This window comes from Streptomyces flavochromogenes (genome assembly GCF_000717595.1).
In the GTDB taxonomy this organism is placed as follows: Bacteria; Actinomycetota; Actinomycetes; order Streptomycetales; family Streptomycetaceae; genus Streptomyces; species Streptomyces flavochromogenes.
This window is the reverse complement of sequence record NZ_JNZO01000017.1, coordinates 1-57,671: the sequence shown is the minus strand read 5'-3', so window position 1 is coordinate 57,671 and position 57,671 is coordinate 1. Positions and strand designations below refer to the sequence as shown.

Sequence of the window (57,671 nt, the reverse complement as noted above, 5' to 3'; positions counted from 1 at the left end):
TCCTGGGGCGGCGGCGGGAAGGCCTGGCGCGACGGCTGGATGGACGGGTGGGTCTCGGCCAAGACCGCCGCGACCATGGCGTACTACGACCGGCGGGACATCCCCCTGCACTACGAGCTCGCCGACACCTTCACCATCTGCGACGCCTACCACTCGTCCATCCACACGTCGACGAGCCCCAACCGCAACCACCTCTGGTCCGGCTGGACCGGCTTCGAGGCCGACGGCAGCCGCGCCGTCACCAACGCCGCGTACGCCGAGGGCACCCACCCCGGCTACGGCTGGCCCACCTACGCCGAGCGGCTCGAAGCCGCCGGGCGCAGCTGGAAGACGTACACCGAGTGGGAGAACTTCACCGACAACAACATCGAGTTCTTCACCAGCTTCAAGAAGATCGCCCGCAAGGCGCTCGCCGGAACCGGCGGGCACACCTTCATGGAGTCCTTCTACGCCGCCGTCCGCGACACCGACGACGCCGCCGAGCGCACCCGCCTCCTCGGCCTCCTGGAGGAGGGCGTGGCGACCCTCACCGAGGCCGAGCGCTCCCTCTTCGAGCGCGGACTGCGCCGTGTCGAGAGCGGCACCCTCGCCGACGCCTTCCGCGCCGACGTCGCCGCCGGCACCCTCCCCGAGGTCTCCTACCTCGTGCCGTCCGCGATCGACTCCGAGCACCCCGGCTCCTCCTCGCCGATCGCCTCCGCGACCCTCGTCTACAAGGTGCTCGACGCCCTCGGCGCGCACCCGGACGTCTGGCGCCACACCGTCGTCCTGATCAACTACGACGAGAACGACGGCTTCTTCGACCACGTGCCGCCGCCGGTCCCGCCGGCCGAGAACACGGACGAGCGCTGGAAGGGCCTGCCCACCGGCCTCGGCATCCGCGTCCCGCTGCTCGTCGTCTCCCCCTGGTCGGTCGGCGGCTACGTCTGCTCCGAGACCTTCGACCACACCTCGGTGATCCGTTTCCTGGAGAAGCTCACGGGCATCCGGGAGCCCAACATCACCCCCTGGCGCCGGGCCGTCACCGGCGACCTCACCTCCGCCTTCGACTTCCAGCGGGGCCGCCGGCAGCCCGATGTCGACCAGCCGGGCCCGATCCCGCCCTTCAGCGGCCGCTGGCGGCCACAGCCCCCGGCCGTGCAGCGGATGCCCGTCCAGGAGCCCGGCGCCCGCCGCGCCCGCCCGCTCCCGTACCAGCCGGACGCCGCCGTGACCTCGGAGGCCTCCGCGTCCGGCTCCGTGCGCGTGGCGCTCAGCAACAAGGGGAAGGCGAGCGCGCACTTCGCGCTCTACCCGTACGCGGGTGAGTTCGCCGTCCCGCAGCACAAGGACGTCAGGGGGACGGGGGAGTGGACCGTCCCCGTTCCGGGTGATCATTACCGCTTCACGATCACCGGCCCCAACGGCTTCCGCCGCGAGTTCGAGGGACCCGCGACCGGCGGCGCCGCGCTCGCCTCCCGGATCGATCATCACGACCGTGACCTGCACCTCACCGTACGGAACACGGGCTCGGCGTCCGTCTCCTTCACCGTGCGGCCGCTCGGGTACGTCGACGATCACGACATCGAGGACTGGACCCGCACCGTCACCGTGAAGCCCGGGAAGACCCGTACCGTCGTGCACTCGGCCGCCGACGCGCACGGCTGGTACGACATCGAGGTGACCGCGCCCGGTGGATTCCGCCGCCGGCTCATGGGTCACATCGAGAACGGCCGCGCGAGCGTCTCCGGCTGAGCACCCACGGTGAGCCGTTGTGCCCGGAGGGTCGGGACCGAGGTCCAGGACCTCCGCCCCGACCCTGCGGGCATGCCTGTGAGCATCGACACGAAACGGGCAAACGATCACGTTTGGCTGCCACAGTGGGCGCACGTAGGTCAAGCGTTCTTTTTCGGGCTGTTCCCGCTGAAGATCCTCGAACCACCCAGGGAGCACGTCCTTTGGCAGCCATCGCACGGTGGTGCATCAAGCACCGCCTCGTCGCCGTCCTGCTGTGGCTCGTCGCCCTCGGCGGGGTCGGCACCGCGGCAGTCGCCGCCGGCAGCTCGTACTCCAACGACTACGAGGTCCCCGGAACCGAGTCCGGCCGTGCGACCGCCCTCCTGGAGCGCGGCTTCCACGGCCTCGGCGGTGACAGCGACACCATCGTCTGGCACACCGACAAGGGCAGCGTCCGCGCCGACGGCGTCGAGCGTCGCATGACCGCCATGCTCGACCAGGTCGCCGAACTCCCCGGCATCGCCACCGTGACCTCCCCGTACGGCGACACCCGGGGCCAGGTCAGCGAGGACGGGCACACCGCCTACGCCACCGTCACCTTCCACGAGCAGGCCGACGACATCCCCGAGGCGCAGGCCCGGGCTCTCGTCGACACCGCCAAGGCCGCCGCGAACGAAGCCGACGGACTCGCCGTCGAACTCGGCGGCAGCGCCGTCGCCCTCACCGAAGCCCCCGGCGGACACATCGCCGAAGTCGTCGGCGTCGCCGTCGCGGCCGTCGTCCTCTTCCTCGCCTTCGGCTCTCTCGCCGCCTCCGCGCTCCCCATCGCGACCGCGCTCGTCAGCGTCGGCATCGCCTACTCCGGGATCGTGCTCCTCGGCCATCTGATGACCGTCGCCGACTTCGCCCCCATGCTCGGCATGCTCGTCGGCCTCGGCGTCGGCATCGACTACGCCCTCTTCATCGTCACCCGGCACCGCAGAGGCCTGAAACGCGGGCTCTCCGTCGCCGAGGCCGCCGAGACCGCCGTCGCCACCACCGGCCGCGCCGTCGTCTTCGCCGGAGCCACCGTCTGCATCGCCCTCCTCGGCATGCTGATCCTGCGGCTCAGCTTCCTCAACGGCGTCGCCATCGCCGCCTCCCTCACCGTCGTCCTCACGGTGGCGGCCTCCGTCACCCTCCTGCCGGCGCTTCTCTCCCTCATCGGCATGCGGGCGCTGTCCCGGCGCGAACGCCGGACGCTCGCCGAGCACGGGCCGCAGCCCGAGCTGCCCACCGGCTTCGCCGCCCGCTGGTCCGCCTTCGTCGAGCGGCACCCCAAGCTCCTCGGGATCGTCGCCGCCGTCGTCATGGGCGTCCTCGCGCTGCCCACCCTCTCGCTCCACCTGGGCACCTCCGACCAGGGCAACGGCCCGGCCACCGCGACCACGCGGCAGGCGTACGACCTGATCGCCGACGGCTTCGGCCCCGGCGTGAACGGGCCCCTCACCCTGGTCGCCGGGCTCGACGGCGCCGACGACCGGGTCGCCCTCGACCAGCTGCCGGCCGCCCTGTCCGCCACCAAGGGCGTGGCGTCCGTCTCCCCGGTCACGTACAACAGCTCCGGCGACACCGCCGTCCTCATCGTCGTCCCCGACTCCTCGCCCCAGTCCAAGGCCACCAGCGAGCTCGTCGACCGGCTCCGCACGGACGTCCTCCCGCCGGCCGAGAGCGGCACCTCGCTCGATGTGCACGTGGGCGGCGTCACCGCCTCGTACGACGACTTCGCCGAGATCATCATCGGCAAGCTGCCGCTCTTCGTCGGTGTCGTCATCGCGCTGGGCTGTCTGCTGCTCCTGCTCGCCTTCCGCTCCATCGGCATCCCGCTCAAGGCCGCCGTGATGAACGTCGCCGCCGTCGCCGGTGCCTTCGGTGTCGTCGTGGCGATCTTCCAGTGGGGCTGGGGGAGCGAGCTCCTCGGCCTCGGCAGCGCCGGGCCGATCGAACCCTTCCTGCCGGTGATCATGGTCTCGGTCCTCTTCGGACTCTCCATGGACTACCAGGTCTTCCTGGTCAGCCGGATGTACGAGGAGTGGCTGGAGACCGGCGACAACCGGCGGGCGGTCCGGGTCGGCCTCGCCGAGACCAGCCGCGTCATCAACTCCGCCGCGGTGATCATGATCGCGGTCTTCCTCGCCTTCGTCCTCTCCGGCGACCGGGTCATCGCGATGTTCGGCATCGCGCTCGCGGCGGCCGTCGCCCTCGACGCCTTCGTGCTGCGGACGCTTCTCGTCCCCGCCCTCATGCACCTGCTCGGCGGGGCGAACTGGTGGCTGCCCAAGTGGCTCGACCGCCTCCTGCCCCGGATCAGCATCGAAACGCCCGAGTGCCGCGAGGTCGCCGACGCGCGTGGGAAAATACCCGCTCAGCGCGGAACGGCTGTGACGGCGACCGCGGTTTCGGCCGTGGAGGAGAGGAACGACGATGTTCGCGATATCGCTGGGTGACGACGGTGCCGAGCTGAGGCCCCTGGAGCCCTCGAAGGCCGAGGAGTTCCTCGCCCACATGGACCGCGGACGCGAGTTCGTCGGCGAGCACATCGTCCTCGCCGACGTCGTGGCGGACATCGACTCCGCCCGCTCCTTCCTCGGCTCGTACGCCGAGAAGGCCGCGAACGACACCGGGCGCATCTACGGCATCTGGACCGGGGGCACGCTCGTCGGCGGCGTCCTCTTCCGGACCTTCGACGTCGCCTACGGCACCGCCGAGGCCGGTTGCTGGCTGGAGCCCTCCGCGGCCGGGAAGGGCCTGATCACCCGCGCCTGCCGGGTCATCATCGACTGGGCGATCGAGGAGCGCGGCATCCACCGCGTCGAGTGGCACGCCTCCGCGAAGAACGGGCCGAGCATCGCCGTCGCCCGCCGCCTGGGCATGACCCGCGAGGGCGTGCTGCGGGAGAACTACCCGCACCGCGGCGTCCGCGCCGACACCGAGGTCTGGGCCGTCCTCGCCCCGGAGTGGCGCGCGGCGAAGGCCTCGTAACCCGCTTTCCTCATACGGTTCTCATACGGGGCGCCTAGCGTGCCGCGCATGGACACGAAGACGACGACAGAGAAGACCGGCGAGAGCGCGGACGCCGCCGAGGCGGCCGCGCCCGTCGAGGAGACGACCGCGGTCGCGCTCGACAAGCAGGACGCCGAACCGGCCACCGCGCCGCTCGACGCGGACGGGGCCGCGGGCGAGGCCGAGGACGACGAGGACGACGAGCTGTTCGCCGAGGCGGCGGCTCCCGCCTCCGCCGGCGTCGGCGGCGCCGCCGCGGCCGTGGTCTCCGCCGCCCTCGGCGCCGTCGCGCTCACCGGCACCTGGACCGGCAAGGTCGTCTCCGAGCGCGAGACCCTCCTCGGGCAGATCAAGACCTCCGGCTCCGGCACCCCGGCCCAGCAGATCTCCGAGATCTACGGCGACGCCTGGCACAGCACCGCCCTGGTCAACGGCGTCTTCGCGCTGATCGCCCTGCTCGTCGCCGTCCTCGTGCTCGTCCTCCCGGGGCGCCCCGCCTGGGTCCGCTCGGTCGCCGTCGCCGGCGCCGTCCTCGGCGGCCTGGGGCTGCTCCTGTCGGTCGGTACCTACTTCGACCTGTTCCTCAGCCTGCCGACCGCCGGATCCTGACCCATGCCTAAGGCAGCCGGGGGCGACGCCTAAGTCCCCCCAGGACCCGCCTAAGGACCCCCGTACCCCGAACATGCGGCACACGCCCGATGTGGCCGCACCCCCTGGGAAACCACAGTAGAGGCATCGCAAGGAGCGATACCGACACAGAGAAGAACCAGGGAGCACCCGATGTTCGAGTACGAACTCCACCGCATGAACCACGCCCAGCTCGTCCGTGAGGCCGCCGCCCAGCGACTGTCCCACGAGGCCGCCGAGACGGTCGGCTCCGCCCGGGGCCTGCGCCGCCTCGGCCGCCGGAGCGGGAACAAGGAAACGGAGGGGCGGGTGAGCGACGGCGGACGGGGTCGCTTCGTCCGGGCCGCGTGACCCCCGTATGAGCGATGGCGTGGACGGCTGTGCGATGCTCGGCGCCGTGGAGACCAGGTCAGTCAGTCCCGTGTTCGTCGGCCGCGCCGGCGAACTCACCGCCCTCACCGAGGCGCTCTCCCGCGCGACCGCGGGGGAGCCCCAGGCCCTGCTCATCGGCGGCGAGGCGGGGGTCGGCAAGACCCGGCTCATCGAGGAGTTCCTCGGCACGGCCTGCGAACAGGGCGCCGTCGTCGCCCTCGGCGGCTGCGTCGAGCTCGGCGCCGACGGCCTGCCCTTCGCCCCCTTCGCCACCGCACTGCGCTCGCTCCGCCGCCGCCTCCCCGAAGAGCTCGCCGCGGCGGCCGACGGCCAGCAGGCGGAGCTCGCACGGCTGCTCCCCGAACTGGGCGACCCCGGCAGCCACGAGTCCTCGGACGAGGACTCCACCGCCCGCCTCTTCGAACTGACCGTACGGCTCCTGGAACGGCTCGCCGCCGACCGCACGATCGTGCTCGTCCTGGAAGACCTGCACTGGGCCGACGCCTCCACCCGGCACCTCCTCACCTACCTCCTCCGCACGCTGCGCCGCGGCCGCATCGTGGTCGTCGCCAGCTACCGCGCCGACGACATCCACCGCCGCCACCCGCTGCGCCCCCTCCTCGCCGAACTCGACCGGCTCCGCACCATCCGCCGCATCGAACTCGCCCGCTTCACCCGCACCGAGGTCCACCGCCAGCTCACCGGGATCCTCGCCGCCGAGCCCGACCCCGGCCTCGTCGAGGAGGTCTTCGAACGCTCCGACGGCAACGCCTTCTTCGTCGAGGAACTCATCGTCTCCCACGAGGCCGGCTGCGCCGCGGGGCAGCTCAGCGACTCCCTGCGCGATCTCCTGCTCGTCCGGGTCGAGACGCTCCCCGAGGACGCCCAGCGGATCGCCAGGATCGTCGCCGAGGGCGGCTCCACCGTCGAGTACGGACTGCTCGCCGCCGTCGCCCGGCTCACCGAGGACGAACTCATCGAGGCCCTGCGGGCCGCCGTCGGCGCCAACCTCCTGCTCGCCGTCCCCGACGGCGACGGCTACCGCTTCCGTCACTCCCTGGTCCGCGAGGCCGTCAGCGACGACCTGCTCCCCGGCGAACGCTCCCGCCTCAACCGGCGCTACGCCGAAGCCCTGGAGGCCGACCCCGGGCTCGTCCGGGCCGACGAGCGCGCCAACCGGCTGGCCACCTACTGGTACCACGCGCACGACCCGTCCAAGGCCCTGCCCGCCGTCCTCGGCGCCTCCGTCGCGACCCGCAAGCGCCACGCCTACGCCGAGCAACTCCGCCTCCTCGAACGGGCCATGGAGCTCTGGGACGAGGCCCCCGCCGAGATCCGCGGCTCGCTCCGGCCCATGGACTACGCCGAGGCCTACCCGGCCTGCGGCTGCGATCCCGAGACCGCCGCGCTCAGCTACCTCGACCTGCTCGCCGAGGCCGCGGTCGCCGCCCGGCTCAGCGGTGACCGCGAACGCGCACTGAAGATCTGCAAGACGGCGCTGCGCCTCCTCGACGACACCGAGGCGGGCGACCCCCTGCGCGCCGCCTGGTTCTGGACCGAGCGCGCCCGCCTCCAGTCCAACCTCGGCCGCGGCGACGGCTGGGAGGAGATCGCACGCGCCCAGGAACTCGTCAAGGGCCTCCCGCCGTCCGCCGTCCACGCCGTGGTCCTCGTCGGCGCCGCCGGATGGGGCATGCTCCGCAACCCCGGACCCGACGCCCTCGCCGCCGCCGAACGCGCCGTCGAGTACGCCCGGCTCGTCAAGGCCGAGTCGATCGAACTCAACGCCCGGCTCACCCTCGGCACTCTCATGACCGCGGCCGGCGACGTCGAGGCCGGCCTCAAGGAGATGCACGCGGTACGGGAACGCACCGCGGCCCTCGGCCAGTTCACCGAGACCGCCCGCGCCCACATCAACATCTCCTCCGCCCTGGAGTCCCTCGGCCGCTCGGCGGAGGCCGTGGAACTCGCCGACACCGGCATCCGTGTCGCCCGCTCCTACGGACTCGTCGACAGCGTCGGCTGGGTCGAGGCCAACCGGGCCGAGTCCCTCTTCTCCCTCGGCAGCTGGGACGAGATCGGGGAGATCGCCGGGCGGCTGCTCCGCTCGGCCACCAGCAGCAAGCCCCGCGGCTCGGCCTCCCTCCGCCTCGCCCAGGTCGCCGTCGCCCGCGGTGAACTCGTCGCGGCGTGCCGCCATCTCGCCGACGCCCGCGCCGCCTACGGCAGCCGCGACACGATCCCCCAGTACGTCCTGCCCATGGCGCAGATCGAGATCGCGGTGGCCGCCGCCGAGGGACGCGTCGAGGAGGTCCGGAGCCAGCTGGCCGCCGCCGAGAAGGCGGGCTTCCCGCCCGGCACCCACCGCTACGGATGGCCCCTCGTCCTCGCGGCGATCACCGCCGAGGCCGACAGCCGGGGACTGCCCGCCGCCGACGAGGGCCGCGCCGAGGCGCTCGCCGTCGTCCGCCGCAGCGTCCGCCGCCTCGCCACCCCGGCCCCCCTCTGGGAGGCCTACTCCCGGCAGGTCTCCGAGGAGATCGCCCGCGCCGAGGGCCGAGAGACCGCCGCCCGCTGGGCCGAGGTCGTCGCCGCCTACGAACCGCTCGAACGCCCCCACCAGCTGGCCCGCGCCCGCCACCGCCTCGCCGACGCCCTGCTCGTCGAGGGCGGCCGCCGCGAGGAGGCCGCGGCCCTGCTCCGGCAGGCCCACGCCACCGCGGTCCGACTCGGCGCCCGCCCGCTCCGCGAGGACGTGGAACTCCTCGCCGCCCGCGCCCGGCTCTCCCTGACCGAGGAGAGGCAGGCCCCGGCACCCGCAGAGCCGGGGGACGACACTTTCGGCCTCACCCCCCGTGAGCAGGACGTCCTGCGGCTCGTCGCGACCGGCCGTACCAACCGTCAGATCGCCGGGGAACTCTTCATCTCACCCAAGACGGCCAGCGTCCACGTCTCCAACATCCTCGCCAAGCTCGGCGTCGCCGGCCGGGGCGAGGCCGCCGCCCTGGCCCACCGCCTCCACCTCGTCGACACGCCCCTCTGACCCACCGGGCCCCCCGTCGACCGCCCCGCCCCCCTCAGCCGCGTCCCCGGCCGCCGCGCCCCCCGCCGCCGGGCGGCGGGCGGCCCGTATCGTCACACGGCCCGAGGTGAGGTCTATCGGCCCCCGAGACGGGTCGGCGTCACCCGGGTCCTCCCTGGTCAGCGCCTGCCTGCGGAGCTCCTCCTCGGTGTGCCTGCGGCCGGGCGCGAACAGCTCCGCCAACGGGTCGAACACGGTCACCAGCTCCTTCAGCTCACCTCCAGCCGGAGAACCCTGTCGTCCCCGGGCCCGGGCGTACCCCGGCCGTCGGTTTCGCTGGTCACCAGCCAGAGCCGCCCGCCGCCCCCCGCGAGGACCGTGCGCAGACGTCCGTACTCCTCCGAGAGGAACGCCTCGGGGTCCCCGGAGCGTTCCGCCCCGGAGAGCGGGATCCGCCACAGCCGCTCGCCTCTGAGCCCGGCCATCCAGATCGCGCCCCGCGCGTACGCGATCCCGCTGGGGGAGGCCTCCGAGGTCGGCCACTGGGCCACCGGGTCCACGAACCCGGCCTTCCCGGCCTGCCCCTCGGCCTCCGGCCAGCCGTAGTTCTTCCCCGGCTCCACCAGATTCAGCTCGTCCCAGGTGTTCTGCCCGAACTCGGCCGCCCACAGGCGACCCTCGTCGTCCCAGGCGATGCCCTGCACATTGCGGTGCCCGTACGAATAGACCACCGACCCGGGGAACGGATTGCCGGGCGCGGGCCTGCCCTCCGGTGTCATCCGGAGGATCTTCCCGCCGAGCGACTCCCGGTCCTGGGCCAGACCGGTCCGGCCCGTCTCGCCCGTCCCCGCGTACAGCATCCGGTCCGGGCCGAACGCGATCCGTCCGCCGTTGTGCACGATCCCCTTCGGGATGCCGGTCAGCACCGGCTGCGGCGCGCCGAGCCGGTCGCCCTCCGCGCCGCCGTACCGCATGCGGACGATGCGGTTGTCCGTCTCCGCGGTCAGATACGCGTACACCCAGCCGTCCCGCACGGCGAGGCCCATCAGCCCGCCCTCACCGCCCGGCACCACCCCCGGCACCTCGCCGAGCGAGGTCTTCGCCCCGGTCCGTCCGTCGACCCTGGTGATCGTCCGCTCGTCCCGCGAGGAGACCAGCAGATCCCCGTCGGGCAGCTCGGCGAGCCCCCAGGGCGACTCCAGCCCCTCGGTGAGCGTGCCCGTCACCGCCACCCGCCCGCCGGCGGGAGCGGTGGCGGACCCGGACGGGCTCGCCGATGCGGTGGCCGATGCCGATGCCGATGCCGACGTCGGCGGAGCCGTACCCGGCCGATCCTCCGTACCCCCTGAGGAGCAGCCCGCCACCAGGACCAGCACGGCGGCGCCCCACAGGGCCTTCACAACTGCAGGACGGCTCATGGCACGGTCCCCTTCGACGAGTCGAGCGGCATCCCTTCACCCTTGATACACCGCCCGGCGCGATCAGGTTCCCGACCGCCGCGACCACCGTGTCCCGCGGTCCCGCGACCCGGGCGACCCTCAGTCCCAGGACCCCCGGGCCGCCGGAAGGGCCGCGACCTCCGCCAGGTCCGCCGCCGTCAGCCGCAGCCGGGCCGCCCGGGCGTTCTCCACGGCCCAGCACTCCCGCTTCGCCCCCGGCACGGGCACGACGTGCCGCCCCCGGCCGAGCACCCAGGCGAGCGCCACCTGCGCCGGGGTGACCTCCGCCCCGTGCCGCGCGGCCACCCGCCGCAGACCCGCCACCAGCGGCTGGTTCGCCGCCATCATCTCCGCCGTGAACCGGGGGTGCCGGGCCCGCGGATCGTCCGGCTCGAAGCCGCCGCCCGGGGTCAGCGTCCCGGTCAGGAAGCCGTTCCCCAGCGGCATGGCCGCCAGGAATCCGACACCCCGCGCCGCGCACCACGGCAGCAGCCGCACCAGCGCCTCCTGGGACCACACCGACAGCTCGGCCTCCACCGCCGCCACCGGGAACACCTGCTGGATCCGCTCCAGTTGGCGGATCGTTCCCTCATAGCCGTCACGGCTGACACCGGTCGCGCCCCGGCGGGCCGAGCGGCTGCCCACGGCGCACAGCCCGAGCGCCCGCACCTTGCCGGCCGAGACCAGCTCGGCCATCGCTCCCCAGGTCTCCTCGACCGGCACCTCGGGGTCCGCCCGGTGCAGCTGGTACAGGTCGATCACATCGGTCTGGAGCCGCCGCAGGGAGGCGTCGCAGGCCCGGCGGACGTACCCCGGCCTGCCGTTGGCGACCACGTGCCGGCGCTCGCCGCCGTCGCCGACGAGCAGTCCGCACTTCGTCGAGACGAAGGCGTCCGCCCGTCGCTCCTTCAACACCCGCCCCACCAGAAGCTCGTTGGTGAACGGGCCGTACATGTCGGCGGTGTCGAGCAGGCTCACCCCGGCGTCCAGCGCCGCGTGCACGGTCCGCAGCGAGCGGTCCCCTCGCTGTTCCGAACGGCTGTACGCCCAGCTCATCGGCATGCACCCCAGGCCGATCGCACCCACGTCGAGCGCCGTCGCCCCGATAGTCCTGCGCTCCACCTGCCGGTACCCCTCCCTGTGCCGTCCCCCAAAGTAACCAATGACGCACGGGATTCTTCGCATAGCCTCCCGTTCATGAGATTCGAGAACACCGCCGCTGACGTGTGGCTTCCGATTCCCTCGGACGAGATCGAAGATCTCCCCGAACCGGGCGCGTCGGGCCTGAACTACCGCTTCTGGGACGGAGGACCGGAGTTCCCGGCGGACCCGGCGCACTGCGCCTTCTACGTCGTCCCGTACATGAAGGGCTCCGAGATCGCCGTACGGCCGCTGGCCGCCATGACCTCGCTGCGGGTGGTGCAGACCCTGTCTGCGGGCATCGACCACGTCACCCCCGGCATCGACTCGCTGCCCCCGGGCGTCGCCGTCTGCAACGCGAAGGGCGTCCACGAGGCCAGCACCGCCGAGCTCACGCTCGCGCTGATCCTGGCCTCGCTGCGTGGCATCCCCGGCTTCGTGCGCGGCCAGGACGCCGAGGAGTGGCGGGCCGGCTTCTACCCGGCCCTCGCCGACAAGTCCGTCCTGATCGTCGGGTACGGATCGATCGGCGCCGCCATCGAGGACCGGCTCGCGCCCTTCGAGTGCGCGCGGGTGTCGCGCGTCGCACGCTCCGCGCGCACCACAGCGCGCGGCGAGGTCCATCCCCTGACGGAGCTGCCCACGCTGCTTCCGGATGCCGATGTGGTCGTCCTCTCCACCCCGCTCACGCCCGCGACCAGGCATCTCGCGGACGCCGGGTTCCTCGGCCGGATGAAGGACGGGGCACTCCTCGTGAACGTCGCCCGAGGGCCGGTCGTCGACACCGCGGCCCTGCTCAAGGAGGTCGAGACCGGCCGGATCACGGCGGCACTCGATGTCACCGACCCGGAACCGCTGCCGGCCGGGCATCCGTTGTGGCACGCTCCCGGTGTCCTGATCAGCCCCCACGTCGGAGGTTCCACTTCGGCCTTCATGCCGAGGGCGAAGCGGCTGATCGCGGGGCAGCTGCGGCGGTTCGTGGCGGGGGAGGAGCAGGCCAACGTCCTGCTCACCACCGGCTGAGCGGCCGAGCTGGGCCGGTCGGGTGGTACGCGCCCCCGACACGCGCCGCCTGCAAGCCCCCGACCGTCACGGAGAGTACTGCGACCCTGTCCCTGAGTGACCGTACTGGTGTATCGTCCCGGAGCGGGGGGACTGCGTCGAGTACGGGCTGACGCTGGGGAGCGAAGTGACGGGTCATCAGATTCCGAGGGGGGCGACGGGTGAAGCACGGCCGGAGGATCGACGATCCGACGCGGCGCCGCCGCCGACGGCGAGCCTTCAGCCCCTCGCCACCGGCCTCGCGCGTTCCGTGCCGGACCAGGCCGCGCCGCACCGCGCGCCCCGCGCCGACGAGCCACCGGAGGTCGGGTCGGACACCGATCCGGCCCCCGGGGCGGGCGCCGGACCGCGCTCCGGACCGGACCGCCGAGCCGAGGGCCACGGTGCCGAACCACCGGGCACGGCCACTCGCCCCGGCGACGCCACGGCCCCGGCCCCCCGCGCCCCCGCGGCGGACGGCAGCCACGCGCCTCATGGCGACTTCACGCCATACGGCGCCTGTGAGGCCTCCGGCGCCGCCGCGCCGGAGCGGGCCGCCCCTGCCGTACGGAGGCCGGGTGTCGCGCCGGAGCAGGTCGCCCCTGCCGTGCGGAACCAGGGCGCCGTACCGGAGCGGGCCGTCCCGGTCGTACGGGACCACGCCGGCCCCCACGACTGCGACGGGCACGCTCCCGGCGGCGCCGACGAGCCGTCGGCGCGCCCGCACGACGCGGCCGGGTGCGGTGGCGCGGAGCCGGAGGGACCGGTGAGCGCGCCCGGGGCGGTCCTCGCGCGGCGCCCCGTCGGCGGCGGAGGCGACTCCGGACATCCGGACCCCGGGCGCCCCGGCATCGGCTCGCTTTCCGCGCAGATCGCCCTGGTGGTGATCTGCGCGGGTTACACGACCGGCGCCTCGCTCGGCTGGGGATCACCCGAACTCGCGCTCTTCATGGGCGACTTCGGACTCAGCGCCGCCGCCCTCACCGCCGCGGTCTCCTGCTTCCTCTACGGGCGCGCCCACCGCGGCAGCGCACGCCCCGCCTGGCTGCTCTTCGCGTTCTCCTCGTTCATGGCCTCCGCGGGCAACGCCGTGTGGGGGTGGTACGAGGTCGTGCTCCGCACCGAGGTGCCCGACTCCTCCATCGCCGACCTCTTCTTCTTACTCTTCGCTCCGCCGGCCATCGTCGGCCTGCTCGTCCTGGCCAAGAAGCCCGTCACCCGGGCCGGCTGGGTCTGCCTCGCGCTCGACGCCTGGCTCATCGGGGGCTCGCTGCTCACGCTCTCGTGGAGCCTCGCGCTCGCCCGTACCGCCCACTTCCAGAACGAGCCGGTCGCCCAGGCGGCACTGTCACTCGCGTACCCGTTGCTCGACATCGTCCTGGTGAGCATGGTCCTGGTGCTGCACTTCCGGCGCTCGCAGGCGAACCGTTCGGCGACCAACACCGCGATCGCCGCCCTCGCTCTGACCGTGCTGTGCGACGCCCTGTTCACCTCGCCGCTGCTGCGCGAGAACTACGCCTCGGGCCAGCTGCTCGACGCGGGCTGGTTCGCGGGCTCCCTGCTGCTCGCCTACGCGCCCTGGGGCGCGCGCCGCATCCCGGACAGCGTCACCACCGCGCGTGGGCAGTGGCTGCACAGTCGTCCGGTCGCCGGCTCGCTCGCCGCCCTCACGCCCTACCTCGCCGCCGCGGTCTGCACCCTCGGCATCCTGTACAACGTCGTGGAAGGGCGCAGGGTCGACCGCGTCGTCGTCCTCACCGGCTGCACGGTGGTCCTCGCCCTCGTCGTACGGCAGGGCATCATGCTGCTCGACAACATCGCCCTGACCCATGAACTGGCCCATAAGGAGAACCACTTCAGGTCCCTCGTGCAGGGCTCGAGCGACGTCATCATGATCGCCGCGCCGACCGGGATCCTCCGCTACGTCAGCCCGGCCGCCTCCGGGGTGTACGGACGGGACGCCGAGGAGCTGATCGGCTCCGAGCTGGCCTCGCTCATCCATCCCGAGGACCTCGGCGCGGTCGTCCACGAGGTGCGGCGCTTTCTGGCCGTCTCGCCCGCCGAGGAGCCCACCACCCGGATCGAGTGCCGCTTCCGATCGGGCCGCGGCGACTGGCTGAACGTCGAGTCCACGGTCAACCGGCACCAGGGCGGACTGATCTTCAACAGCCGGGACGTCACCGAACGCGTCCGGCTCCAGGCCCAGCTGCAGCACAACGCCGAGCATGATCCGCTCACCGACCTGCCCAACCGGGCGCTCTTCACCCGGCGGGTCCGGCAGGCCCTCAGCGGCCGCCGGGCCACCGACCCCGGCACCCCCGTGCTCTTCATCGACCTCGACGGCTTCAAGGCCGTCAACGACCGCCTCGGCCACCAGGCGGGCGACGACCTCCTCGTCCAGGCCGCCCGCCGCCTCCACGACTCCGTACGCGCCGGGGACACCGCCGCCCGGCTCGGCGGAGACGAGTTCGCCGCCCTCATCCTCGGCGACGGCGGACGCGACCAGGCGGCCCGCCAGAAGCAGGTCCAGGAGATCGCCGACCGGCTCCGTCTCACCCTCTCCCGTCCCTACCGCGTCGACGGGGACAACGAGGTGCGGGTCGCCGCCTCCATCGGCGTCGCCTTCGCCGAGCCCGGCATCGAGGCCGGCGACCTCCTGCGCAACGCCGACCTCGCCATGTACCGCGCCAAGGCGGCCGGCAAGGACCGCGTCGAGCTCTACGCGCCCCAGATGCAGGCCGAGGTGGTCCGCAGGACGGAACTGGCCGCCCGGCTGCGCACCGCCCTCCACGAAGGCGAGTTCGCCCTGCTCCACCAGCCGGTCGTCGACCTCGCCACCGGCCGGATCTCCGCCGTCAGCGCCCAGGCGCGCTGGCGGTCGGCCCAGGGCATCCTCTTCACCCCCGCCGAGTACCTCCGGGTGACCGACGACAGCGAGCGCACCGCCGAGCTCGGCCGCTGGCTGCTCGAAGAGGCCGTCGAGCAGGCCGCCGAGCGTGCGGGAATCGGCCACCGTGCCCCCGTGTCCATCCGGCTCTCCGCCCGCCGCCTCCTGGACCGCTCGCTGCCGCTCGGTTCGATCGAGTCCCTGCTGACCCGGCACGGGCTGCCGTCCGGTTCGCTGATCGTGGAACTCGCCGACAGCGACCCCCGCATCCCGCTCGACGAGCTGGAGCAGCGCCTGGTCACCCTGCGCCGCCTGGGGGTGCGGATCGCGCTCGACGGATTCGGCAGCGGACATGTGGCGATCAACGCTCTCCGCAGGCTTCCCGTCGACATACTGAAGCTGGACCGGGGCCTCGTCGAGGGCGTCGTCGAGTCGGCCCGGCTCCGCAAGATCACCCGTGGGGTGCTCCGTATCGCCGACGAGCTGGGGATGCAGACCGTCGCCGAGGGCGTCGACGTACCGGAGCAGGTCATCGCCCTGCGGGCGATGGGCTGCGGCCACGCCCAGGGCATGGCCTTCTCGGGCCCGCTCGACGAGTACCGGCTGCGCAGGGCGCTCGTACGGGACGAGTACCCGCTGCCCGGAGCGGTGTCCGTCCGTGTCGGAAACCGTCCCCCGTTTCGCTCAAATAATGAGACGCCCGTCCCACCCACTTGACAGTGGCGAGGGCTGAGAGGGAGGGTCATTGCCATGCGCACCCGAATTCTCGTACTTGGAAAGCGCGTCGGCTGAAGCAGGGCCACGGTAGGCCCCGCTTGAAACGCACCCGACGCGCTCCCCTCGCTTGCCTCACGGCACGAGGGGTTTTTTGTTGCACTGGCTCACCCCAAAGTCGTCCCAAACCCTCGTAAAACCCTCTGCTTCGAGAAGAGATGCTGATGACCGAGCAGGCCACCGGGCACCATCCGCAGCCGCGGCCCCGTAACGGCGCGCAGCCCGCCACCACCGTCGAGCACGTCACGGGTGCGCAGTCCCTCATCCGTTCTCTCGAGGAAGTGGGCGCCGACACCGTCTTCGGCATCCCCGGCGGCGCGATCCTGCCCGCGTACGACCCGATGATGGACTCGCAGAAGGTCCGCCACATCCTGGTCCGCCACGAGCAGGGTGCGGGCCACGCGGCCACCGGCTACGCCCAGGCGACCGGCAAGGTCGGCGTCTGCATGGCGACCTCGGGACCCGGTGCGACGAACCTCGTGACCCCGATCGCCGACGCGCACATGGACTCGGTGCCGCTCGTCGCGATCACCGGCCAGGTCGCCTCGAAGGCGATCGGCACGGACGCCTTCCAGGAGGCGGACATCTGCGGCATCACGATGCCGATCACCAAGCACAACTTCCTGGTCACCAAGGCCGAGGACATCCCGCGGACGATCGCCGAGGCCTTCCACATCGCCTCCACCGGCCGCCCCGGCCCGGTCCTGGTCGACATCTCCAAGGACGCGCTGCAGGCGAAGACCATCTTCAGCTGGCCGCCGCAGACCGACCTGCCCGGCTACCGCCCGGTGACCAAGCCGCACGCCAAGCAGATCCGCGAGGCCGCCAAGCTGATCAGCGCGGCCAAGCGTCCCGTCCTGTACGTCGGCGGCGGCGTCATCAAAGCCGGCGCCACCGCCGAGCTGAAGATCCTCGCCGAGCTCACCGGCGCCCCGGTCACCACCACCCTGATGGCGCTCGGCGCCTTCCCCGACAGCCACCCGCTGCACGTGGGCATGCCGGGCATGCACGGCGCGGTCACCGCGGTCACCGCGCTGCAGAAGTCCGACCTGATCGTCGCCCTCGGCGCCCGCTTCGACGACCGCGTCACCGGCAAGCTCGACAGCTTCGCCCCGTACGCCAAGATCGTCCACGCGGACATCGACCCGGCCGAGATCGGCAAGAACCGCACGGCCGACGTCCCGATCGTCGGTGACGCCCGCGAGGTCATCGCCGACCTGGTCCAGGCCGTCCAGGCCGAGCACAGCGAGGGCAACAAGGGCGACTACACCGCCTGGTGGAGCGACCTGAACCGCTGGCGCGAGACCTACCCGCTCGGCTACGACCTGCCGGAGGACGGCAGCCTCTCGCCGCAGCAGGTCATCCAGCGCATCGGCCAGCTCGCCCCCGACGACACGATCTTCGCCGCGGGCGTCGGCCAGCACCAGATGTGGGCCGCCCACTTCATCGACTACGAGCGCCCGGCCACCTGGCTGAACTCCGGCGGCCTCGGGACGATGGGCTACGCGGTCCCCGCCGCGATGGGCGCCAAGGCCGGCATGCCCGACCGCCCGGTCTGGGCGATCGACGGCGACGGCTGCTTCCAGATGACCAATCAGGAGCTCACCACCTGCGCCCTGAACAACATCCCGATCAAGGTCGCCATCATCAACAACGGCGCCCTCGGGATGGTCCGCCAGTGGCAGACCCTCTTCTACAACCAGCGCTACTCGAACACCGTCCTGCACTCCGGCCCGGACGACATCCAGGCGAACAAGGGCACCCGCGTCCCGGACTTCGTCAAGCTGTCCGAGGCCATGGGCTGTGTCGCCCTGCGCTGCGAGGACCCGGCCGACCTGGACAAGGTCATCGCCGAGGCCAACGCCATCAACGACCGTCCGGTCGTCGTCGACTTCATCGTCCACGAGGACGCCCAGGTCTGGCCGATGGTCGCCGCCGGCACCTCGAACGACGAGGTCATGGCCGCCCGGGGCGTCCGCCCCGACTTCGGCGACGGCGAAGACGACTGAAGCGCGGAACGAAGCAGAGCGAAAAGGAAGAGACCCAGACCATGTCCACCAAGCACACGCTCTCCGTTCTCGTCGAGAACACGCCCGGCATCCTCGCCCGGATCGCCGCCCTGTTCTCGCGCCGCGGCTTCAACATCGACTCCCTCGCCGTCGGTATCACCGAGCACCCCGACATCTCCCGCATCACCATCGTGGTCAATGTCGAGGACCTGCCCCTGGAGCAGGTGACCAAGCAGCTCAACAAGCTGGTCAACGTCCTGAAGATCGTCGAACTCGAGCCCAGCGCTGCGATCCAGCGCGAGCTCGTCCTGGTGAAGGTCCGCGCCGACAACGAGACCCGCTCCCAGATCGTCGAGATCGTCCAGCTGTTCCGCGCCAAGACCGTGGACGTCTCGCCCGAGGCGGTCACCATCGAAGCCACCGGTTCGAGTGACAAGCTCGACGCGATGCTCAAGATGCTGGAGCAGTTCGGCGTCAAGGAGCTCGTGCAGTCCGGCACGATCGCCATAGGGCGTGGTTCCCGGTCCATCACGGACCGGTCCCTCCGGGCCCTCGACCGCAGCGCCTGAGAATCATCGCCTCAGAGTCATCGAAGGTCGACCGGCGGTCCATCCGCCGGTCCGACTGACGAGACCCGAAATCTTTCCTCCCGCTCCCCGCCGTACGGTGGGACGCAACACCAGCACCTCAAGGAGATACCCAGTGGCCGAGCTGTTCTACGACGACGACGCCGACCTGTCCATCATCCAGGGCCGCAAGGTCGCGGTGATCGGTTACGGCAGCCAGGGCCACGCCCACGCGCTGTCGCTCCGTGACTCCGGTGTCGACGTCCGCGTCGGTCTGCAGGAGGGGTCGAAGTCCAAGGCCAAGGCCGAGGAGCAGGGCCTGCGCGTCGTCTCCGTCGCCGAGGCGGCGGCCGAGGCCGACCTCATCATGATCCTGACCCCGGACCCGATCCAGGCGCAGGTCTTCGAGGAGTCCATCAAGGACAACCTGAAGGAGGGCGACGCGCTCTTCTTCGGCCACGGTCTGAACGTCCGTTACGGCTTCATCAAGGTGCCCGAGGGTGTCGACGTCGCCCTGGTCGCCCCGAAGGGCCCGGGTCACCTGGTCCGTCGTCAGTACGAGGAGGGCCGCGGCGTTCCGTGCATCGCGGCCGTCGAGCAGGACGCGACCGGCAGCGCCTTCGCGCTGGCTCTCTCGTACGCCAAGGGCATCGGCGGCACCCGCGCCGGCGTCATCAAGACGACCTTCACCGAGGAGACCGAGACCGACCTCTTCGGCGAGCAGGCCGTCCTCTGCGGTGGCACCGCGGCGCTGGTCAAGGCGGGCTTCGAGACCCTGACCGAGGCCGGCTACCAGCCGGAGATCGCGTACTTCGAGTGCCTCCACGAGCTGAAGCTCATCGTCGACCTCATGTACGAGGGCGGCCTGGAGAAGATGCGCTGGTCGGTCTCCGAGACCGCCGAGTGGGGCGACTACGTCACCGGCCCGCGGATCATCACGGACGCCACCAAGGCCGAGATGAAGAAGGTCCTCGCGGAGATCCAGGACGGCACCTTCGCCAAGGAGTGGATGGCCGAGTACCACGGCGGTCTGAAGAAGTACAACGAGTACAAGACCCAGGACGAGAACCACCTCCTGGAGACCACCGGCAAGGAGCTGCGCAAGCTCATGAGCTGGGTGAACGACGAGGAGGCGTAAGCCTCCGGGGCTGGGGGACCCCCCACGCCCCCCGGGGCGTGGGGGAGGGCCGGACACACCGTCCGGCCCCTGTCCACATCGTTGGACACCCCGTCCAACCACGGACGGGTGATCCTTCCAACGAGGCGCATGATCGGCGCCGATGCACCACTACACTGCTCAACAACATTCGCGTTCAGGCCCACAGCGTCGTGCGCTTTCACGCGGCAAGCCCCCTCCACCGCCTGCGGCCGTCGGGACGGCCGTCCGCACTGGATCTGTGAGGACTCACGTGAGCTCGAAACCCGTCGTACTCATCGCTGAAGAGCTGTCGCCCGCCACCGTCGACGCCCTGGGCCCGGACTTCGAGATCCGGCACTGCAACGGCGCGGACCGCGCCGAACTGCTGCCCGCCATCGCCGACGTGGACGCGATCCTGGTCCGTTCCGCGACCAAGGTCGACGCCGAGGCCATCGCCGCCGCCAACAAGCTGCGGGTCGTCGCCCGCGCCGGTGTCGGTCTGGACAACGTGGACGTCTCCGCCGCCACCAAGGCCGGCGTCATGGTCGTCAACGCCCCGACCTCGAACATCGTCACCGCCGCCGAGCTCGCGTGCGGTCTGCTGGTCGCCACCGCGCGCAACATCCCGCAGGCCAACACCGCGCTGAAGAACGGCGAGTGGAAGCGCTCCAAGTACACGGGCGTCGAGCTGAGCGAGAAGACCCTCGGCGTCGTCGGCCTCGGCCGCATCGGCGTGCTGGTCGCCCAGCGCATGTCGGCGTTCGGCATGAAGATCGTCGCGTACGACCCCTACGTGCAGCCCGCCCGCGCCGCCCAGATGGGGGTGAAGCTGTTGGCCCTGGACGAGCTCCTGGAGGTCGCCGACTTCATCACCGTCCACCTGCCGAAGACCCCCGAGACCCTCGGTCTCATCGGCGACGAGGCGCTGCACAAGGTCAAGCCCTCCGTCCGGATCGTCAACGCCGCGCGCGGCGGGATCGTCGACGAGGCGGCCCTGTACTCGGCGCTCAAGGAGGGCCGGGTCGCCGGCGCCGGCCTCGACGTGTACGCGAAGGAGCCCTGCACGGACTCCCCGCTCTTCGAGCTCGACCAGGTCGTCTGCACCCCGCACCTCGGCGCGTCCACGGACGAGGCCCAGGAGAAGGCCGGTATCGCGGTCGCCCGCTCGGTGCGCCTGGCGCTCGCCGGTGAGCTCGTGCCGGACGCGGTCAACGTCCAGGGCGGCGTCATCGCCGAGGACGTCAAGCCGGGTCTGCCGCTCGCCGAGAAGCTCGGCCGGATCTTCACCGCCCTCGCGGGCGAGGTCGCGGCACGTCTCGACGTCGAGGTGTACGGCGAGATCACCCAGCACGATGTGAAGGTGCTCGAACTCTCCGCGCTCAAGGGCGTGTTCGAGGACGTGGTCGACGAGACCGTGTCGTACGTCAACGCCCCGCTGTTCGCGCAGGAGCGCGGTGTCGAGGTGCGCCTGACGACGAGCTCCGAGTCGCCCGACCACCGCAACGTGGTCACCGTGCGCGGCACCCTCTCGAACGGCGAGGAGGTGGCGGTCTCCGGCACGCTCGCCGGACCGAAGCACCTCCAGAAGATCGTCGCCGTCGGCGACTACGACGTGGACGTGGCGCTCGCCGACCACATGGTCGTGCTGCGCTACGAGGACCGTCCGGGTGTCGTCGGCACCGTCGGCCGGATCCTCGGCGAGGCCGGTCTGAACATCGCGGGCATGCAGGTGGCGCGCGCGGAGGAGGGCGGCGAGGCCCTCGTCGTCCTCACCGTCGACGACACGGTCCCGGCTCCGGTGCTCGCGGAGATCGCGGAGGAGATCGGCGCCGCCTCGGCCCGCTCCGTCAACCTGATCTGACGCCTCACCTCGTACGACCTCGTACCCGGTCGATAGACGCCCGTCTTACACAAGCGTCTATCGACCGGGTACAGTGCTGTCATGGGACACAAGGAAGACCTGCTCGAAGGCGCCAAGCGCTGCCTCCTGGAGAAGGGGTACGGGCGGACCACGGCCCGCGACATCGTCGCCGCCTCCGGCACCAACCTCGCCTCCATCGGCTACCACTACGGCTCCAAGGACGCCCTGCTCCAGCAGGCCTTCCTCGCCGTCACGGAGGAGTGGGGCGAGGCGGTCGGCCCCGCGGGCAGCGGGGAGGAGAAGCGGGAACTGCCGGCCGACCCGTACCGGCGCTTCCATGCCGTGTGGGAGCAGGTCATCGCGGCGGCCGGGGCCAGCAGGCCCGTCTGGAAGCTGCAGACCGAGATCGTCACCCGGCTCGACGACGACGAGAAGCTGCGCGAGGCGATCAAGGAGCCGCAGCGCGAGGGACGGCTCGGCATGGCCGAGGGCTTCCTCGGCATCGACCCGGAGGCGGATCCCGAGAAGGCCCGGGTGGCCGGACTGCTCTGCCAGGCCCTCGCCACCGGCGTGATGATCCAGTGGATGGTAGACCCCGACACGGCGCCGACGGCGGACGACCTCACGGAGGGGCTCAAGGTCCTCATGGGAGAGCAATAGGGCCGGACGCGGCCGGAGTCGTCGCGTCCCGCTGCGCCCGGGCCGCTGTGCCGGCGGCGACCGGAGACCTCAGCGCCAGGGGAGGTTCCGCCAGGGGCTGCCCTCGTGTTCCGTGAGGACACGATGGGCCGCGATGTTCTGCTCGTGGAACGGGCCGTACTCCTCCCCGTCGAACCGCAGCACCCGCCCCAGCGCGTACCCCGCCGAGTAGTCCTGCCACGACCCGTAGGCCGAGCGGGCCAGCGCCCCCGCGTGGACGATCGCCTGCTCGGCCTCCGGGGGTGCGCAGAAACGCGCCGACAGGCCCCAGCGCGCCAGGTTCACGGCCCGGCCGTAGTCGTACGCGACCGTCCTGCGCACCCGGCCGTCCGGCGCGAGCAGCCCGTCGGCCCGGAAGCGGGCCTCGTAGCGCACGATGCGCCGCACCAGCTCCTCGATGCGTCGCACCGCCGCCGGACCGGCGCCCAGGTCCTGGGCGTGTCCCGCGGCGGTCTCACGCCACTCGTCGGGCGACGGCACGGCGCCGCGCCCGATCCGCAGCTCCTCGCGGACCTTGAGGGCGAAATCCGGCTCCGGCGGGCTGTTGCGTCCGTCCAGGAGTGCGTCCAGCTGCTTGCGCCAGCCCGCCCGGTCGGTGATGCCCCAGGAGTCGCGGAGGGTCTCCAGTTCCTCGGCGTAGCCGGAGTAGACGGAACCGACGTCGTTCCAGGGGACCCCGTTGCGGAACGCCAGATGGCCGCCGCAGGCGAGGCCGAAGGCGAGCGGGCCGTGCAGGGGCCCGTGGCGGAGGGCGACGAAGCGGTCGTTCGTCCCCCGCTCGTTCTCGGTGTACGCGCGCAGCCACCACGCGCGGTGCTCGGGCGTCGTGGGCAGCAGCACCTGCCCGGGTGTGCCGGCGTTGACCGCGAGGAGCAGCCGGTGGTCGTTCCAGTGGAACTCGGCGGCCCATCTGAGGCTGATGCGGTGGAAGACCCACTCCGGGTGCCAGGGCGGCAGCATCCCCCGGGTGAGGACCGGCCGGGCGACGAGCCCCTTCGGCAGCTGCTGGGGGCGCCAGAAGACCATGTCCGGTTGATCGTCCACCTCGGCCCTGGGCGCGGCGACGAAGAGCTCGGCCCCGGCGAGGGCACGGAGCTGTCCGGCGAAGTCGCCGCGCAGCGTCGCCTCGTGCAGCAGCTGCTCGGTCTCGGACGGCGGGGTCCACGCGGCGGTGGGGGCGGCGGGCCGGTTGCGGGAGCTCATGACCACGGGATGTTCCGGTAGGGGCTCGAAGGGTCCTGGGTGAGAGTGCGGTGGACGGCCACGGACTCCTGGTACATCGGCTCGGCGTCGCCCTCGTCGAAGTGGATCAGCCGGGCCAGCAGATAGCCGAGGGAGAACTCCTCCCAGGAGCCGTACGCCTGCCGGGCGGGTTCGAGGACCCTCAGGACGGACTCCTCGGCCTCCTGCGGGTCGCAGTACCGCGCGCCCAGCGCGAGGCGTACGACGTTCACGGCGCGCCCGTGGTCGAAGGCGGCCAGGGTGTCGACCCGCCCGCCCGGCGGGAGGAGACCGTCGGCGTGGAACCGCGCCTCGTAATGGATGATCCGGCGCAGGAATTCCGCGGCCTCGGCCCGGTCCTCGCCGTAGGGGTCGTCCCGCTCGAAGTTCACGGTGACCATCGAGGCCCACTGTTCGTCGCTCGGCGCGTGGCCCAGGCGGGCGGTGAGACGGTGCCGCATCCCCAGGACGGACTCGGGGACCCGGCCGACGAGCCGGGTGGCGACCAGGGTCCGCAGCTTGTCCCGGAAGTCCGCCCGGTGGCGGACGGCCCAGGGCCGGTGCAGCCGGGAGACGTCGGTGGGGTAGTCCTCGTACTGGGCGCCGAGCGCGTTCCACACGAGGCCGTTGAGCACGGCGAGGTGCGCGCCGAGCGCGAGGGCGTGCGCGACCGGCCCGTGCAGCGGCCCGCCGGCGTGGGTGAGCAGGCGGAGCCGCGCCGGGCCGCCGCCTCTGTTGCCCGCCTCCTCCCAGGCCCGCCGGTCGGCGGCCCGGGCGGGGAGCGCGGCCGCGCACGGGGTGTCCGGGTTGACCGCGAGCCACCAGCGGTCGTTCGGCCAGGCCGCGGCGAGCCTGGCGAGGGTGGTCTGCTTGAACACCCAGTCGGGGTGCCACGCCGGCAGCATGCCCTCGGTCAGCACCGGGACGACGGTGCGCCGGGCGGCCTTGTCGCGCCGGGAGGGGAGGGGCGGGATGTAACCGGGCGCGTCGGCGTGCACCCGCGCCTGCAGTACGTACAGACGTGTCCGTCCGAGCGCGTCCAGGACGGCCGCCCGATCGTCGCGCGCCACTGCCTTGTACAGCAGCCGTTCGGTGTACGTCGGCGGCGCCCAGTTCCCCGTGGTCATGGGGGAGATCCTATAAACCGGCCAAACCGGCCCGGAGGGGCGGCCGTTCGGAGCCGCCGGGCCTCCCGGGGCCCGGGCGGCCCCACAGGGGCGTCCGTCCTCAGAGGCGCGCCGACTTCAGGGACATGTGGAGCAGCAGGCGGTCCTCGCCGTCGTCCAGGTCCAGGCCCGTGAGCTGCTCGACCCGGGACAGCCGGTAGTAGAGGGTCTGGCGGTGGATGCCCAGGGCCGCGGCCGTGCGGCCCGCCTGGCCCGCGTTGTCGAGGAACACCTCGGCGGTGCGCGCCAGTTCGGCGTGGGCGGGGGCGACGAGAGGGGCGACGGCGGGGTCGACCTCGGGGTGGTAGAGGGCCGCGAGGAGGCGGTACGGGCCGATCCCGGCCCATTCCGCGACCGGGCCGAGGGTCGGCTGGGCGGTGGCGGCGCGGGCCGCCGTGTTGGCCTCGCGCCAGGCCGCCGGGAGGTCCGCGAGGCCCCGGCGGGGGGTGGCGATGCCGGCCGGGGCGGCGGCGCGCAGCCGGTCGGCGGCCGCGCGGGCGGGGGAGAGGTCCTCGGGCGTGCGCAGCCGTACGAGGACGGCGAGGGACTCGCCGGACTCGCCCTCGGGCAGGACGGCGACCGCCGCCGCGGCGGGGACCGACCTGATCGAGGGCGCCTCGCCCTGCCAGGGGGTCGCGCAGACGACGGTGTGCAGGCCGTCCGCGCTGGGGCCGAGGGCCACCCGGAGGGCCGCGACGGCCATGTCGCTCTGCCAGCCCCGCCCGGCGGTCAGGGCGGCGGCGAACTCGCGCGAGAGGTCCGCGTCCGCGCGCTCCTCGTCGGCGAGGAGGTCGCCGATCCGGGTGGCGACCTCCATCGCGGCCGTGAGCTGGGCGGGCGTGGGGCCGGGCTCGGCGTCGAGCAGCCAGACGTACCCGAGGACGACTCCCCGATGGCGTACGGGCAGACAGATGCGGTCCCGGAACACCCCGGCGTCCGGGGCGGCCGGGATGCGGACGGGGCCCGTCGCCCGGGTGATGCCGAAGCCCTCGAACCAGGCACGGACCGCCGGAGTCGACTTCCGGGTCAGGATCGACCGCGTCCGGACGGGGTCCATCGCGGTGTCGTCGTCGCTGTCGTGGGCGCCGAAGGCGATCAGACCGAAATCACGGTTCTCCAGCGTCGCCGGTGCGCCGAGCAGCGCGGAGATCTCGTCCACCAGTTCTTGGTAATCGCCCTTCACAGCGCCATTCTCGCACCCTCTCAGACATGTGTATGAGATGCCGCGCACGGATGCGTGACAGCTGTAGATGGCGGACGATCGGAGCGATCCATAGGTTTCACGGTGGTTCTTCGTGCTGTTCCCGGATTCTTACGAAAGATCGGGTACGGCACCCTTCGTCACCCTGTCCTTCTGGAGGTCCCCGTGCTGGGTCCCGTGATCCTCGCCGCGTCGCGCAGCGACAAGATGCGCCGTTTCGTGTCGGCCGCCCCCGGGACCAAGCAGGTCGTCGCCCGCTTCATCGCCGGTGAGTCGGTCGACGACGTCGTCCCGATCGTCCAGGAGCTGAGCGACCGCGGCCTGGAGGTCACCCTCGACGTCGTCGGTGAGGACATCACCACCGTCGAGCAGTCGCACGCCGCCCGCGACGCCTACCTGGAGCTCATCGGGCGCCTCAAGGAGCTCGGCCTCGGCGAGCGCGCCGAGATGTCCGTCAAGCTCTCGATGTTCGGCCAGTCCCTGGAGAACGGCCACGAGCTGGCCCTCGCGAACGTCCGCCCGGTCGTCGAGGCCGCCGCCGAGATCGGCACCACGGTCACCCTGGACGCCGAGGACCACACCACCCTCGACTCGATGTTCGCCATCCACGAGGAGCTGCGGAAGACCCACCCGCAGACCGGCTGTGTCATCCAGGCCTACCTCTTCCGCACCGAGGACGACGCCCGTCGCCTCGCCGCGAACGGCTCCCGCGTCCGGATCGTGAAGGGCGCCTACAAGGAGCCCGCCTCCGTCGCCATCCAGGACAAGCCCGAGATCGACAAGGCGTACGTCCGGATCATGAAGATCCTGATGGACGGCGAGGGCTACCCGATGATCGGCTCCCACGACCCGCGGCTGATCGCCGTCGGCCAGGAGCTCGCCCGCCGCGCGGGGCGCAAGCTGGACGAGTACGAGTTCCAGATGCTGTACGGCATCCGCAGCGAGGAGCAGCACCGTCTGGCCGCCGAGGGGCACCGCATGCGCGTGTACACCGCCTACGGCACCGACTGGTACGGCTACTTCATGCGGCGCCTCGCGGAGAAGCCGGCCAACCTCCTCTTCTTCGTCCGCTCCATCCTCACCAAGGGCTGAGCCCACCTCTCACAAGGAGTCACGAGACTTATGGACGCTGTCACCCAGGTCCCCGCTCCGGTCAACGAGCCGGTGCACAGCTACGCCCCCGGCTCCCCCGAGCGCGCCCGCCTCGAGATCAAGCTCAAGGAGCTGGCCGAGAACCCGCGCGAGCTGCCGATGACCATCGGCGGCGTGAAGCGCCTCGGCGGCGGCGAGGAGTTCAAGGTCGTCCAGCCGCACAACCACAAGGCCGTCATCGGCACCTTCCGCGGTGCCACCACGCAGGACGCCCAGGACGCCGTCGACGCGGCCCTGGCCGCGGCCCCCGCCTGGCGCGCGATGGCCTTCGACGACCGTGCCGCGATCATCCTGCGCGCCGCCGAGCTGCTCGCCGGCCCGTGGCGCGAGACGCTGGCCGCGTCCACCATGCTCGGCCAGTCGAAGACCGCCCAGCAGGCCGAGATCGACACCCCGTGCGAGCTCGTCGACTTCTGGCGCTTCAACGTGGCGTACGCCCGCCAGATCCTGGCCGAGCAGCCGCCGGCGAACTCCCCGGGTGTGTGGAACCGTCTGGACCACCGCCCGCTCGAGGGCTTCGTCTACGCGATCACGCCGTTCAACTTCACCGCCATCGCGGGCAACCTGCCCACCGCCCCCGCCCTCATGGGCAACGTGGTGGTCTGGAAGCCGTCCCCGACGCAGACCCACTCCGCCGTGCTCCTCATGGAGCTCCTGGAGGAGGCCGGCCTGCCGAAGGGCGTCATCAACCTGGTGACCGGCGACGGCATCGCCGTCTCCGAGGTGGCCCTGAACCACCCCGACCTGGCCGGTATCCACTTCACCGGTTCGACCAAGACCTTCCAGCACCTGTGGAAGACGGTCGGCACCAACATCGAGAAGTACCGCTCGTACCCGCGGATCGTCGGCGAGACCGGCGGCAAGGACTTCGTCGTCGCGCACCCCAGCGCCGACCGCGCCATCCTGAAGACCGCGCTGACCCGTGGCTCCTTCGAGTTCCAGGGCCAGAAGTGCTCCGCGTCCTCGCGCGCCTACGTTCCGGCCTCCATCTGGAACGACGGTTTCAAGGAGGAGTTCGCGGCCGAGGTCGACGGCATCACCATGGGTGACGTCACCGACCTGTCGAACTTCATCGGTGCCGTCATCGACGAGCGCTCGTTCGCCAAGAACAAGGCCGCGATCGACCGTGCCGCGGCCGACCCGACCTGCACGATCATCGCCGGTGGCACGTACGACGACTCGGTGGGCTACTTCGTCCGCCCGACCGTCATCGCCTGCACCGACCCGGAGAACGAGGTCTTCAAGGCCGAGTACTTCGGCCCGATCCTCGCGATCCACGTGTACGACGACAGCGCTGCCGACGGGTACGACGCGATGCTGACCCAGATGGAGTCGGTCTCGGACTACGCCCTCACCGGCTCGGTCATCTCCGGCGACCGCGCGGCGGCCGCGTACACGATGGAGAAGCTCCGCTTCGCCGCGGGCAACTTCTACATCAACGACAAGTCGACCGGTGCCGTCGTCGGCCAGCAGCCCTTCGGCGGCGGCCGTGCCTCGGGCACGAACGACAAGGCCGGCGCCCCGCAGAACCTGATGCGCTGGACGCTGACCCGCGCCATCAAGGAGACGCTGGTCCCGCCGACCGAGTACGGCTACCCCCACATGGGCTGACGCCACCCGCCTCCACCGGAGGCCCGCCGCGTGAGCGGCCCCTGATCACCGCCCCCCTCCTCGGTCCCCCAACTGAGGACGGGGGCGGTTCTCATGCGGGGGGCTTACGCTGCTGGGAGGGGGATCGGTGAGGAGGCACGACATGCCAGGTTCGACGACACTCGGCCCCGGGCACGGGGTCGACGCGATCGAGCACCTCGACGCGCTGCGGATGATGTCCCTGATGAAGGAGCTGCACCGGCTGCTGACCGGGCCGGGACCCGACCGGCTCACGGACGCGCAGGTCGCGACCCTGCTCGAGGCCGACGGCCGCCATCGAGAGGGCTTGACCGACTGGGTGGAGCGCATGGCCCGCGACCTGGAGAAGGCTACGGCCTGACGAGGACGCGCCGCGCGAGGAAGCCGTCGATCAGGGCGGCGATCGCCGGCGCGTGAGTCTCCAGGGCGAAGTGGCCCGTGGGCAGCAGGTGGATCTCGGCGTCCGGGAGGTCGCGGCGGAACGCTTCGGCGCCCGCCGGGACGAAGACCTGGTCGCCTTCGCCCCAGACGGCGAGGAGCGGCACCCGGCTGGTGCGGAAGTACTCCTGGAAGGCCGGGTAGAGGGCGAAGTTGGAGCCGTAGTCGGCGATCAGGCCGAGCTGGATCTCGTCCTGCCCCTCGCGGGCCATCAGGGCGGCGTCGTGGTGCCAGGCGTCGGGGTCGAGGAGATCGAGGTACTCGGCCGGTACGCCCGTCTCGTACTGCCAGCGGATGCCGTCCGGCGAGCGAATGGCGCGCACCGGCTCCTCGGTCTCGGGGGTGCGCTCCTGGATCAGGGCGAGGACCGGCGCCCAGGCCTCGGCGCCGAGGCCCTCCTCGTACGCGTTGCCGTTCTGGCTGATGATCGCGGTGATCCGCTCCGGGTGGGCGAGGGCGAGGCGCAGGCCGATGGGGGAGCCGTAGTCCTGGATGTAGAGCGCGAACCGGTCCAGGCCCAGCGCCTCGGTGAACTCGGCGGTGATCGCCGCCAGTTCGGCGAAGGTGTAGTCGAAATCGGCGGCGTCGGGAGCCGCGCTGCGGCCGAAGCCCAGGTGGTCGGGGGCGATCAGGCGGTAGGAGTCGGCGAGCCGCGGGATCAGGTCGCGGAACATGCGCGAGCTGGTGGGGAAGCCGTGCAGCAGCAGGAGCACGGGGGCGTCGGCCGGGCCCGCCTCGCGGTAGGCGATCTCGTGGTCGCGGACCTTGACGGTGCGGTGGTGGGTCGGCAGCACAGTGCGCGTCATATCTAACCCCTCAGATGCGTGTCAGTGGTTATGTGATGACTCAAGCAGGCGCCGCCTAACCTGTCAATGGAATCTCAAGGGTTATGGATGGAAGGGGTGTGGGAGTCTGGGCGCATGACCGTGAGGATCGCGCCCACCCATGAACTCGGGGCCGGCCGGCTCCACTCCGTCCGCGCGTTGCTCGACGCCGCCTTCGACGGCGACTTCTCCGACGACGACTGGGACCACACGCTCGGCGGCGTCCATGCCTGGATCGAGGACGAGGGCGGCATCGCCGCACACGGCGCCGTCGTCCTGCGGCGCGCTCGTCATCGCGGGCGTTCGCACCGCGTCGGGTACGTCGAGGGCGTCGCCGTCCGGGCCGGCCTCAGGCGCCGGGGCCTCGGCGGGACCGTCATGGCCGAGCTGGAGCGGGTCATCGACGGGGCGTACGCCTTCGGGGCGCTCGGCGCATCGGACGAGGGGGCCGCGCTCTACCGGGCCCGCGGCTGGCGGGTCTGGGAAGGCCGCCTCGAAGCCATGGGGCCCGAGGGGATCGTCCACCTCGCGGAGGAGGAGGGGTACGTCTTCCTGCGGCCGGCGGCCGGCCGGGCGCTGCCCGATCCGGCCGCCGCGCTCGTCTTCGACTGGCGGGACGGCGACGTGCTGTGAGGGCGGGTCAGGGTGTTGCGAGGGCGGGTCAGGCGGACTTCGACCGGTCCTGCTCCACCCGTCCCCTGGTCGTCTCCAGGTGGGAGGTGAACAGGGCGGAGAACATCGAGGCCAGGGCGATGGTGATCGCGAGCCCGCCCATGCCGAGCGTTCCGATGAAGCACGCCGCCGTCGCGCCGCCGACCAGGACGGTCCACACCGCGAGCGCCACCTTGCCGCGGCGGCTCAGGAACAGCCAGCGGTGCGGGGTGGCGGGCCGGGCCTCCAGGGCGCCCGCCGGGCCCGCCGTCGCGGCGCGCGGCCGCTTGAAGTAGCCGTACACCAGCCACTCGCCGCACAGCTCCCAGCCCTCGGGCTCCAGCTCGGCCAGGACCTTGGCGCGGCGCCGGGCGCCGATGATCTCGCGGCGGTACTCCCAGCGCAGTGTCGCGGTCGCGGAGCGGCGGCAGACGAACCGGCCGAGGGAGTCCAGGGACTCCACCTCCCAGCCCTGGTCGCCGTGGACGGCGAGCATCCGGCGGTCGTTGAAGAGGTCCGCCGTCCAGGTCCAGCTCTCCGCCTTCCCGTCGGGTTCGCCCGGCAGCGGCGCGAGCCCGCCGAGCTGGGCGGCGAAGGCGGCGGCCGGCCCGAACTCCTCCTCCGGACGCGTCCCCGTCCCGGCGAGGTGTCCGCGCAGGTCCTCGACGGTGGCGGCGATCTGCTCCTCCGGGACGCCCGTGGCGCGCAGCGCGTCGGTGAGCTCGGTGAAGTAGCGGTCGGATTCCGTGGTCATGCGGTGGTTCCCCCTGGGTGGAGCGTGGTCTCGACGGCGCGGTGGAAGCGCAGCCAGTCGCGGCTCTCGGTGGCGAGGTGCTCGCGCCCCCGCTCGGTGAGCCGGTAGTAGCGGCGTCCCGGACCGCGTTCGGCGGCGCGGAACTCGGCCTCCACCAGACCCGCTTCCTCCAGGCGGTTCAGTACGGGATAGAGCGTCCCGCCCTTGATCTCGCCGAGTCCCGCCTCGGCGAGCGCCTTGGCGATCTCGTACCCGTAGCTCTCGCCGTCGGTCAGGCGGGAGAGGACGAGCAGGTCGAGGACTCCCTTGAGCCAGCTGGATCTGCGGTCTGCGGCCATGGGTGCATTGCAGCACCAGCTAGATAGGAATGCAAACTAGATAGGTGGGCCGAGCTCATCGCGCGACCAGCATCTTCCCCAGGTTCTCGCCGCGCAGCATCCCGAGGAACGCGCTCACGATGTGCTCGAAGCCCTTCACCACCGTCACGTCCAGGGGCAGCGACCCCTCGCGCAGCCGCGGGACGGTCAGGTCGTACAGCTCGTCGAGGGCGTCCGCGTGGTCGCGGACCAGGAAGCCCTCGAGCCGGATGCTCTTGCCGACCACGTCGAAGAGGTTGCGCGGGGCCGGCGGGGGAGCGGAGAGCGAGTGGTACTGGCCCACCGCGCCGACCCAGGCGATCCGCCCGAACGGGCGCAGCGCGCCGATCGCCGCCTCCAGGTGGTCGCCGCCCACCCCGTCGAGCACCGCGTCGAGTCCCTCCGGAGCCGCCTTCGCGAGCAGCTCCGGGACCGGGCCCTCGTGGTAGTCGAAGGCCGCGTCGAAGCCGATCTCCTCCGTCAGGTACGCCACCTTCCGCGCCGAACCCGCGCTGCCCACCAGCCGTCCCGCGCCGAGCAGCCGGGCCAGCCGGCCCGCGGCCGTGCCCACCCCGCCCGCCGCCGCCGAGACGAACAGGTCCTCGCCCGGCTGGAGCCGCGCGATCCGGGTCAGGCCCACGAAGGCCGACAGGCCCGTACCGCCGAGCAGGCTCAGGTGCGCGGCGAGCGGGACGCCGGGGCCGAGGTCCGGGACCCTGCGCGCCTCGGCAGCGGACACCAGGGCGTGGGTCCGCCAGCCCCGCCGGTGCAGGACCAGGTCGCCCGGCCGCAGCAGGGGGTCGCGGGAGTCGAGGACCCGGCCCAGGGTGCGGCCCTCCATGGGGGAGTTCAGGGCCCAGATCTCGTCCGAGTCCATCGCCTCGCGGTGGTACGGGTCGACCGACCACTGGAGGTTCTCGACGAGCGCGGTGCCGGGCGCCGGAGCCGGCACCGGGGACTCGACGAAGGCGAACAGGTCGGGGGTGGGGAAACCGGTCGGACGGGCGGTCTGCCGGACGGTGATCATGGTGTCGTTCGTCATGCCGCAGACCGTAGGAAGGAATCCTGCGGCCGGGCAGGGGGTAGCGTCGATGGCCGCGGCTCATCCATGAAAGTCGCTCATAGACACAGGTGGGAGCCCTCATGACCGATCTCGCGCCCCGTGAACTCCGTGTTCTCGTCGCCGTCGCGGGCGAGGGCGGCTTCTCGGCCGCCGCCGTCGCGCTCGGCATGACCCAGTCCGCCGTCTCCCACTCGGTGCGGGGCAGTGAACGCAGGCTGGGCGCGGTCCTCTTCGAGCGGGGGCGGTCCGGCGCCACGCCGACACCGGCCGGGGAGCGGGCCCTCGCGTACGCGCGGCGGGTCCTGCGGCTCCTGGAGGTGATGGGATCCGAGGTGCGCGGCGCGGCGTCGGCCGCGGGCGTGGGGGCCGGGGCGGGGGCCCTCGCCGGGCCGTTGCGGATCGCTGCCTTCCGTAGCGCGGCGCTGCATCTGCTGCCGCGCGCCCTGGGGCGCCTGACGGAGCGGCATCCGGGGATCGTGCCCGAGGTGCGGATCGTCCGGGAGGTGGGGCGTGGCACGGCCGGTGAGGTGCTCGACGGGCGGGCCGACCTCGGGATCGCGACGCTCGGCACGACCTCGCCGGTCCCGCCGGAGCTGGTCGGCGGCGTCCTGGTGGAGGAGGGGTACGCGCTGGTGCACCCGGCGGGGCATCCGGCGCCCCGGTCGCTCCCGCTGATCGACTGGACGGAGAACTGCACCTCGTACACGCGCGACTGGTGGGCGGGGCAGGAGTGGCTGCCGCCGGCGACCGTCCAGGCCGAGGACGACGGAGCGGTGCTCTCGATGGTGAGCACCGGTTTCGGGATGGCGGTCATGCCGGAGCTCTCCCTGGTCGGAGCGCCGCACTCGGTCGAGATCACCGATCTCGGCCCGGAGCGCCCGACCCGCTCCGTCGGCTATGTCACCACCCCCGAACTGGCCTCCTCCCTCGCCGTACGGGCCCTGATCCGTGAGCTGCGGGCCATCGCGGGCTGACGCGCTGTCCCGCGCCGTCTCAGATAGTAGGAAGTCCGAGTAATTGTGGAGACAGATGAGAGGACCTGCCCTAGCTTTGTAGAAGCCGAACGTCTCGCTTCATCAGCGAATGGCGGTCGAGAGCGCGACGCCCCTGTGCAGGCAACCCCTGCGGCGGCGCTCCCCGCCCCTGCCGGCACCTTCGATCACCACTGATCTCCGCACTTCGGATCACCACTGATCTCAAGGAGTCGATCCCTCATGGCAACTCAGACCGCCCGCCGCGTCCGCCACTCGGCCAACCGTCCCAGCGACGAGGCCCGCCAGAACGCCGCCGCCGCCCTCCAGCGCGCCCTCGACCGCCGTGACAACGGCGGCTCCACCGGCCACTGACACACCTTCACCCGGATGGCGCTTCGTCCACATGATGGACGTGACGTGTCAGACGATGGGACGAAGAGTAGGGTGCCGACATGTCTCACAGCATCAATCTCGCAGTCATTCCCGGCGACGGCATCGGCCAGGAGGTCGTGGCCCAGGGCCTCAAGATCCTCGCGGCCGTCCTTCCCCAGGACGTGAAGCTGGAGACCGAGGAGTACGACTTCGGCGCCAAGCGCTACCACGCCACCGGTGAGACCCTCACCGACGCCGACCTCGCCTCCCTCAAGAAGCACGACGCCATCCTGCTCGGCGCCATCGGCGACCCGTCGGTGCCTTCCGGCGTCCTGGAGCGCGGCTTTCTCCTGAAGCTCCGCTTCGCCTTCGACCACCACGTGAACCTGCGTCCCTCGAAGCTGCTCCCCGGCGTCGCCACCCCGCTCGCCGGGCAGCCCGAGATCGACTTCGTCGTGGTCCGCGAGGGCACCGAGGGCCCGTACACCGGCAACGGCGGGACCATCCGCAAGGGCACCCCGCACGAGGTCGCCACCGAGGTCTCGGTCAACACCGCCTTCGGTGTCGAGCGGGTCGTCCGTGACGCCTTCGCCCGCGCCCAGGCCCGCCCGCGCAAGAAGCTCACGCTGGTCCACAAGAACAACGTGCTGACCTTCGCCGGTCACCTGTGGACGGACATCTTCACCAAGGTCGCGGCCGAGTTCCCCGAGGTCACCACCGACTACCTGCACGTCGACGCCGCGACGATCTTCCTCGTCACCGACCCGGCGCGCTTCGACGTGATCGTCACCGACAACCTCTTCGGCGACATCATCACCGACCTCGCCGCGGCCGTCTCCGGCGGCATCGGCGTCGCCGCCTCGGGCAACATCAACCCGAGCGGCGAGTTCCCGTCCATGTTCGAGCCGGTCCACGGCTCCGCGCCGGACATCGCGGGTCAGGGCAAGGCCGACCCCACGGCCACCGTCCTCTCCGTCGCGCTCCTGCTGCGCCACCTCGGTTACGAGACCGAGGCCGCCCGGGTCGAGGAGGCCGTCGCGGCCGACCTCACCGAGCGCGGCGACAGCGTCCGTACGACGGACGAGATCGGCGACGCGCTCGCCGCGCGAGTAGCCAGCTGACCCGGCCGGACTGACATCCCACAGCAGCCGCCGGGTCGCCACAGCGCCCGGCGGCTGACCCTTGCGCGGCCCCGGGTGCCCCCCTTGAACCCAGGACCGCGTACACCCGTTTCCCGCACCGGTCCCCGCGAGCGATAATCGGACGTGGGGCCGTGCCATGCGGGCATGCTCGGACGTCCACCTCGCCGGGGACGAGCAGTCTCCGGCAGTGGCGTGCGTGCGCGGTCCTCCCCACACAACCGGTGAAGGACACGCACTCATGACGACGCCCACGATCGAGCTCAAGCCCTCCTCCAGCCCGCTGTCCGCCGCGGAGCGCGAGGCGATCCTGACCAACCCGGGATTCGGCCGCCACTTCACCGACCACATGGTCACCATCCGGTGGACCGAGGGCCGCGGCTGGCACGACGCCCAGCTCGTGCCGTACGGCCCGCTCGCCCTGGACCCGGCGACCAACGTCCTGCACTACGCGCAGGAGATCTTCGAGGGCCTGAAGGCCTACCGCCGTCCCGACGGCTCGGTCGCCAGCTTCCGTCCCGACGCCAACGCCCGCCGCTTCCAGGCCTCCGCCCGCCGGCTCGCCATGCCTGAGCTGCCCGTCGAGACCTTCGTCGAGGCCTGTGACGTCCTCGTCCAGCAGGACAAGGCGTGGGTTCCGGAGCACGGTGGCGAGGCCTCGCTCTACCTCCGCCCGTTCATGATCGCGACCGAGGTCGGCCTGGGCGTCCGCCCGGCCAACGAGTACCTCTTCGTCGTCATCGCCTCCCCGGCCGGCCCGTACTTCCCCGGCGGCGTGAAGCCCGTCTCCATCTGGCTCTCGGAGAACCGCGTCCGCGCCGTCCCCGGCGGCGTCGGCGACGCCAAGACCGGCGGCAACTACGCGGCTTCGCTCCTCGCGCAGGCCGAGGCCGCCGCGAAGGGCTGCGACCAGGTCGCCTACCTCGACGCCGTGGAGCACAAGTGGGTCGAGGAACTCGGCGGCATGAACCTGTACTTCGTGTACGGCAACAAGCTCGTCACCCCCACCCTCACCGGTTCGCTGCTCGCCGGCATCACCCGTGACTCGCTGCTCAAGCTGGCGGCGGACCTCGGTCTGGAGCCGGAGGAGGGCCGCGTCTCGATCGACCAGTGGCAGGCCGACAGCGCGAACGGCACCCTGACCGAGGTCTTCGCCTGCGGCACCGCCGCCGTGATCACCCCGGTCGGCACGGTCAAGTCCGAGCGGGGCGAGTGGCAGCAGTCGGGCGGCGAGCCCGGCGAGGTCACGATGAAGCTGCGCGACGCGCTGCTCGCCGTCCAGACCGGCAAGGCCGAGGACGTCCACGGCTGGATGCACGAGCTGGGCTAGTACCTACTCCGCCTGTGCCAGGGCTTCCGGGGCCGTGACGGTCCCGGAAGCCCTGTTCGGCGTCAGGACCGCGTACAGCGTGCCGCCCACGAGCCCCGACAGCACGAAGCTGCAGTCGATCCCGCCCGTCAGGGCCAGCAGCGGTCCCTCGTACATCGGCGTCGACACGGCGGCGAGGCCGACCGCGGCGCCGATCGCCCATGAGGCGGTGGCGCGCGGGTGCCAGCCCGCCGAGAACCAGTAGATCCCGCCGCGCGAGCGCCGGTTGTAGACCTGGAGCGCCTCCGGGTCGTACGACCCTCCGCAGCGCACATGGCCGATCAGGGTGATCACCGCCCACGGCGTGCCGATCGCCGTGAGGAGCAGCACGAACGAGGTCATCGCCGACTGCGCGTCCGAGGCGAAGTGGCCGAGGAAGACGAAGGCGGTCGCCACCGCCGCGACCACGAGCGTGGCGCGGGCCCGGGTGGCGCGGGGCAGGATCGCGTCCAGGTCGAGGCCCATCGAGTACAGCATCAGGCCGGCGTTGCCGACGGATCCGGCGGTGGCCGCGACGAGCAGCGGGACCAGGTACCAGGCGGGCGAGGCGGCGACCAGCGGTCCCGCGTAGTCGAGGCCGCCGCGCGCGGCGAGCGCCGTGAACGTGCCGAAGAGCTGGGGGACCAGCAGTCCGACGACCAGGCCGAGGCAGGTGGCCCGCCAGACGGAGCGGGAGCTGTGCCGCTCGGGCGAGACGTACCGGGTGTAGTCGCCGAGCAGGGTGATGAAGGCGACCGGTCCGCTGAGGCCCGCCGCCACCGCCGAGAGAAGCCAGGTCGGCCAGAACGAGCCGAGCAGGTACGGGGTGTCCGGCACCGCCGCCGTCGTGAAGTCCCCGGCGTACGCGAGGAGTCCGAGGGCCAGGAGCACGGTCATGACGACGGCGAGCGCCTTGCTCAGCTTGAGCAGCAGCCGGTAGCCGTATACCGCGGCGACCGCGGTGCAGGCGGCGAGCAGTGCGTAGACGACGGCGTGCGTGGCACCGCCGGTCGGCAGGCCGACCAGCCGGGCGAGCGTCCCGACCATGACGTCGCCGCCGATCCAGAGGGTCAGCGCGGTGTACCCCAGCGAGAGCAGCAGTCCGACGACCGAGCCGACCAGCCGGCCCCGTACGCCGAAGAAGGCGCCGGAGGAGGTGGAGAGGTTGGTGGCGGTACGGAGCGACACCAGGGCCAGCGGGGCGGTGACGGCGACACCGACGAGGGTGCCGGTGACGACGGAGGTCACCGAGGCCCAGAGCCCGAGCCCGAAGGAGACCGGGAGCCAGCCGAAGACGATCACCCCCAGGCAGAGGTTGGACCCGAGCAGGATCGCGACGAGGTCCCGGGGGCCGCTGGTGCGTTCGGCCTCGGGCACGGTGTCGACTCCGCGCTGTTCGATCGGCATGGGGCCTCCTGGGGAAGGGAGCGGCGGGGCTACAGCGAACATGTTTAGAGCGACGCTCAATGTGACCCGTGCCTGCACCTCGCGTCAATGCTTGGAAGAAAGCCTCTCAACATTTAGAGTGTCGCTCAAACAGGAGGTGTTTCGGACGTGCGACTGACCCCCACGGAACGCGACCGGCTGCTGCTCTTCGGCGCCGCCGAGCTCGCCCGTGCCCGCCGGGCCCGCGGCCTGCGGCTCAATGTCCCCGAGGCGACCGCGCTCATCGCGGACACGGTCTGCGAGGCGGCCCGCGACGGCAAGCGACTCGCCGAGGCGATCGAGGCCGCCCGCTCGGTCCTCGGCCCCGACGACGTCCTGCCCGGCGTCGCCGACGTGGTCACCGAGGTCCACGTCGAGGCCGTCTTCGACGACGGCTCGCGGCTCGCGGTCGTCTCCGCCCCGATCGGCGGCGGCGGTCTGGGCGAGGCCGCGCCGGGCGCGCTGCTGCCGGGCCCCGGGCACCCGGAGTCGGAGCCGGCGCTCACCCTCCCCGTACGGAACACGGCGACGGTCCCCGTGAGCGTCACCTCCCACTTCCACTTCTTCGAGGTCAACCCGCGCCTCGACTTCGACCGGGCCGCCGCCTACGGCATGCGGCTGGCCATCCCGGCCGGCGCCTCCTTCCGCTTCGACCCGGGCGGCGAGGCGGAGGTCGGGCTCGTGCCGATCGGCGGGGCTCGTGTCGCCATCGGCTTCGCGGGCCTGGTCGACGGCCCGCTCGACGCGCCCGGCGCGCGGGAGGAGGCCCTGCGACGCGCGGCGGCCTGCGGCTACCTGGGCGTCCCGTCCGGAGAAGCACCGCCCGGGGAAGCCCCGTCCGAAGGCGCCCCGTCCGACGAGGAAGGCAAGTGATGGACCCGTACGAGTACGCATCCGTGCACGGCCCCCGCGCCGGCGACCGTGTCGTCCTGGGCGACTCCGGGCTCGTCGTCCGGGTCGAGTCGGACTCGCAGCGGCCGGGGGACGAGTTCCTGGCCGGCTTCGGCAAGACCGCCCGCGACGGCCTCCACCTCAAGGCCGCGGCCGTCCGTGAGACCTGTGACGTCGTGATCAGCAACGTGCTGGTGATCGACGCCGTCCTGGGCATCCGCAAGGTGTCCATCGGCATCCGCGAGGGCCGGATCCACGCGATCGGCCGCGCCGGCAACCCCGACACCCTCGACGGCGTGGACGTGGTCGTCGGCACCGGAACCTCGATCGTCTCCGGAGAGGGGCTGATCGCCACCGCCGGAGCCGTCGACACCCATGTGCATCTGCTGTCGCCCCGGATCATGGAGGCCTCGCTCGCGAGCGGTGTCACCACGGTCATCGGGCAGGAGTTCGGCCCGGTGTGGGGCGTGGGCGTGAACTCGCCGTGGGCGCTGCGGCACGCGTTCGGCGCCTTCGACGCCTGGCCGGTCAACATCGGCTTCCTGGCCCGGGGTTCGTCCTCGGATCCGGCGCCGCTGGTGGAGGCGCTGGCCGAGGGCGGGGCGTCCGGGTTCAAGGTCCACGAGGACATGGGAGCCCACACCCGTGCGCTCGACACCGCCCTGCGGGTGGCCGAGGAGCACGATGTGCAGGTCGCGCTGCACAGCGACGGCCTGAACGAGTGCCTCTCGGTCGAGGACACCCTGCGGGTCCTGGACGGCCGTACCATCCACGCCTTCCACATCGAGGGCTGCGGCGGCGGGCACGTCCCCAACGTCCTGAAGATGGCGGGCGTGCCGAACGTCATCGGCTCCTCCACCAACCCCACGCTCCCCTTCGGCCGCGACGCCGTCGCCGAGCACTACGGGATGATCGTCTCCGTCCACGACCTGAAGACCGACCTCCCCGGCGACGCCGCCATGGCGCGCGACCGGATCAGGGCCGGGACGATGGGCGCGGAGGACGTCCTGCACGACCTCGGCGCGATCGGGATCACCTCCTCCGACGCGCAGGGAATGGGAAGGGCCGGCGAGACCGTACGCCGGACCTTCGCCATGGCCGGGAAGATGAAGGCCGAGCTCGGACCGATCGAGGGCGACGGCGCGCACGACGACAACGCGCGCGTGCTGCGCTACATCGCCAAGCTCACCGTCAACCCGGCGATCGCCCACGGCCTCGCCCACGAGATCGGCTCGATCGAGGTCGGCAAGATGGCCGACATCGTGCTGTGGAAGCCGCAGTTCTTCGGTGCCAAGCCGCAGATGGTCATCAAGAACGGCTTCCCCGCGTGGGGGGTCGTGGGCGATCCGAACGCCGCCACCGACACCTGTGAACCGCTCGTCCTCGGACCGCTGTTCGGCGGACACGGCGCCACGCCCGCCGACATCTCGGTCGCGTTCGTCGCCCAGGCGGCCGTCGACCTCGGTTCCGACCGGATGCCGACCCGGCGCCGCCGCGTCCCGGTGCGCGGCACGCGCGGGATCGGCCCCGCCGACCTGCGGCTCAACTCCCGCACCGGAGACGTCCAGGTCGACGGCCGGACCGGCCTCGTCTCGCTCGACGGCGCGCCGATCCGCTCCGAGGCGGCCGACTCCGTCTCGCTCAACCGCCTCTACTTCCTCTAGTTCCTCTAGGACCTCTCACCATGACCTACCGCATGCCCGCCGAGTGGATGCCGCACGAGCGCACCTGGATGGCCTGGCCCAGCCCCAACCCCACCTTCACCAACGCCGACGAGCTGGCCGAGGCCCGCACGGCCTGGGCGTCCGTGGCCCGTGCCGTACGCCGCTTCGAGCCGGTCACGATGGTGGTGGCACCCGGCGACGCCGAGTCGGCCCGTGCCCTCGTGGGTGAGGACGTCGACCTGGTCGAGCGGGACCTCGACGACGCCTGGATGCGGGACATCGGACCGACGTTCGTCACCAACGGCACCGAACTGGCCGCCGTGGACTGGGTGTTCAACGGCTGGGGCGGCCAGGACTGGGCCCGCTGGGGGCACGACTCGAAGATCGCCCGCCACGTCGCGGACGCGGCGGGCGTCCCCGTCCTCTCCTCGCCCCTGGTGAACGAGGGCGGTGCGATCCACGTCGACGGCGAGGGCACGGTCCTGCTGACCGACACCGTCCAGCTCGGCTCCGGCCGCAATCCCGGGTGGACCCGCGAGCAGGTCGAGGCCGAGATCCACGCCAAGCTCGGCACGACGAAGGCGATCTGGCTCCCCCACGGTCTCAGCGGCGACTACGGCCTCTACGGCACCCAGGGCCACGTCGACATCGTCGCCGCCTTCGCCCGCCCCGGCACGGTCCTCGTCCACAGCCAGCAGGACCCGGCCCACCCCGACTACGAGCGCTCCCGGATGTACGTGAGCATCCTGCGGGGCCGGACCGACGCCCAGGGCCGCCCCCTGGAGGTCGTCGAGATCCCGGCCCCGACCGTTCTCAAGGACGAGGAGGGCGACTGGGTCGACTACTCGTACATCAACCACTACCTGTGCAACGACGGCGTGGTCCTCTGTGCCTTCGACGACCCCCACGACGAACTCGCGGCCGAGATCTTCCGCCGCCTCTTCCCGGAACGCGAGGTCGTCCTGGTCGACGCCCGCACGATCTTCGCAGGCGGGGGCGGCATCCACTGCATCACCCAGCAGCAGCCGAGGGTCTGAGGCGGGGAGGGGATGAGGTAGAACGTACGAGTGACCCGTATGGACCCCTCCGACCCCTCACACCCCTCCGGCCCCGCGGCCCCGGCCGCCCCGCCCCGCCGGCGCAACCAGGCCGCTCCTCCCCGTGAGGAGCTGCTCGCCGCCGCCATGGGGACCATCGCCGAGCGTGGGCTCGACGGGCTGACCATGGCCGGGCTCGGGCGGCAGGTCGGGATGAGCAGTGGGCACCTGCTCTATTACTTCCGCACCAAGGACGAGCTGCTGCTCCAGACCCTCGAGTGGAGCGAGGGGCGCCTCGGCGCCGAGCGGAGCGCACTGCTCTCCCGGCCGGGGACCGCGCGCGAGCGCCTCGACGGGTACGTCGACGTGTACGTGCCCGACGGGCCGCGCGATCCGCACTGGATCCTGTGGCTGGAGGTCTGGAACCGGTCCCAGAACGCCGACGCCGACGCCCGGATCCGCCAGGCCGCCATCGAGGGGGCCTGGCACCGGGACCTGGTCGCGATCCTGGCCGAGGGCGTCTCGCGCGGGGAGTTCCGGGCCGTCGACCCGGACCGTTTCGCCACCCGTACGAGGGCGCTCCTGGACGGCTTCAGCGTCCATGTCGCCGTGGGCGTACCGGGCACCGGCCGTGAGCAGGTCCTCGCACACGTACGCGAGTTCATCGAGCAGGACCTGCTGGCGCGACCGTGACCGCGTGGGCCGGTCCCGGTTCCGGTCCCGTGTCGCGACCGTAACGCACGTAAGTACACGGGATCGTTGCCCGCTACACCCTTGTTGCCCGGCGTCACCTCCGGCACGGTTCCGGTCCATGGGACGAGAGCACTGGAAGAAGATCTGGGTCGGCTCCGCCGGCAACATGGTCGAGTGGTTCGACTGGTTCGTGTACGCGAGCTTCGCCACCTACTTCGCGGGGGCCTTCTTCCCCGAGGGCAACGACACCGCCAAACTCATGAACACCGCCGGCATCTTCGCCGTCGGCTTCTTCATGCGGCCCGTCGGCGGCTGGCTCCTCGGCCGGGTCGGCGACCGCAAGGGCCGCAAGGCGGCCCTCACCCTCACCGTCACCCTGATGTCCGCCTCCGCGCTCCTCATCGCGGTCGCGCCCACCTACTCCGTCGCCGGATACGGCGGCGCCGCCGTCCTCCTGGTCGCCCGCCTCCTCCAGGGGCTCTCCGTCGGCGGCGAGTACGCCGCCAGCGCCACCTACCTCACCGAGGCCTCGGCCCCCGAGCACCGCGGCTTCGCCTCCAGCTTCCAGTACGTGTCGATGACCGCGGGCCAGATCCTCGGCCTCGGCCTGCTGCTGGTCCTCCAGCACACCCTGTCCGGCGAGGCCCTGCACAGCTGGGGCTGGCGCATCCCGTTCGTCCTCGGCGCCCTCGGCGCGGCCGTCGTCTTCTACCTGCGCCGCACGATGCTGGAGACGGAGGTGTACGAGACCACCGCCGACGACGGGGTCGCGAGCGAGCAGAAAGGCACCCTCAAGGCCCTGTGGGCGCACCGGCGCGAGGCCTTCCTCGTCGTCGCGCTCACCATGGGCGGGACCGTGGCGTACTACACGTACACCACCTACCTCACCAAGTACCTCTCCAACTCCGCCGGCCTCCCCAAGCAGACCGCGACCCTGGTCTCCTTCTGCGCCCTCATCGTCTTCGCCTGCCTCCAGCCGCTGGCCGGCCGCCTCTCCGACCGCATCGGCCGCCGCCCGCTGCTCATCACCTTCGCGGTGGGCTCCACGCTCCTCACCGTCCCGATCCTGACGATGCTGAAGCACGCGGGCTCCTTCTGGCCCGCCCTCGGGCTCTCCCTGCTCGCGCTCGTCGTCATCACCGGCTACACCTCCATCAACGCCTGCGTGAAGGCCGAGCTCTTCCCCACCGGCATCCGCGCGCTCGGCGTCGCCCTGCCGTACGCCATCGCCAACGCGCTCTTCGGAGGCACCGCCGAGTACGTGGCCCTCTGGTTCAAGGACGCGGGCGTCGAGTCGGGCTTCTACTGGTACGTGGCGGGCTGCGCGGCCGTCTCCCTGGCCGTCTACCTCACGATGCGGGAGACCAGGGACATCGACCTGGGCCGGGTCGGGACGGACGGCGGCGCGGTGCCCGGCCAGAAGCGCGGGCAGGCGGGAGGGTCTCCGGAGCGGCTGCCGGTGTCGTGAACGCGAGGGCGGAGGGTCTCCCGGACGACTGCCCGTATCGTGAGACCCCCGTCCCGCCGGGCCGTCACCTGTGCCAGACTTCCGGCGTGCTTGCTACCACGATGATTATCGGCAGCAGCGCGCCGGTCCGCAGTGGCCACTGATTCGCGGCACGACCCCCGCGGCAGTGGACACCGTGCCTCAGACCCGCGCGCAGACCTCTCGCACCCGCGAGGGGTTTTTTCGTTTTCCGGCCCCACCCACGCCGGAAACGGACGTCGCGTGAGAATGGGGGCAAGTGGATCCAGACCTTCCGGAGCCACATCCGACAGGAGCCATCACAGTCATGACCACGGAGAACGCCGAGAGCCAGCGCCTCGACGACAGCTTCCATGTCTTCGACACGACGCTGCGCGACGGGGCGCAGCGTGAAGGCATCAACCTCACCGTCGCGGACAAGCTGACCATCGCCCGGCACCTCGACGAGTTCGGCGTGGGCTTCATCGAGGGCGGCTGGCCCGGGGCCAACCCGCGCGACACGGAGTTCTTCGCCCGCGCCCGCCAGGAGATCGCCTTCAAGAACGCGCAGCTCGTCGCCTTCGGAGCCACCCGCAGACCGGGCGGCGACGCCGCCGCCGACCCGCAGGTCAAGGCCCTCCTGGACTCCGGCGCCCCGGTCGTCACACTCGTCGCCAAGTCGCACGACCGGCACGTCGAGCTCGCCCTGCGCACCACCCTCGACGAGAACCTGGAGATGGTCCGCGACACCGTCTCCCACCTGGTCTCCCAGGGTCGCCGCGTCTTCGTGGACTGCGAGCACTTCTTCGACGGCTACAAGGCCAACCCCGACTACGCCAAGGCCGTCGTCCGCGCCGCGTACGAGGCCGGTGCCGATGTGGTCATCCTCTGCGACACCAACGGCGGCATGCTCCCCGCCCAGATCCAGGCCGTCGTCGCCACCGTCCTCGCCGACACCGGCGCCCGCCTCGGCATCCACGCCCAGGACGACACCGGCTGCGCCGTCGCCAACACGCTGGCCGCGGTCGACGCCGGCGCCACCCACGTCCAGTGCACCGCCAACGGCTACGGCGAGCGGGTCGGCAACGCCAACCTCTTCCCCGTCGTCGCGGCCCTGGAGCTCAAGTACGGCAAGAAGGTGCTGCCCGACGGAGCCCTCGCCGAGATGACCCGGATCTCCCACGCCATCGCCGAGGTCGTCAACCTCACCCCCTCCACCCACCAGCCGTACGTCGGTGTCTCCGCCTTCGCGCACAAGGCCGGTCTCCACGCCTCCGCGATCAAGGTCGACCCCGACCTCTACCAGCACATCGACCCCGAGCTGGTCGGCAACACCATGCGGATGCTGGTCTCCGACATGGCCGGCCGGGCCTCCATCGAGCTCAAGGGCAAGGAGCTCGGCGTCGACCTGGGCGACGACCGCGCGCTCGTGGCCCGGGTCGTCGAGCGGGTCAAGGAGCGCGAGCTCCAGGGCTACACGTACGAGGCCGCCGACGCCTCCTTCGAGCTGCTCCTCCGGGAGGAGGCCGAGGGCCGGGCCCGCCGTTACTTCCGTACGGAGTCCTGGCGCGCGATCGTCGAGGACCGCCCCGACGGCACCCACGCCAACGAGGCCACCGTGAAGCTCTGGGCCAAGGGCGAGCGGATCGTCGCCACCGCCGAGGGCAACGGCCCCGTCAACGCCCTCGACCGCGCGATGCGCCTCGCCCTGGAGCGGATCTACCCGCAGCTCGCCAAGTTCGAGCTGGTCGACTACAAGGTCCGCATCCTGGAGGGCCGCCACGGCACCGAGTCCACGACGCGCGTCCTGATCACCACCAGCGACGGCAACGGCGAGTGGTCGACGGTCGGCGTCGGCGAGAACGTCATCGCCGCGTCCTGGCAGGCCCTGGAGGACGCCTTCACGTACGGAGTGCTGCGGGCCGGCATCGACCCCGCCGAGTAGCCCCCAGCCACCCCGGCCGGTCCTCTATGTCTTGTTTGTCGAGCTTCGGGTAGCGTCGAACCATGAGGACCAGGCCGCTCTCCCTCCTGTCGGCCCTCGGCGGGCTGATACTGCTGCTGCTCCTGGTCCTGGCTCCCTCCGCGGGCGCCAGGGCCACGGGGATACCCGACGCGGCCGCCGCCCTGAAACAGGGCCCGGTGTACGTCGACCCGGGCGCCGCCGACCAGCTCTCGAAGTCCGAGGCGGACGCCCTCGCCCAGAAGATCAAGGACGCGGACAAGCCGCTGTTCGTGGCGGTCCTGCCCGCGAACGCGCAGTTCCCGCCCAAGGACCTCCTCGTGAACCTGCGGACCCAGACCGGTATCACCGGCCTGTACGCGGTCCGCCTCGGTGACGGCTTCGACGCGGGCGCCGACCGCACCGTCATGTCCCAACAGGCCGTACGGAACCTCGTGACCTCCGTACGCCAGCCGGGCGTCGACGCGGCCACCGAGCTCGACAACTTCGTCGACCAGGCCCTGCCCACCCTGCGCGGCTCCGCCCCCGCGAGCTGGGGTTCCGTCGGCACCGACGACGGCGTCCCCGTCGCCGGCCTCGTGACCCTCGGCGCCGTGGTCGTCGCCGGAGGCGCGGGGGCCTACGCGGTCGTCCGCCGCAAGCGGCTCCGCAAGGAGGCCGAGGAGCGCGCCGCGCTCGACAAGCTCCGGGTCGTCGTCGACGAGGACATCACCGCCTTCGGCGAGGAACTCGAACGCCTCGACTTCCACCCCGCCGAGGCGGGCGCCGACGACGCCATGCGCGGCGACTACGAACGCTCCCTCGACTCGTACGACAAGGCGAAGTCGCTGATGGCCTCCGCCGCCCGGCCCCATGACGTCCGCGCGGTCACCGAGGCCCTGCAGGACGGCCGCTACTCGCTCGCCGTCCTGGCCGCCCGCCGCGAGTCCCGGCCGCTCCCCGAGCGCCGCGCGCCCTGCTTCTTCGACCCGCGCCACGGCCCCTCCACCGAGGACCGCACGTGGACCCCGGCCGGCGGCACCGCCCGCCAGGTCCCGGTCTGCGCCGCCGACGCGTCCCGCCTCGACGACGGCCTGGACCCGATGGCCCGCACGGTCGACGCGGACGGCGTCCGCCGCCCGTACTGGGAGGCGGGCCCGGCCTACGGCCCCTGGGCCGGCGGCTACTTCGGCGGCGGCCTCCTCCCCGGCCTCCTCATGGGCACCGTCCTCGGCTCCATGCTCTCCACCCCGGCCTACGCCGCCGAGTACGGCGGCAACGAATTCGGGGGCGGCGACTTCTCCGGCGCCGACTTCGACTCCGGCGACTTCGGCGACGGCGGCGGCGGCTTCGGAGGCGGCGACTTCGGCGGGGGCGGCGGATTCGACGGCGGGGGCGGGTTCTAGGCGGCGCCTCAGACCAGCGGCTTCACCGACATCAGCAGGTGGCGGTGGGTCGGCTGCGGTCCGTCGGTGAGCAGGGCCCGCTGGCCCGGGCCCAGGAGGTGGAAGTGGACCTCCGGGGTGTCCAGGGCGGTCAGGGCGTCCAGGAGGTAGCCGGGGTTGAAGGCGACCGTGAGGGTGTCCTGGCCGGTGAGGGTGGCCGGGAGGCGCTGGGAGGCCACGTCGTCCTCGTAGCCCGCCTGGAGATGGATCGACGTGGGGGTGAAGGTCAGCTGGACCGGGCTGTCGCCCTCGGCGACGACCGCGACCCGCTTCACCGCCTCGGTCAGCGGGGCCCGGTCCGCGGCCGCCAAGGCGTGGTCGCCGAGGGCGAAGAGCTTGTCGTGGCGGGGGAGACGGCCGTCCAGGAGGCGGGTGATGGTGCGCAGGCCGTCCCTCTCGAAGCCGATCGAGCCGCTGTCCAGGGCGAGCCGGGCCGGGCCGGTGCCCGCCAGGGAGCGGGCGATCTCGGTGAGGCGCCGGGCGGGGACCACCACGTCGGCCGGTTCGCCGCCGTCCGCCTCCGGCTTCCACTCCAGGGTGCGGACCGCGTAGCGGTAGCGGTCGGTGGCCGCGAGCGTCATCACCGCGCCGTCCAGGGCGAGCCGTATTCCGGTGAGGACCGGCAGCGAGTCGTCCCGCCCCGCCGCCACGGCCACCTGGCCGACCGCCGCGGCGAAGGCGTCCCCGTCCACCAGGCCGCGGACCGCGGGCAGCGCGGGCGGGGCCGGATAGTCGTCCAGGGGCAGCAGCGAGAGGCCGAAGCGGGCGTCGCCCGAGGTGACCGAGAGGCGGGCGCCCTCCACGGCGAGCTCCGTGAGGCCCCGGGGGAGAACCTTGCAGATGTCGAGCAGCCGTCGGCCCAGAACCAGGGCCCGGCCCCCGACGCCCGTGTCGGCCTCGACCTCGATCCGGGCCGAGGCCTCGTGGTCGAGGCCGGAGACCCGCAGCCGGCCGTCCGCCGCCTCCAGGAGCAGACCGCCGAGGACCGGCATGGGGGAGCGGGCCGGCAGGACGCGCGCGGCCCAGGCCACGGCATCGGTCAACACGCCGCTGTCGATACGGAATTCCATGCCGCCGACGCTAGACGCCGCCACTGACAACGCCGTTGACCAGCCGGTTCGGTCGCTCTTCGGCGAGGTCGGACCGCCGTCGGCCGACGCCGCCGGGCGCGGCGGGACCGCGTGGCGCGGTCCGGGGAGGGTCCGGCGAGGGGTACGGGAAGGGAATCGCTCCCCCGGCCGTTGCAGACACCGAACGGGTCGGCGAGTTCAGGGGGAGCAGCGCGATGAGCGACGGTCACGTCCAGGCACAGGTCCACGGCACGGTGGAGCCCGGATTCGAGTCCGTACGGGAGGAGTTCGCCACCGTCGTGGCGAACGAGGCGCGCGACGGCGGAGCCCAGCTCGCCGTCCACCACCACGGCCGGCTCGTCGTGGACCTCTGGGGCGGCGACGGGGTCGACGGGGACTCGCTCCTCGGCCTCTACTCCTCGTCCAAGGGCGCGATGGCCCTGGTCACCGCCCTGCTCGTGCAGGACGGCGTGCTCGATCTCGACCGCGAGGTCGCCTCCTGGTGGCCCGAGTTCGCCGCCGAGGGCAAGGAGAGGCTGACTCTGCGGCACCTGCTCGCCCACCGGTCCGGCGTGATCGGCGCCGACGGCGGCCTCAGCCCCGACGAACTCGCCGACGACCGGGCCGTCGCCGCACGGCTCGCCGGCCAGCGCCCCTTCTGGGAGCCCGGCACCGCCCACGGCTACCACGCCCTCGTGATCGGCGCCCTCGTCGGCGAGGTCGTCCTGCGGGCCACCGGCCGGACGATCCAGGAGCTGTTCGAGGAGCGGGTCCGAGCCCCGTACGCGCTCGACTACTACCTGGGTCTGCCCGAGGAGCTGGAGCCCCGCTTCCGTACGGCCCTGCCGATGCGGCCGACGCCCGCCGAGCAGGCCCTCCTCGCGGAGGACCCGATCGCCCCGGACAGCCTCATGGCCATCGCGTTCAACTTCCACGCGGACCCCCCGTTCGACATCGTCGGGTACGCCAACTCCCGTACGGTGCGGGCCCGAGCGCCGATCTCGGGCGGCGGCGTCGGCTCCGCGCGCGGCCTCTCCCGGATGTACGCGGCGATCGCCGGCGAGCTCGACGGCCGCGCCCCGCTCCTGAAGCCGGACACCCTGGCGGAGGTCGCCCGGGTCCACTCCTCGGGCCAGGACCTGGTGACCGGCGCCACGAACGCCTTCGGCCTCGGCTTCGTCCCGCTGGCCACCCGCCACCCGGCGCTCAGCCATCTCGCCGTCGGCCACAGCGGCGCGCCCGGCTCCCAGGCCTTCGCCGACCCGGCCACCGGCCTCGCCTACAGCTATGCCCGCCGCCGCTTCGCCTTCGCCGCAGGCCCCGGCGCCGTCGAGAACGACCGCCTGATCCCGGCGGTGGTCGCGGCGGCCGCGCGCCGGAACGAGACCTCCGGCGCGGCGTGAGGGGGTACGGACAGGGGCCGGTCCACCGAGCGCGCAACGCCGAGCGCCCGCCTTCCGCTGCTGCGGAGGGCGGGCGCGCTCGTGTGACGTCGGGGCCGGGCTGGGGCCGGGATCGGGCCCAGGACCGGGCCTGGATCTCAGGATCAGGCGGCGTTCTTGATCGCCGAGATGTCGAAGTTCAGCTTGACCTTGTCGCTGACCATGACGCCGCCGGTCTCCAGGGCCGCGTTCCAGGTCAGACCCCAGTCGGAGCGCAGGATCTCGGCGGAGCCCTCGAAGCCGACGCGCTCGTTGCCGTAGACGTCGGTCGCGGAGCCGTTGAACTCCAGGTCGATCGCGAGCGGCTTCGTGACGTCCTTGATGGTCAGGTCGCCGGTGATCCGGTACTTGTCGCCGCCCAGCTGCTGGGCGTGCAGGGAGCGGAACGTCATGAGCGGGAACTGCTCGGCGTCGAAGAAGTCGCCGCTGCGCAGGTGGCCGTCGCGGTCCGCGATGCCCGTGTCGATCGAGGCGATCCTGACGTCGATCGAGGCGGTGGAGGCGTCCGGGTTCGTGCCGTCCAGCGTCAGGGCGCCCTCGTGCTCGGCGAAGGTGCCGCGGACGTTGGTGACCATGGCGTGACGGACGGTGAAGCCGATGCTGCTGTGGGCCGGGTCGATGGTGTAGTCGCCGGTCAGGGCGGTCAGGGCCGGGTCCACCGGGAGGGTGGCGACGGCGACGGCGGACTCGTTGCTCTTGCGGTTGAAGAAACCCATGTCTGACAGCTCCTTGATCGGGATGTGTGTTGAGCGGTTCTTGTTGAACCTTCAACGAGAACGACTGTAGACGCATTCCGTTCAACTTTCAACATCTCTGGAAGATGTTCACCCGAAAGGTGCCGCCAGGGTGCCGACGCCCTCTGGCGGACGCGCGTAGAACTGCGGCACCATCTCCCTGCGCGCAGCGCACCAGAGCACCAGAGCACCACCTGCACAACCGTCCCCACCGCCACGGTCACCAGCAGGAGGCAACCCCATGAAGCTCCGCTCCGTCCTCACCGCCCTCGCCCTCGTCCTCGGCGCGCTCTTCGCGCCGGGCGTCGGCGTCCTCACCGCCGCGGGCGAGGCCCACGCCGTCACGAAGATCAGCCACGCAACCGCGACCTCGATGTTCCGGTCCTCCGGGATCACCTGGTCCTCGTCCGGCAACTGCTCCAACCGCAACGTCGCCACGTGCACGTCCTTCGACCAGCTGAACCTGGCCACCGCCCAGGGCGCCCAGACCCTGCGGAGCGCCAGCGGCTGCGCCCTCAACATCACCGGCGGCACCGAGACCGGCCACGCGAGCGGCACGTACTCCCACTGGAACGGCTACAAGCTCGACTTCGGCAAGGCCACCTGCGTCACCAACTACGTGAAGAACACGTTCACGTACATCGGTGTACGCGGTGACGGCGCCCCGCAGTGGAAGTCCGGCGCGGGCAACGTCTACGCCGACGAGGGCAACCACTGGGACGTGACCTTCTACAACTGCGGCGGCTGCTGACCGGCGGTTCCGGTCCGAAAGAGCCCTCTTCGGTGGTCACTTGGACTATCCGAAGGGGGTTCTTGGACTGGAGGGGCCCGCGCGGCGCGATCTCGTTGACGGCCCCGCCGGGGCGGGGCCAACTAGTGCGCATGTCCCTCCCCCCTTCGCGAAGAATCCGTGCGGCCTGTGCGCTCGCCGTCGCTTCCTCCGCCGTGTTCGCCCTGGCCGGGCCCGCCCTGGCCGAGGGAGCCGTCCCCGCGGCCACCGACACGGCGGCAGCCGGCGCCACGGCCACCGACGGCCCCGTCATCGCCTCCCGTCAGCTCTCCGTGGCCGTCGCAGAGGACTTCCCCCGCGTCCTGTCGTACACCGACCGCGCGAGCGGCGCCCGGATCCTCGGCAGTACGGCCCCCGTCACGCAGATCGTCCTCAACGGCACCGCCCACGCCGTCCGGGCCGAGGGCGCCCCCGTCCTCACCGCCTCCTCCGCCGCGTACACCCTCACCTTCCCCGACCTGCCCGGCGTCGAGATCGACGCGCGGCTGAGCGTCGACGGGCGGGCCACCACGTTCCGGGTGACCGCCGTCCGCGACACCGAGGTCTTCCGGGTCGGCACCCTCGACATACCGGGCCACGACCTGGTCTCCGTCGGTTCCTCGGACGCCGGCGCCGCGACCGCCTTCACCCGGCTCGACCCGGACTCCACCCGCACCGCCGACGTCTTCGCCCAGGTCACCGACGCGACCGCCGCCGAGGCCGACCCGGTGGGTGCGAGCTACGCGATCGTCAGCACCGGGCGGCTCGCCGCCGCCGTCGAGTCCAACTCCAGCTACGACAGGCCCACCGGGGCCTCCGCCCGCGACGGCGCCCGCTTCTGGCACCAGGCCCGCAAGCAGCCCACCGGCACCGGCACCGAGACCCGCGTCGGCGTCTGGTCCGGCCAGTGGACCTACCGCGGCGAAGGCGCCCCGAAGCCCGCGAGCGGCGACGCCCTGCCCTGGGCCAAGGTCGTCGTCACCCCCGATGCCAACGCCGACGGCACCACCGACTGGCAGGACGGCGCCGTCGCCTTCCGCACGATCGGGATCAAGGCCCCGGGCAGCGAGGACACCCCCGACCGGGTCGTCGCCCACATCCCGTTCAACTTCGCCTCCCAGGCCACCCACCCCTTCCTGCGCACCCTCGACGACGTCAAGCGGATCTCGCTCTCCACCGACGGACTCGGCCAGTTCGCGCTGCTCAAGGGGTACGGCTCCGAGGGCCACGACTCGGCCCACCCCGACTACGGCGGCAACTACAACAAGCGGGCCGGCGGCCTCGCCGACCTCAACGTCCTCCTCAAGGAGGGCCGGAAGTGGGGCGCGGACTTCGGCGTCCACGTCAACGCCACCGAGTCGTACCCCGAGGCCAGGAACTTCAGCGAGACCCTCGTCGACAGGACGAAGCCCGGCTGGAACTGGCTCAACCAGAGCTATTACATCGACCAGCGCCGCGACATCAACAGCGGTGACCTCGCCCGCCGCTTCAAACAGCTGCGCGACGAGACCGACCGCAACCTCTCCACCCTCTACATCGACGTCTACTACACCCACGGCTGGATCGCCGACGAGACGATGCGCGCCGTCCAGAAGCAGGGCTGGAACGTCGCCACCGAGTGGTCCGAGAAGTTCGAGCGGGCCTCCCTCTGGTCCCACTGGGCCAACGACCTCGACTACGGCGGCGCGACCAACAAGGGCCTCAACTCGCAGATCGTCCGCTTCATCCGCAACGGCGAGAAGGACGTCTGGAACAACCACCCGGTCCTCGGACAGACCGCCCTCGTCGACTTCGAGGGCTGGACCGGCGAGACCGACTGGAACGACTTCACCGCCAACATCTGGCAGCGGAACCTGCCCGCCAAGTACCTCCAGCAGCAGCGGATCACCCGCTGGAACGGCAACGACATCACCTTCACCGGCGGGGTCCGCGGCACCGTCGAGAACGGCCGCCGCACCTTCTACGAGGACGGCCGCAAGGTCCTCGACGGCGAGAGCTACCTGCTGCCCTGGTCCGACGGAACGGCCGGAGGGAAGACCGGCGGCACGAAGCTCTACCACTACAACAAGGCGGGCGGCACGACCACGTGGTCCGTCCCCGCCGGCACCCGCTCGTACACGGTCTACCAGCTCACCGACAACGGGCGGGTGAAGACCGCCACCGTGCGGCCCACCGACGGGAGGATCACCCTCGACGCCGTCGCCGGACAGCCCTACGTCCTCCACCCCGACCGCGCGCCCGCACAGCCCGCCCCGAAGTGGGGCCAGGGCACCCCGGTGAAGGACCCCGGCTTCAACGACGCCGGGCTCGGCTCCTGGACCAGGACGGGCACCGTCGCCCGTGACACCGACGAGCAGGGCCGCAACAGCGCGAAGCTCTCCGGCACCGCCACCGCCTCGGTCGGCCAGCGGATCACCGGCCTCACCCCGGGCAAGCGGTACACCGCCTCCGCCCTGATCGAGGTCCAGCCCGGCGCCGTCCGGCCCACCACCCTCTCCGCAGGCGGGCAGTCCGTCACCGTCGAACGGTCCTCGCTCCAGGACCGGGTCGCCGCCTCCGACTGGAACGGCACCCGCTTCCAGCGCGCCAAGGTCACCTTCACCGCCCCGCCCGGCGGCAGCACCCCGCTCAGGATCCAGGCCGCGAGCGGCAGCGCCGCCACCGTCCGGATCGACGACGTCCGGATCGTCGCCAACGCCCCCGCCACCAAGGCCGGGACCGTGGTGTACGAGGACTTCGAGGCCGTCGACCAGGGCTGGGGCCCCTTCCTCAAGGGCGACGCGGGCGGCACCACCGACCCGCGCACCCACATCGCCCAGCTCCACGCCCCCTACACCCAGGCCGGCTGGAACGGGAAGCTGATCGACGACGTCATCGGCGGCGCCGAGTCCCTCAAGTCCCACGACGAGAACAGCGGACTCGTCTACCGGACCGCGCCCTGGACCGTCCCCATGAAGGACGGCCGCACCTACCGCGTCGAGTACGACTACCGGTCGAGCCACGCGGGCGCGTACGAGTGGATCACCGGCTACGACCGGACGAACGGGACCCCGGTGGAGACCCGCCGCACCCCGATCGGACAGCAGCGGGACAGCGGGCACTTCTCCGAGACCGTCACCGCCGGCTGCGGCGACACCTGGACCGGGCTGCGCAAGCGCGGTGACGCGCCGGACGGCGCCGACTTCGTCCTCGACGCCTTCGCCGTCACCGACCTCGGCCCGGCCACCGAGCGCGCCGCCTGCGGCACGCTCACCGTCACCGCGCCCGAGACCCTGGAGCCCGGCCGCCCGAACCAGGTCACGGCCACCTTCGGCAACGACGAGGCCGCCGACGTCTCCGGTGCCCGGGCCGCGCTCACCCTCCCGGAGGGCTGGACCGCCGAACCGGCCGGGTCCGTCACCCTGGGCACGGTCGCGCCGGGAGGGAAGGCCACCGCCACCTGGCAGGTGACGCCCCCGGTGGACGCGGCCTACCGGCCGTACACCCTGGACGCCTCCCTCACCTACGCCCTCGGGGAAGGGGAACGGAGGCTCACCGCCGCCACCACCGTCCGTACGCTGCCCCCGCCGCCCACCGCCGACAGCTGGGCCAGCGACCTCGACTGGACCTCGGCCACCAACGGCTGGGGCCCCGTCGAGCGCGACCTCTCCAACGGCGAGACCGGCACCGGCGACGGCTCCCCGCTGCGCATCGGGGGAGTGACGTACGCCAAGGGCCTGGGCAGCCACGCACCGGCGAAGGTCCGCTACTACCTGGGCGGCCGCTGCACCTCCCTCACCGCCGAAGTCGGGGTGGACGACGTCCAGACCAGCCGGGGCAGCGTCCAGTTCAGCGTCCTCGCCGACGGCGCCGAGCGGGTGAAGTCACCGGTCCTCAGGGCCACGGACGCCGCCTGGTCGCTCAGCGCCGACGTGACCGGCGCCACCTGGGTCGACCTGGTGGTCTCCGACAGCGGCGACGGCAACGGGAACGACCACGCGGACTGGGGCAGCGCCCGCTTCCACTGCGGAGGCTGACCGCGGGGCGGGACACGGGGCCCGCGGCCCTTCGGGGGTCGCGGGCCCTTCGGCGCCGCGGGCTACCGTGGGGGCGGCGAAGGGCCGACGGATCCGGGCCCACCGAGGTCTATGTTGAACCCCTACAAACACGAGGGGTACCTGGCTGTTGACTCGTGCTGAACAGTTCGCCGTTCTGTCCAGCCCCACCAGGAATCGACACGGGAGACTGTACGGAGTCGACGGCGGGGTTTTCTTGTCCGACTTCGTAGGGTCGGTACATGACCGTTGTGGACCAGATCCCGAGCGAGCCCGCTGACGCCCGTGGCCGAGTGGCCGAGCTGCACGTCCTGCGCGAGCAGGCCCTCCGCGGCCCGAGTGACCGCGCGACCGAGGCCCAGCACGCGAAGGGCAAGCTGACGGCCCGCGAGCGCATCGAGCTGTTGCTCGACCCCGGTTCCTTCAGCGAGGTCGAGCAGCTCCGCCGGCACCGCGCCCAGGGCTTCGGCCTGGAGGCGAAGAAGCCGTACACCGACGGTGTGATCACCGGATGGGGCACGGTCGAGGGCCGGACGGTCTTCGTCTACGCGCACGACTTCCGGATCTTCGGCGGCGCGCTGGGCGAGGCCCACGCGACGAAGATCCACAAGATCATGGACATGGCCATCGCGGCCGGTGCCCCGCTGGTCTCCCTGAACGACGGCGCGGGCGCCCGTATCCAGGAGGGCGTCTCGGCGCTCGCCGGCTACGGCGGCATCTTCCAGCGCAACACCCGTGCGAGCGGTGTCATCCCGCAGATCTCGGTGATGCTCGGCCCGTGCGCCGGCGGCGCGGCCTACAGCCCGGCGCTGACGGACTTCGTCTTCATGGTCCGCGAGACCTCGCAGATGTTCATCACCGGACCGGACGTCGTGAAGGCGGTCACCGGCGAGGAGATCACCCAGAACGGCCTCGGCGGCGCCGATGTCCACGCGGGCGTCTCCGGTGTCTCCCACTTCGCCTACGACGACGAGGAGACCTGCATCGCGGAGGTCCGCTACCTCCTGTCGATGCTCCCGCAGAACAACCGCGAGAACCCGCCGACCGTCGCCTCCGAGGACCCGGCGGACCGCCGCTCCGAGGTGCTCCTGGACCTGGTCCCGGCCGACGGCAACCGTCCGTACGACATGCACAAGGTCATCGAGGAGCTCGTCGACGACGGCGACTACCTGGAGATCCACGAGCGGTGGGCCCGCAACATCATCTGCGCGCTCGCCCGCCTCGACGGCCAGGTCGTCGGCATCGTCGCCAACCAGCCGCAGACGCTGGCCGGTGTCCTCGACATCGAGGCCTCCGAGAAGGCCGCCCGCTTCGTGCAGATGTGCGACGCCTTCAACATTCCGATCATCACCCTTCTGGACGTACCCGGCTTCCTGCCGGGCGTCGACCAGGAGCACGGTGGAATCATCCGGCACGGCGCGAAGCTGCTGTACGCGTACTGCAACGCGACCGTGCCCCGGATCAGCCTGATCCTGCGCAAGGCGTACGGCGGCGCATACATCGTCATGGACTCCCAGTCCATCGGCGCCGACCTGACGTACGCCTGGCCCACCAACGAAATCGCGGTCATGGGCGCCGAGGGCGCCGCCAACGTGATCTTCCGCAAGCAGATCGCGGAGGCCGAGGATCCCGAGGCCATGCGAGCCCGCATGGTCAAGGAGTACAAGGCGGAGCTGATGCACCCGTACTACGCGGCGGAGCGCGGCCTGGTCGACGACGTCATCGACCCCGCCGACACCCGCCAGGTGCTCATCAGGTCCCTCGCGATGCTCCGCACCAAGCACGCCGACCTGCCGTCCCGCAAGCACGGCAACCCGCCTCAGTAAGAGGAGTCATCCACGTGACAACCCCTGCCAACCTTCTCCGCGTCGAGAAGGGCCACGCCGACCCCGAGGAGCTGGCGGCCATCACGGCCGTCCTGCTCGCCCGTGCCGCCGCCCGGTCCGACGAGGACACCGCCGCGGGCCACCGCGGCCGCACCACGGCCGGCTGGCGCCGCCTGGAGCGCGAGCACGGCTTCCGCGCACCGCACAGCTGGCGCTGAGCGACCGAGAGGGCCTGAACCCGGTAATACCGGGTTCAGGCCCTCTTCGTGTCTCCAGGACCCCTCACACGCCGTTCTGAGGCCATTACACGCCGTACAGCGCCCTGGGCGGGACGCCGAACAAGGTCCCGACACACACCGAAGGCCGCGTCCCCCGAGGGGAACGCGGCCTTTCGGTACGGGCGCCGGGGGACAGCTACCGCAGGCGGGCCATGAGGGCGTGCTCCACGAGAGTGATGAGCGCGCTCTTGGCGTCGGCGCGGTGCCGGGCGTCGGTGGTGATGATGGGGGTGTCCGGGCCGATCTGGAGGGCCTCGCGGACCTCCTCGGGCTGGTACGGCTGGGCGCCGTCGAAGCCGTTGAGGGCGATGACGAACGGCAGGCCGCTGTTCTCG

General features: G+C 72.0%; 46 protein-coding genes and 1 pseudogene (1 of these 47 running past the window's edge). 33 read left to right on the top strand and 14 right to left on the bottom strand.

Features of this window, described 5'->3' with window-relative positions:
- The 6 genes from IF00_RS0121285 to IF00_RS0121260 all read left to right on the top strand — a co-directional run.
- On the top strand, positions 1-1,734 hold the 3' portion of the coding sequence (locus IF00_RS0121285) for a phosphocholine-specific phospholipase C (protein WP_030320334.1). The gene continues 366 nt to the left of window position 1, outside the view; only the last 1,734 of its 2,100 coding nucleotides appear in the window; its start codon lies beyond the left edge, outside the window; the stop codon is at positions 1,732-1,734.
- Positions 1,735-1,937: 203 nt separating this feature from the next.
- Positions 1,938-4,202: an MMPL family transporter gene (locus tag IF00_RS0121280; RefSeq protein WP_030320333.1), complete on the top strand. Its 2,265-nt coding sequence runs from the start codon at positions 1,938-1,940 to the stop codon at positions 4,200-4,202.
- On the top strand, positions 4,180-4,737 hold the full coding sequence (locus tag IF00_RS0121275; RefSeq protein ID WP_030320332.1) for a GNAT family N-acetyltransferase: 558 nt from the start codon (positions 4,180-4,182) through the stop codon (positions 4,735-4,737). Before IF00_RS0121280 ends, IF00_RS0121275 begins: the two co-directional genes overlap by 23 nt.
- A 48-nt stretch (positions 4,738-4,785) precedes the next feature.
- Positions 4,786-5,367 (top strand): hypothetical protein, encoded by a 582-nt coding sequence (locus tag IF00_RS0121270; protein ID WP_030320331.1) that lies wholly within the window; start codon positions 4,786-4,788, stop codon positions 5,365-5,367.
- A 171-nt stretch (positions 5,368-5,538) separates the two neighbouring features.
- Complete coding sequence (locus IF00_RS0121265) at positions 5,539-5,736, top strand: hypothetical protein (RefSeq protein WP_030320330.1); 198 nt, start codon at positions 5,539-5,541, stop codon at positions 5,734-5,736.
- 7 nt (positions 5,737-5,743) lie between these two features.
- Positions 5,744-8,800, top strand: coding sequence for a helix-turn-helix transcriptional regulator (locus IF00_RS0121260; protein WP_030320328.1), 3,057 nt, complete (start codon positions 5,744-5,746; stop codon positions 8,798-8,800).
- Here IF00_RS0121260 and IF00_RS47085 read toward each other — a convergent pair.
- From IF00_RS47085 to IF00_RS0121245, 3 genes are all read right to left on the bottom strand, one after another.
- A complete protein-coding gene (locus tag IF00_RS47085) occupies positions 8,684-9,034 on the bottom strand; it encodes a DUF6191 domain-containing protein (protein ID WP_245234603.1) in 351 nt (116 codons plus the stop codon). The genes IF00_RS0121260 and IF00_RS47085 overlap by 117 nt on opposite strands.
- Positions 9,035-9,048: 14 nt before the next feature.
- Positions 9,049-10,197, bottom strand: a complete 1,149-nt coding sequence (locus IF00_RS0121250) for a PQQ-dependent sugar dehydrogenase (protein ID WP_030320325.1) — start codon at positions 10,195-10,197, stop codon at positions 9,049-9,051.
- Positions 10,198-10,317: 120 nt separating this feature from the next.
- A complete protein-coding gene (locus tag IF00_RS0121245) occupies positions 10,318-11,340 on the bottom strand; it encodes an aldo/keto reductase (RefSeq protein ID WP_030320323.1) in 1,023 nt (340 codons plus the stop codon).
- Positions 11,341-11,415: 75 nt separating this feature from the next.
- On the opposite strand from IF00_RS0121245, the gene IF00_RS0121240 reads away from it, so the two are divergent.
- The 7 genes from IF00_RS0121240 (at position 11,416) to IF00_RS0121210 (ending at position 22,294) form a co-directional block, all read left to right on the top strand.
- Positions 11,416-12,381: a 2-hydroxyacid dehydrogenase gene (locus IF00_RS0121240; protein WP_030320321.1), complete on the top strand. Its 966-nt coding sequence runs from the start codon at positions 11,416-11,418 to the stop codon at positions 12,379-12,381.
- A gap of 784 nt (positions 12,382-13,165) precedes the next feature.
- Complete coding sequence (locus IF00_RS0121235) at positions 13,166-16,003, top strand: putative bifunctional diguanylate cyclase/phosphodiesterase (RefSeq protein ID WP_030320319.1); 2,838 nt, start codon at positions 13,166-13,168, stop codon at positions 16,001-16,003.
- Between the two features lie 215 nt (positions 16,004-16,218).
- Positions 16,219-18,069 (top strand): acetolactate synthase large subunit, encoded by a 1,851-nt coding sequence (locus IF00_RS0121230; RefSeq protein WP_037638759.1) that lies wholly within the window; start codon positions 16,219-16,221, stop codon positions 18,067-18,069.
- A gap of 41 nt (positions 18,070-18,110) precedes the next feature.
- On the top strand, positions 18,111-18,638 hold the full coding sequence (gene ilvN, locus IF00_RS0121225) for an acetolactate synthase small subunit (RefSeq protein ID WP_030216183.1): 528 nt from the start codon (positions 18,111-18,113) through the stop codon (positions 18,636-18,638).
- 133 nt (positions 18,639-18,771) lie between these two features.
- Entirely contained in the window at positions 18,772-19,773 is a 1,002-nt protein-coding gene (gene ilvC / locus IF00_RS0121220) for a ketol-acid reductoisomerase (protein WP_030320315.1), read from the top strand.
- Positions 19,774-20,044: 271 nt separating this feature from the next.
- Positions 20,045-21,634, top strand: coding sequence for a phosphoglycerate dehydrogenase (serA, locus tag IF00_RS0121215; protein WP_030320313.1), 1,590 nt, complete (start codon positions 20,045-20,047; stop codon positions 21,632-21,634).
- An 81-nt stretch (positions 21,635-21,715) separates the two neighbouring features.
- On the top strand, positions 21,716-22,294 hold the full coding sequence (locus IF00_RS0121210) for a TetR/AcrR family transcriptional regulator (RefSeq protein WP_030320312.1): 579 nt from the start codon (positions 21,716-21,718) through the stop codon (positions 22,292-22,294).
- Between the two features lie 69 nt (positions 22,295-22,363).
- Here IF00_RS0121210 and IF00_RS0121205 read toward each other — a convergent pair whose 3' ends face one another.
- From IF00_RS0121205 to IF00_RS0121195, 3 genes are all read right to left on the bottom strand, one after another.
- On the bottom strand, positions 22,364-23,536 hold the full coding sequence (locus tag IF00_RS0121205; protein ID WP_030320310.1) for a DUF1266 domain-containing protein: 1,173 nt from the start codon (positions 23,534-23,536) through the stop codon (positions 22,364-22,366).
- Positions 23,533-24,681, bottom strand: a complete 1,149-nt coding sequence (locus IF00_RS0121200; RefSeq protein ID WP_030320308.1) for a DUF1266 domain-containing protein — start codon at positions 24,679-24,681, stop codon at positions 23,533-23,535. The genes IF00_RS0121205 and IF00_RS0121200 overlap by 4 nt, the downstream gene beginning before the upstream one ends.
- A gap of 100 nt (positions 24,682-24,781) precedes the next feature.
- On the bottom strand, positions 24,782-25,903 hold the full coding sequence (locus IF00_RS0121195) for a PucR family transcriptional regulator (RefSeq protein ID WP_030320306.1): 1,122 nt from the start codon (positions 25,901-25,903) through the stop codon (positions 24,782-24,784).
- Between the two features lie 183 nt (positions 25,904-26,086).
- Between IF00_RS0121195 and IF00_RS0121190 the strand changes: the two genes are divergently transcribed.
- From IF00_RS0121190 to IF00_RS0121180, 3 genes are all read left to right on the top strand, one after another.
- Complete coding sequence (locus IF00_RS0121190; RefSeq protein WP_030320305.1) at positions 26,087-27,013, top strand: proline dehydrogenase family protein; 927 nt, start codon at positions 26,087-26,089, stop codon at positions 27,011-27,013.
- Positions 27,014-27,043: 30 nt separating this feature from the next.
- The gene (gene pruA / locus IF00_RS0121185; protein ID WP_030320303.1) at positions 27,044-28,684 is read left to right on the top strand and encodes an L-glutamate gamma-semialdehyde dehydrogenase; all 1,641 of its coding nucleotides are present in this window, start codon (positions 27,044-27,046) and stop codon (positions 28,682-28,684) included.
- Positions 28,685-28,826: 142 nt separating this feature from the next.
- Positions 28,827-29,063, top strand: a complete 237-nt coding sequence (locus IF00_RS0121180) for a hypothetical protein (RefSeq protein ID WP_030320301.1) — start codon at positions 28,827-28,829, stop codon at positions 29,061-29,063.
- Here IF00_RS0121180 and IF00_RS0121175 read toward each other — a convergent pair.
- Positions 29,053-29,946 carry an alpha/beta fold hydrolase gene (locus IF00_RS0121175; protein WP_030320300.1) on the bottom strand — a complete coding sequence of 298 codons (894 nt, stop codon included), beginning with the start codon at positions 29,944-29,946 and terminating at the stop codon, positions 29,053-29,055. The two genes, IF00_RS0121180 and IF00_RS0121175, sit on opposite strands and share 11 nt — an antisense overlap.
- A 114-nt stretch (positions 29,947-30,060) precedes the next feature.
- Here IF00_RS0121175 and IF00_RS0121170 point away from each other — a divergent pair, with 114 nt between their 5' ends.
- Complete coding sequence (locus IF00_RS0121170) at positions 30,061-30,597, top strand: GNAT family N-acetyltransferase (RefSeq protein ID WP_030320295.1); 537 nt, start codon at positions 30,061-30,063, stop codon at positions 30,595-30,597.
- Between the two features lie 28 nt (positions 30,598-30,625).
- On the opposite strand, the gene IF00_RS41495 is transcribed toward IF00_RS0121170, so the two are convergent.
- From IF00_RS41495 to IF00_RS0121150, 3 genes are read right to left on the bottom strand one after another with little or no spacing between them, the layout of a single operon-like run.
- On the bottom strand, positions 30,626-31,369 hold the full coding sequence (locus tag IF00_RS41495) for a hypothetical protein (RefSeq protein WP_037638758.1): 744 nt from the start codon (positions 31,367-31,369) through the stop codon (positions 30,626-30,628).
- A complete protein-coding gene (locus IF00_RS0121155) occupies positions 31,366-31,707 on the bottom strand; it encodes a PadR family transcriptional regulator (RefSeq protein ID WP_030320291.1) in 342 nt (113 codons plus the stop codon). Before IF00_RS0121155 ends, IF00_RS41495 begins: the two co-directional genes overlap by 4 nt.
- Positions 31,708-31,762: 55 nt before the next feature.
- Positions 31,763-32,767 (bottom strand): MDR family NADP-dependent oxidoreductase, encoded by a 1,005-nt coding sequence (locus IF00_RS0121150; RefSeq protein WP_030320290.1) that lies wholly within the window; start codon positions 32,765-32,767, stop codon positions 31,763-31,765.
- A gap of 101 nt (positions 32,768-32,868) precedes the next feature.
- Here IF00_RS0121150 and IF00_RS0121145 point away from each other — a divergent pair, with 101 nt between their 5' ends.
- The 4 genes from IF00_RS0121145 (at position 32,869) to IF00_RS0121130 (ending at position 36,603) form a co-directional block, all read left to right on the top strand.
- The gene (locus IF00_RS0121145; RefSeq protein ID WP_030320288.1) at positions 32,869-33,762 is read left to right on the top strand and encodes a LysR family transcriptional regulator; all 894 of its coding nucleotides are present in this window, start codon (positions 32,869-32,871) and stop codon (positions 33,760-33,762) included.
- A 240-nt stretch (positions 33,763-34,002) separates the two neighbouring features.
- Positions 34,003-34,134: a hypothetical protein gene (locus tag IF00_RS47670; RefSeq protein WP_260461862.1), complete on the top strand. Its 132-nt coding sequence runs from the start codon at positions 34,003-34,005 to the stop codon at positions 34,132-34,134.
- An 80-nt stretch (positions 34,135-34,214) separates the two neighbouring features.
- Positions 34,215-35,255, top strand: coding sequence for a 3-isopropylmalate dehydrogenase (locus IF00_RS0121135; protein ID WP_030320287.1), 1,041 nt, complete (start codon positions 34,215-34,217; stop codon positions 35,253-35,255).
- Between the two features lie 259 nt (positions 35,256-35,514).
- Positions 35,515-36,603, top strand: a complete 1,089-nt coding sequence (locus IF00_RS0121130; RefSeq protein ID WP_030320286.1) for a branched-chain amino acid aminotransferase — start codon at positions 35,515-35,517, stop codon at positions 36,601-36,603.
- A 3-nt stretch (positions 36,604-36,606) separates the two neighbouring features.
- Here the strand turns inward: IF00_RS0121130 and IF00_RS0121125 are convergent, their stop codons facing one another.
- Positions 36,607-38,028: a cytosine permease gene (locus IF00_RS0121125; RefSeq protein ID WP_037638757.1), complete on the bottom strand. Its 1,422-nt coding sequence runs from the start codon at positions 38,026-38,028 to the stop codon at positions 36,607-36,609.
- 147 nt (positions 38,029-38,175) lie between these two features.
- Here IF00_RS0121125 and ureA point away from each other — a divergent pair, with 147 nt between their 5' ends.
- From ureA to IF00_RS0121090, 7 genes are all read left to right on the top strand, one after another.
- Complete coding sequence (gene ureA, locus IF00_RS0121120; protein WP_037638754.1) at positions 38,176-38,919, top strand: urease subunit gamma; 744 nt, start codon at positions 38,176-38,178, stop codon at positions 38,917-38,919.
- Positions 38,919-40,601: an urease subunit alpha gene (locus IF00_RS0121115; RefSeq protein ID WP_030320281.1), complete on the top strand. Its 1,683-nt coding sequence runs from the start codon at positions 38,919-38,921 to the stop codon at positions 40,599-40,601. The genes ureA and IF00_RS0121115 overlap by 1 nt, the downstream gene beginning before the upstream one ends.
- A 20-nt stretch (positions 40,602-40,621) precedes the next feature.
- Positions 40,622-41,638 carry an agmatine deiminase family protein gene (locus IF00_RS0121110; protein WP_030320279.1) on the top strand — a complete coding sequence of 339 codons (1,017 nt, stop codon included), beginning with the start codon at positions 40,622-40,624 and terminating at the stop codon, positions 41,636-41,638.
- A 132-nt stretch (positions 41,639-41,770) separates the two neighbouring features.
- Positions 41,771-42,331 (top strand): TetR/AcrR family transcriptional regulator, encoded by a 561-nt coding sequence (locus IF00_RS0121105; protein WP_030320277.1) that lies wholly within the window; start codon positions 41,771-41,773, stop codon positions 42,329-42,331.
- Between the two features lie 118 nt (positions 42,332-42,449).
- Positions 42,450-43,799, top strand: a complete 1,350-nt coding sequence (locus tag IF00_RS0121100; protein WP_030320275.1) for an MFS transporter — start codon at positions 42,450-42,452, stop codon at positions 43,797-43,799.
- Between the two features lie 325 nt (positions 43,800-44,124).
- Positions 44,125-45,741, top strand: a complete 1,617-nt coding sequence (gene cimA, locus IF00_RS0121095) for a citramalate synthase (RefSeq protein ID WP_030320273.1) — start codon at positions 44,125-44,127, stop codon at positions 45,739-45,741.
- Positions 45,742-45,803: 62 nt separating this feature from the next.
- Complete coding sequence (locus IF00_RS0121090; protein WP_030320271.1) at positions 45,804-47,144, top strand: hypothetical protein; 1,341 nt, start codon at positions 45,804-45,806, stop codon at positions 47,142-47,144.
- 8 nt (positions 47,145-47,152) lie between these two features.
- Here IF00_RS0121090 and dnaN read toward each other — a convergent pair whose 3' ends face one another.
- Positions 47,153-48,253 carry a DNA polymerase III subunit beta gene (gene dnaN / locus IF00_RS0121085; RefSeq protein ID WP_030320269.1) on the bottom strand — a complete coding sequence of 367 codons (1,101 nt, stop codon included), beginning with the start codon at positions 48,251-48,253 and terminating at the stop codon, positions 47,153-47,155.
- Between the two features lie 215 nt (positions 48,254-48,468).
- Between dnaN and IF00_RS0121080 the strand changes: the two genes are divergently transcribed.
- Positions 48,469-49,656 carry an EstA family serine hydrolase gene (locus IF00_RS0121080; RefSeq protein WP_030320268.1) on the top strand — a complete coding sequence of 396 codons (1,188 nt, stop codon included), beginning with the start codon at positions 48,469-48,471 and terminating at the stop codon, positions 49,654-49,656.
- 143 nt (positions 49,657-49,799) lie between these two features.
- Here the strand turns inward: IF00_RS0121080 and IF00_RS0121075 are convergent, their stop codons facing one another.
- Positions 49,800-50,411: a YceI family protein gene (locus tag IF00_RS0121075; RefSeq protein ID WP_030320267.1), complete on the bottom strand. Its 612-nt coding sequence runs from the start codon at positions 50,409-50,411 to the stop codon at positions 49,800-49,802.
- A gap of 259 nt (positions 50,412-50,670) precedes the next feature.
- Between IF00_RS0121075 and IF00_RS0121070 the strand changes: the two genes are divergently transcribed.
- The 4 genes from IF00_RS0121070 (at position 50,671) to IF00_RS0121055 (ending at position 57,276) form a co-directional block, all read left to right on the top strand.
- Positions 50,671-51,180, top strand: a complete 510-nt coding sequence (locus IF00_RS0121070) for a hypothetical protein (RefSeq protein WP_030320265.1) — start codon at positions 50,671-50,673, stop codon at positions 51,178-51,180.
- A gap of 131 nt (positions 51,181-51,311) precedes the next feature.
- Positions 51,312-55,214, top strand: coding sequence for an endo-alpha-N-acetylgalactosaminidase family protein (locus IF00_RS0121065; protein WP_051820537.1), 3,903 nt, complete (start codon positions 51,312-51,314; stop codon positions 55,212-55,214).
- Between the two features lie 260 nt (positions 55,215-55,474).
- Positions 55,475-57,058: an acyl-CoA carboxylase subunit beta gene (locus tag IF00_RS0121060; protein ID WP_078944794.1), complete on the top strand. Its 1,584-nt coding sequence runs from the start codon at positions 55,475-55,477 to the stop codon at positions 57,056-57,058.
- 14 nt (positions 57,059-57,072) lie between these two features.
- Complete coding sequence (locus tag IF00_RS0121055; RefSeq protein WP_030320260.1) at positions 57,073-57,276, top strand: acyl-CoA carboxylase subunit epsilon; 204 nt, start codon at positions 57,073-57,075, stop codon at positions 57,274-57,276.
- A 196-nt stretch (positions 57,277-57,472) separates the two neighbouring features.
- On the opposite strand, the pseudogene IF00_RS0121050 reads toward IF00_RS0121055, so the two are convergent.
- Positions 57,473-57,671, bottom strand: a pseudogene (locus tag IF00_RS0121050) (ATP-binding protein); the annotation flags it as partial.

Bases quoted from the DNA above. Each gene is read 5' to 3' on its own strand.
- IF00_RS0121125 (WP_037638757.1), bottom strand. From the start codon at position 38,028: ATGCCGATCGAACAGCGCGGAGTCGACACCGTGCCCGAGGCCGAACGC.
- IF00_RS0121130 (WP_030320286.1), top strand. From the start codon at position 35,515: ATGACGACGCCCACGATCGAGCTCAAGCCCTCCTCCAGCCCGCTGTCC.
- IF00_RS0121200 (WP_030320308.1), bottom strand. From the start codon at position 24,681: ATGACCACGGGGAACTGGGCGCCGCCGACGTACACCGAACGGCTGCTG.
- IF00_RS0121135 (WP_030320287.1), top strand. From the start codon at position 34,215: ATGTCTCACAGCATCAATCTCGCAGTCATTCCCGGCGACGGCATCGGC.
- IF00_RS0121205 (WP_030320310.1), bottom strand. From the start codon at position 23,536: ATGAGCTCCCGCAACCGGCCCGCCGCCCCCACCGCCGCGTGGACCCCG.
- IF00_RS0121260 (WP_030320328.1), top strand. From the start codon at position 5,744: ATGAGCGATGGCGTGGACGGCTGTGCGATGCTCGGCGCCGTGGAGACC.
- IF00_RS0121115 (WP_030320281.1), top strand. From the start codon at position 38,919: ATGGACCCGTACGAGTACGCATCCGTGCACGGCCCCCGCGCCGGCGAC.
- ilvN (WP_030216183.1), top strand. From the start codon at position 18,111: ATGTCCACCAAGCACACGCTCTCCGTTCTCGTCGAGAACACGCCCGGC.
- pruA (WP_030320303.1), top strand. From the start codon at position 27,044: ATGGACGCTGTCACCCAGGTCCCCGCTCCGGTCAACGAGCCGGTGCAC.
- IF00_RS0121175 (WP_030320300.1), bottom strand. From the start codon at position 29,946: ATGACGCGCACTGTGCTGCCGACCCACCACCGCACCGTCAAGGTCCGC.
- IF00_RS0121065 (WP_051820537.1), top strand. From the start codon at position 51,312: ATGTCCCTCCCCCCTTCGCGAAGAATCCGTGCGGCCTGTGCGCTCGCC.
- IF00_RS0121070 (WP_030320265.1), top strand. From the start codon at position 50,671: ATGAAGCTCCGCTCCGTCCTCACCGCCCTCGCCCTCGTCCTCGGCGCG.
- IF00_RS0121265 (WP_030320330.1), top strand. From the start codon at position 5,539: ATGTTCGAGTACGAACTCCACCGCATGAACCACGCCCAGCTCGTCCGT.
- IF00_RS0121110 (WP_030320279.1), top strand. From the start codon at position 40,622: ATGACCTACCGCATGCCCGCCGAGTGGATGCCGCACGAGCGCACCTGG.
- IF00_RS0121150 (WP_030320290.1), bottom strand. From the start codon at position 32,767: ATGACGAACGACACCATGATCACCGTCCGGCAGACCGCCCGTCCGACC.
- IF00_RS0121170 (WP_030320295.1), top strand. From the start codon at position 30,061: ATGACCGTGAGGATCGCGCCCACCCATGAACTCGGGGCCGGCCGGCTC.
- IF00_RS0121080 (WP_030320268.1), top strand. From the start codon at position 48,469: ATGAGCGACGGTCACGTCCAGGCACAGGTCCACGGCACGGTGGAGCCC.
- IF00_RS0121075 (WP_030320267.1), bottom strand. From the start codon at position 50,411: ATGGGTTTCTTCAACCGCAAGAGCAACGAGTCCGCCGTCGCCGTCGCC.
- dnaN (WP_030320269.1), bottom strand. From the start codon at position 48,253: ATGGAATTCCGTATCGACAGCGGCGTGTTGACCGATGCCGTGGCCTGG.
- IF00_RS41495 (WP_037638758.1), bottom strand. From the start codon at position 31,369: ATGACCACGGAATCCGACCGCTACTTCACCGAGCTCACCGACGCGCTG.
- IF00_RS47670 (WP_260461862.1), top strand. From the start codon at position 34,003: ATGGCAACTCAGACCGCCCGCCGCGTCCGCCACTCGGCCAACCGTCCC.
- IF00_RS0121090 (WP_030320271.1), top strand. From the start codon at position 45,804: ATGAGGACCAGGCCGCTCTCCCTCCTGTCGGCCCTCGGCGGGCTGATA.
- IF00_RS0121275 (WP_030320332.1), top strand. From the start codon at position 4,180: ATGTTCGCGATATCGCTGGGTGACGACGGTGCCGAGCTGAGGCCCCTG.
- IF00_RS0121060 (WP_078944794.1), top strand. From the start codon at position 55,475: ATGACCGTTGTGGACCAGATCCCGAGCGAGCCCGCTGACGCCCGTGGC.
- IF00_RS0121180 (WP_030320301.1), top strand. From the start codon at position 28,827: ATGCCAGGTTCGACGACACTCGGCCCCGGGCACGGGGTCGACGCGATC.
- IF00_RS0121210 (WP_030320312.1), top strand. From the start codon at position 21,716: ATGGGACACAAGGAAGACCTGCTCGAAGGCGCCAAGCGCTGCCTCCTG.
- IF00_RS0121240 (WP_030320321.1), top strand. From the start codon at position 11,416: ATGAGATTCGAGAACACCGCCGCTGACGTGTGGCTTCCGATTCCCTCG.
- IF00_RS0121155 (WP_030320291.1), bottom strand. From the start codon at position 31,707: ATGGCCGCAGACCGCAGATCCAGCTGGCTCAAGGGAGTCCTCGACCTG.
- IF00_RS0121100 (WP_030320275.1), top strand. From the start codon at position 42,450: ATGGGACGAGAGCACTGGAAGAAGATCTGGGTCGGCTCCGCCGGCAAC.
- IF00_RS0121145 (WP_030320288.1), top strand. From the start codon at position 32,869: ATGACCGATCTCGCGCCCCGTGAACTCCGTGTTCTCGTCGCCGTCGCG.
- IF00_RS0121230 (WP_037638759.1), top strand. From the start codon at position 16,219: ATGCTGATGACCGAGCAGGCCACCGGGCACCATCCGCAGCCGCGGCCC.
- IF00_RS0121250 (WP_030320325.1), bottom strand. From the start codon at position 10,197: ATGAGCCGTCCTGCAGTTGTGAAGGCCCTGTGGGGCGCCGCCGTGCTG.
- IF00_RS0121270 (WP_030320331.1), top strand. From the start codon at position 4,786: ATGGACACGAAGACGACGACAGAGAAGACCGGCGAGAGCGCGGACGCC.
- cimA (WP_030320273.1), top strand. From the start codon at position 44,125: ATGACCACGGAGAACGCCGAGAGCCAGCGCCTCGACGACAGCTTCCAT.